At 67.8% G+C, this 54508-nt stretch carries 61 protein-coding genes; 39 read left to right on the top strand and 22 right to left on the bottom strand.

Going from position 1 to position 54508, the window contains the following annotated elements; genetic code table 11:
- The first annotated feature begins 35 nt into the window (after window positions 1–35).
- From EV653_RS14910 to EV653_RS14895, 4 genes are all read left to right on the top strand, one after another.
- On the top strand, window positions 36–416 hold the full coding sequence (locus tag EV653_RS14910; protein WP_166679399.1) for a nuclear transport factor 2 family protein: 381 nt from the start codon (window positions 36–38) through the stop codon (window positions 414–416).
- Between the two features lie 89 nt (window positions 417–505).
- Entirely contained in the window at window positions 506–1324 is an 819-nt protein-coding gene (locus tag EV653_RS14905; RefSeq protein ID WP_134103092.1) for an LLM class flavin-dependent oxidoreductase, read from the top strand.
- A gap of 173 nt (window positions 1325–1497) precedes the next feature.
- Entirely contained in the window at window positions 1498–3081 is a 1584-nt protein-coding gene (locus tag EV653_RS14900) for a flavin monoamine oxidase family protein (RefSeq protein WP_134103089.1), read from the top strand.
- The gene (locus EV653_RS14895) at window positions 3078–3731 is read left to right on the top strand and encodes a Rid family hydrolase (RefSeq protein ID WP_134103086.1); all 654 of its coding nucleotides are present in this window, start codon (window positions 3078–3080) and stop codon (window positions 3729–3731) included. Before EV653_RS14900 ends, EV653_RS14895 begins: the two co-directional genes overlap by 4 nt.
- A 57-nt stretch (window positions 3732–3788) precedes the next feature.
- Here EV653_RS14895 and EV653_RS14890 read toward each other — a convergent pair whose 3' ends face one another.
- A complete protein-coding gene (locus EV653_RS14890) occupies window positions 3789–4202 on the bottom strand; it encodes a winged helix-turn-helix transcriptional regulator (RefSeq protein ID WP_134103083.1) in 414 nt (137 codons plus the stop codon).
- A 62-nt stretch (window positions 4203–4264) separates the two neighbouring features.
- Here EV653_RS14890 and EV653_RS14885 point away from each other — a divergent pair, with 62 nt between their 5' ends.
- Together EV653_RS14885 and EV653_RS14880 are read left to right on the top strand one after the other, a co-directional pair.
- Entirely contained in the window at window positions 4265–5650 is a 1386-nt protein-coding gene (locus EV653_RS14885; protein WP_134103081.1) for an MFS transporter, read from the top strand.
- A gap of 105 nt (window positions 5651–5755) precedes the next feature.
- A complete protein-coding gene (locus EV653_RS14880; RefSeq protein ID WP_134103079.1) occupies window positions 5756–6646 on the top strand; it encodes an aminoglycoside phosphotransferase family protein in 891 nt (296 codons plus the stop codon).
- Window positions 6647–6665: 19 nt separating this feature from the next.
- On the opposite strand, the gene EV653_RS14875 is transcribed toward EV653_RS14880, so the two are convergent.
- Window positions 6666–6953 carry a hypothetical protein gene (locus tag EV653_RS14875; protein ID WP_134103076.1) on the bottom strand — a complete coding sequence of 96 codons (288 nt, stop codon included), beginning with the start codon at window positions 6951–6953 and terminating at the stop codon, window positions 6666–6668.
- 183 nt (window positions 6954–7136) lie between these two features.
- On the opposite strand from EV653_RS14875, the gene EV653_RS14870 reads away from it, so the two are divergent.
- Window positions 7137–7856 (top strand): GAF and ANTAR domain-containing protein, encoded by a 720-nt coding sequence (locus tag EV653_RS14870; RefSeq protein WP_134103073.1) that lies wholly within the window; start codon window positions 7137–7139, stop codon window positions 7854–7856.
- Window positions 7857–7956: 100 nt separating this feature from the next.
- Window positions 7957–8100 (top strand): GPGG-motif small membrane protein, encoded by a 144-nt coding sequence (locus tag EV653_RS41135; RefSeq protein WP_166679398.1) that lies wholly within the window; start codon window positions 7957–7959, stop codon window positions 8098–8100.
- Between the two features lie 30 nt (window positions 8101–8130).
- On the opposite strand, the gene EV653_RS14865 is transcribed toward EV653_RS41135, so the two are convergent.
- From EV653_RS14865 to EV653_RS14855, 3 genes are all read right to left on the bottom strand, one after another.
- Window positions 8131–8592, bottom strand: a complete 462-nt coding sequence (locus EV653_RS14865) for an SRPBCC domain-containing protein (RefSeq protein WP_134103069.1) — start codon at window positions 8590–8592, stop codon at window positions 8131–8133.
- Window positions 8593–8629: 37 nt separating this feature from the next.
- Window positions 8630–9511 (bottom strand): DnaJ domain-containing protein, encoded by an 882-nt coding sequence (locus EV653_RS14860; protein WP_134103066.1) that lies wholly within the window; start codon window positions 9509–9511, stop codon window positions 8630–8632.
- A gap of 76 nt (window positions 9512–9587) precedes the next feature.
- Entirely contained in the window at window positions 9588–10034 is a 447-nt protein-coding gene (locus EV653_RS14855) for an Hsp20/alpha crystallin family protein (protein WP_134103062.1), read from the bottom strand.
- 126 nt (window positions 10035–10160) lie between these two features.
- Here EV653_RS14855 and EV653_RS14850 point away from each other — a divergent pair, with 126 nt between their 5' ends.
- A complete protein-coding gene (locus tag EV653_RS14850; protein ID WP_134103058.1) occupies window positions 10161–10886 on the top strand; it encodes a hypothetical protein in 726 nt (241 codons plus the stop codon).
- Window positions 10887–10897: 11 nt separating this feature from the next.
- On the opposite strand, the gene EV653_RS14845 is transcribed toward EV653_RS14850, so the two are convergent.
- Window positions 10898–11824, bottom strand: a complete 927-nt coding sequence (locus tag EV653_RS14845) for an alpha/beta fold hydrolase (RefSeq protein ID WP_134103055.1) — start codon at window positions 11822–11824, stop codon at window positions 10898–10900.
- Window positions 11825–12034: 210 nt separating this feature from the next.
- Here EV653_RS14845 and EV653_RS14840 point away from each other — a divergent pair, with 210 nt between their 5' ends.
- Together EV653_RS14840 and EV653_RS14835 are read left to right on the top strand one after the other, a co-directional pair.
- Window positions 12035–12556: a type 1 glutamine amidotransferase domain-containing protein gene (locus EV653_RS14840; RefSeq protein WP_134103052.1), complete on the top strand. Its 522-nt coding sequence runs from the start codon at window positions 12035–12037 to the stop codon at window positions 12554–12556.
- Window positions 12557–12563: 7 nt separating this feature from the next.
- Window positions 12564–12920 (top strand): ester cyclase, encoded by a 357-nt coding sequence (locus EV653_RS14835; protein WP_134103048.1) that lies wholly within the window; start codon window positions 12564–12566, stop codon window positions 12918–12920.
- A gap of 198 nt (window positions 12921–13118) precedes the next feature.
- Here the strand turns inward: EV653_RS14835 and EV653_RS14830 are convergent, their stop codons facing one another.
- A complete protein-coding gene (locus tag EV653_RS14830) occupies window positions 13119–14393 on the bottom strand; it encodes an NAD(P)/FAD-dependent oxidoreductase (protein WP_238159737.1) in 1275 nt (424 codons plus the stop codon).
- Window positions 14394–14446: 53 nt separating this feature from the next.
- Window positions 14447–15295: a GNAT family N-acetyltransferase gene (locus EV653_RS14825; RefSeq protein WP_134103041.1), complete on the bottom strand. Its 849-nt coding sequence runs from the start codon at window positions 15293–15295 to the stop codon at window positions 14447–14449.
- A 54-nt stretch (window positions 15296–15349) separates the two neighbouring features.
- On the opposite strand from EV653_RS14825, the gene EV653_RS14820 reads away from it, so the two are divergent.
- The 4 genes from EV653_RS14820 to EV653_RS14805 all read left to right on the top strand — a co-directional run bounded on the left by EV653_RS14820 (window position 15350) and on the right by EV653_RS14805 (window position 18610).
- Entirely contained in the window at window positions 15350–17023 is a 1674-nt protein-coding gene (locus EV653_RS14820) for an alpha-amylase family protein (protein WP_134103038.1), read from the top strand.
- A 72-nt stretch (window positions 17024–17095) separates the two neighbouring features.
- Window positions 17096–17647 carry a CGNR zinc finger domain-containing protein gene (locus EV653_RS14815; RefSeq protein WP_134103033.1) on the top strand — a complete coding sequence of 184 codons (552 nt, stop codon included), beginning with the start codon at window positions 17096–17098 and terminating at the stop codon, window positions 17645–17647.
- Complete coding sequence (locus EV653_RS14810) at window positions 17644–18354, top strand: AzlC family ABC transporter permease (protein WP_134103029.1); 711 nt, start codon at window positions 17644–17646, stop codon at window positions 18352–18354. Before EV653_RS14815 ends, EV653_RS14810 begins: the two co-directional genes overlap by 4 nt.
- The gene (locus EV653_RS14805; RefSeq protein ID WP_134103026.1) at window positions 18314–18610 is read left to right on the top strand and encodes an AzlD domain-containing protein; all 297 of its coding nucleotides are present in this window, start codon (window positions 18314–18316) and stop codon (window positions 18608–18610) included. Before EV653_RS14810 ends, EV653_RS14805 begins: the two co-directional genes overlap by 41 nt.
- Here the strand turns inward: EV653_RS14805 and EV653_RS14800 are convergent.
- Window positions 18607–19116: a MarR family winged helix-turn-helix transcriptional regulator gene (locus EV653_RS14800; protein ID WP_134103023.1), complete on the bottom strand. Its 510-nt coding sequence runs from the start codon at window positions 19114–19116 to the stop codon at window positions 18607–18609. The two genes, EV653_RS14805 and EV653_RS14800, sit on opposite strands and share 4 nt — an antisense overlap.
- A gap of 112 nt (window positions 19117–19228) precedes the next feature.
- Here EV653_RS14800 and EV653_RS14795 point away from each other — a divergent pair, with 112 nt between their 5' ends.
- Window positions 19229–20167, top strand: coding sequence for an NADP-dependent oxidoreductase (locus EV653_RS14795; protein WP_134103020.1), 939 nt, complete (start codon window positions 19229–19231; stop codon window positions 20165–20167).
- Window positions 20168–20169: 2 nt separating this feature from the next.
- Here the strand turns inward: EV653_RS14795 and EV653_RS14790 are convergent, their stop codons facing one another.
- Window positions 20170–21159 carry an acetylxylan esterase gene (locus tag EV653_RS14790; protein ID WP_134103017.1) on the bottom strand — a complete coding sequence of 330 codons (990 nt, stop codon included), beginning with the start codon at window positions 21157–21159 and terminating at the stop codon, window positions 20170–20172.
- Window positions 21160–21385: 226 nt separating this feature from the next.
- Between EV653_RS14790 and EV653_RS14785 the strand changes: the two genes are divergently transcribed.
- The 4 genes from EV653_RS14785 to araA all read left to right on the top strand — a co-directional run bounded on the left by EV653_RS14785 (window position 21386) and on the right by araA (window position 26344).
- Window positions 21386–22411: a LacI family DNA-binding transcriptional regulator gene (locus EV653_RS14785; RefSeq protein WP_202871600.1), complete on the top strand. Its 1026-nt coding sequence runs from the start codon at window positions 21386–21388 to the stop codon at window positions 22409–22411.
- 72 nt (window positions 22412–22483) lie between these two features.
- A complete protein-coding gene (gene araB, locus EV653_RS14780) occupies window positions 22484–24148 on the top strand; it encodes a ribulokinase (RefSeq protein WP_134103013.1) in 1665 nt (554 codons plus the stop codon).
- Entirely contained in the window at window positions 24145–24822 is a 678-nt protein-coding gene (locus EV653_RS14775) for an L-ribulose-5-phosphate 4-epimerase (protein ID WP_134103010.1), read from the top strand. Before araB ends, EV653_RS14775 begins: the two co-directional genes overlap by 4 nt.
- Before the next feature lie 22 nt (window positions 24823–24844).
- Complete coding sequence (gene araA, locus EV653_RS14770; protein WP_370357830.1) at window positions 24845–26344, top strand: L-arabinose isomerase; 1500 nt, start codon at window positions 24845–24847, stop codon at window positions 26342–26344.
- Here araA and EV653_RS14765 read toward each other — a convergent pair.
- Entirely contained in the window at window positions 26337–26708 is a 372-nt protein-coding gene (locus tag EV653_RS14765) for a DUF1398 family protein (RefSeq protein WP_134103004.1), read from the bottom strand. The two genes, araA and EV653_RS14765, sit on opposite strands and share 8 nt — an antisense overlap.
- A gap of 20 nt (window positions 26709–26728) precedes the next feature.
- The gene (locus tag EV653_RS14760) at window positions 26729–28471 is read right to left on the bottom strand and encodes a redoxin domain-containing protein (protein WP_134102999.1); all 1743 of its coding nucleotides are present in this window, start codon (window positions 28469–28471) and stop codon (window positions 26729–26731) included.
- Window positions 28472–28571: 100 nt separating this feature from the next.
- On the opposite strand from EV653_RS14760, the gene EV653_RS14755 reads away from it, so the two are divergent.
- Window positions 28572–29507 (top strand): patatin-like phospholipase family protein, encoded by a 936-nt coding sequence (locus EV653_RS14755; protein ID WP_134102996.1) that lies wholly within the window; start codon window positions 28572–28574, stop codon window positions 29505–29507.
- Window positions 29504–30085, top strand: coding sequence for an alpha/beta fold hydrolase (locus EV653_RS14750; RefSeq protein ID WP_202871599.1), 582 nt, complete (start codon window positions 29504–29506; stop codon window positions 30083–30085). The genes EV653_RS14755 and EV653_RS14750 overlap by 4 nt, the downstream gene beginning before the upstream one ends.
- 83 nt (window positions 30086–30168) lie before the next feature.
- Here the strand turns inward: EV653_RS14750 and EV653_RS14745 are convergent, their stop codons facing one another.
- Complete coding sequence (locus EV653_RS14745) at window positions 30169–31581, bottom strand: MFS transporter (RefSeq protein WP_134102993.1); 1413 nt, start codon at window positions 31579–31581, stop codon at window positions 30169–30171.
- Window positions 31582–31627: 46 nt separating this feature from the next.
- Between EV653_RS14745 and EV653_RS14740 the strand changes: the two genes are divergently transcribed.
- Window positions 31628–32062, top strand: coding sequence for a MarR family winged helix-turn-helix transcriptional regulator (locus EV653_RS14740; RefSeq protein WP_134102990.1), 435 nt, complete (start codon window positions 31628–31630; stop codon window positions 32060–32062).
- Here the strand turns inward: EV653_RS14740 and EV653_RS14735 are convergent.
- The 4 genes from EV653_RS14735 to EV653_RS14720 all read right to left on the bottom strand — a co-directional run bounded on the left by EV653_RS14735 (window position 32059) and on the right by EV653_RS14720 (window position 36377).
- Window positions 32059–33000, bottom strand: a complete 942-nt coding sequence (locus tag EV653_RS14735; RefSeq protein ID WP_134102987.1) for an aldo/keto reductase — start codon at window positions 32998–33000, stop codon at window positions 32059–32061. The genes EV653_RS14740 and EV653_RS14735 overlap by 4 nt on opposite strands.
- Before the next feature lie 83 nt (window positions 33001–33083).
- Window positions 33084–35114, bottom strand: a complete 2031-nt coding sequence (locus EV653_RS14730) for a hypothetical protein (protein ID WP_134102984.1) — start codon at window positions 35112–35114, stop codon at window positions 33084–33086.
- Between the two features lie 239 nt (window positions 35115–35353).
- Entirely contained in the window at window positions 35354–35716 is a 363-nt protein-coding gene (locus tag EV653_RS14725; RefSeq protein WP_134102981.1) for a MerR family transcriptional regulator, read from the bottom strand.
- A gap of 25 nt (window positions 35717–35741) precedes the next feature.
- The gene (locus EV653_RS14720) at window positions 35742–36377 is read right to left on the bottom strand and encodes an ANTAR domain-containing protein (RefSeq protein ID WP_134104271.1); all 636 of its coding nucleotides are present in this window, start codon (window positions 36375–36377) and stop codon (window positions 35742–35744) included.
- A 210-nt stretch (window positions 36378–36587) separates the two neighbouring features.
- Between EV653_RS14720 and EV653_RS14715 the strand changes: the two genes are divergently transcribed.
- The 6 genes from EV653_RS14715 to EV653_RS14690 are packed head-to-tail and all read left to right on the top strand — an operon-like array spanning window position 36588 to window position 41377.
- Window positions 36588–38018: a SpoIIE family protein phosphatase gene (locus tag EV653_RS14715; RefSeq protein ID WP_134102978.1), complete on the top strand. Its 1431-nt coding sequence runs from the start codon at window positions 36588–36590 to the stop codon at window positions 38016–38018.
- Between the two features lie 60 nt (window positions 38019–38078).
- Window positions 38079–38510 (top strand): hypothetical protein, encoded by a 432-nt coding sequence (locus EV653_RS14710; RefSeq protein WP_134102975.1) that lies wholly within the window; start codon window positions 38079–38081, stop codon window positions 38508–38510.
- The gene (locus tag EV653_RS14705) at window positions 38507–39736 is read left to right on the top strand and encodes an NRAMP family divalent metal transporter (protein ID WP_134102973.1); all 1230 of its coding nucleotides are present in this window, start codon (window positions 38507–38509) and stop codon (window positions 39734–39736) included. The genes EV653_RS14710 and EV653_RS14705 overlap by 4 nt, the downstream gene beginning before the upstream one ends.
- Window positions 39737–39738: 2 nt before the next feature.
- Window positions 39739–40032 (top strand): hypothetical protein, encoded by a 294-nt coding sequence (locus tag EV653_RS14700; RefSeq protein WP_134102970.1) that lies wholly within the window; start codon window positions 39739–39741, stop codon window positions 40030–40032.
- Complete coding sequence (locus tag EV653_RS14695) at window positions 40019–40360, top strand: hypothetical protein (RefSeq protein WP_134102967.1); 342 nt, start codon at window positions 40019–40021, stop codon at window positions 40358–40360. Before EV653_RS14700 ends, EV653_RS14695 begins: the two co-directional genes overlap by 14 nt.
- A 3-nt stretch (window positions 40361–40363) precedes the next feature.
- On the top strand, window positions 40364–41377 hold the full coding sequence (locus EV653_RS14690; RefSeq protein WP_134102964.1) for a DNA topoisomerase IB: 1014 nt from the start codon (window positions 40364–40366) through the stop codon (window positions 41375–41377).
- 3 nt (window positions 41378–41380) lie between these two features.
- Here EV653_RS14690 and EV653_RS14685 read toward each other — a convergent pair whose 3' ends face one another.
- A complete protein-coding gene (locus EV653_RS14685) occupies window positions 41381–42265 on the bottom strand; it encodes an MBL fold metallo-hydrolase (RefSeq protein ID WP_134102961.1) in 885 nt (294 codons plus the stop codon).
- Window positions 42266–42347: 82 nt separating this feature from the next.
- Between EV653_RS14685 and EV653_RS14680 the strand changes: the two genes are divergently transcribed.
- Entirely contained in the window at window positions 42348–43211 is an 864-nt protein-coding gene (locus EV653_RS14680) for a LysR substrate-binding domain-containing protein (RefSeq protein ID WP_166679396.1), read from the top strand.
- Complete coding sequence (locus EV653_RS14675) at window positions 43198–43968, top strand: SDR family NAD(P)-dependent oxidoreductase (RefSeq protein WP_134102957.1); 771 nt, start codon at window positions 43198–43200, stop codon at window positions 43966–43968. The genes EV653_RS14680 and EV653_RS14675 overlap by 14 nt, the downstream gene beginning before the upstream one ends.
- Window positions 43969–43994: 26 nt before the next feature.
- On the opposite strand, the gene EV653_RS14670 is transcribed toward EV653_RS14675, so the two are convergent.
- A complete protein-coding gene (locus EV653_RS14670; protein ID WP_134102954.1) occupies window positions 43995–45263 on the bottom strand; it encodes an ABC transporter ATP-binding protein in 1269 nt (422 codons plus the stop codon).
- Between the two features lie 121 nt (window positions 45264–45384).
- The gene (locus EV653_RS14665; protein WP_134102951.1) at window positions 45385–46530 is read right to left on the bottom strand and encodes an N-acetylglucosamine-6-phosphate deacetylase; all 1146 of its coding nucleotides are present in this window, start codon (window positions 46528–46530) and stop codon (window positions 45385–45387) included.
- 37 nt (window positions 46531–46567) lie between these two features.
- Here EV653_RS14665 and EV653_RS14660 point away from each other — a divergent pair, with 37 nt between their 5' ends.
- Complete coding sequence (locus EV653_RS14660) at window positions 46568–46993, top strand: PASTA domain-containing protein (protein ID WP_134102949.1); 426 nt, start codon at window positions 46568–46570, stop codon at window positions 46991–46993.
- 17 nt (window positions 46994–47010) lie between these two features.
- On the opposite strand, the gene EV653_RS14655 is transcribed toward EV653_RS14660, so the two are convergent.
- A complete protein-coding gene (locus tag EV653_RS14655; RefSeq protein WP_134102946.1) occupies window positions 47011–47655 on the bottom strand; it encodes an HAD family hydrolase in 645 nt (214 codons plus the stop codon).
- A 43-nt stretch (window positions 47656–47698) separates the two neighbouring features.
- Between EV653_RS14655 and EV653_RS14650 the strand changes: the two genes are divergently transcribed.
- The 3 genes from EV653_RS14650 to EV653_RS14640 are packed head-to-tail and all read left to right on the top strand — an operon-like array spanning window position 47699 to window position 50406.
- On the top strand, window positions 47699–48352 hold the full coding sequence (locus EV653_RS14650; RefSeq protein ID WP_166679395.1) for a methyltransferase domain-containing protein: 654 nt from the start codon (window positions 47699–47701) through the stop codon (window positions 48350–48352).
- Window positions 48349–49368 (top strand): DUF4037 domain-containing protein, encoded by a 1020-nt coding sequence (locus EV653_RS14645; RefSeq protein ID WP_134102939.1) that lies wholly within the window; start codon window positions 48349–48351, stop codon window positions 49366–49368. Before EV653_RS14650 ends, EV653_RS14645 begins: the two co-directional genes overlap by 4 nt.
- 3 nt (window positions 49369–49371) lie before the next feature.
- Window positions 49372–50406 carry an enolase C-terminal domain-like protein gene (locus tag EV653_RS14640; protein WP_134102936.1) on the top strand — a complete coding sequence of 345 codons (1035 nt, stop codon included), beginning with the start codon at window positions 49372–49374 and terminating at the stop codon, window positions 50404–50406.
- Here EV653_RS14640 and EV653_RS14635 read toward each other — a convergent pair whose 3' ends face one another.
- Window positions 50407–51102, bottom strand: coding sequence for an SDR family oxidoreductase (locus EV653_RS14635; protein WP_202871598.1), 696 nt, complete (start codon window positions 51100–51102; stop codon window positions 50407–50409).
- 172 nt (window positions 51103–51274) lie between these two features.
- On the opposite strand from EV653_RS14635, the gene EV653_RS14630 reads away from it, so the two are divergent.
- The 4 genes from EV653_RS14630 to EV653_RS41130 all read left to right on the top strand — a co-directional run.
- Window positions 51275–52285 (top strand): acetylxylan esterase, encoded by a 1011-nt coding sequence (locus tag EV653_RS14630; protein ID WP_134102930.1) that lies wholly within the window; start codon window positions 51275–51277, stop codon window positions 52283–52285.
- Between the two features lie 95 nt (window positions 52286–52380).
- The gene (locus EV653_RS14625; protein WP_134102928.1) at window positions 52381–52794 is read left to right on the top strand and encodes a glyoxalase superfamily protein; all 414 of its coding nucleotides are present in this window, start codon (window positions 52381–52383) and stop codon (window positions 52792–52794) included.
- The gene (locus tag EV653_RS14620) at window positions 52791–53756 is read left to right on the top strand and encodes an RNA polymerase subunit sigma-70 (protein WP_134102925.1); all 966 of its coding nucleotides are present in this window, start codon (window positions 52791–52793) and stop codon (window positions 53754–53756) included. Before EV653_RS14625 ends, EV653_RS14620 begins: the two co-directional genes overlap by 4 nt.
- 10 nt (window positions 53757–53766) lie before the next feature.
- Window positions 53767–54508 (top strand): beta-phosphoglucomutase family hydrolase (locus EV653_RS41130; RefSeq protein ID WP_166679394.1); only part of this gene is annotated, 742 nt, incomplete at its 3' end.

Genomic DNA, 54508 nt, shown 5'->3' with positions numbered 1-54508 from the left:
TGCCCGGGTCCCTGCGGCGCGTTTAGATGCCCTTTGTGACGGACGCGGACGATGTTCTTGCTGCGGCGATCGGCCGTGCCGAGGCGATGGCAAGTCGTGATGAGCACAGCCTTCGAGAGCTTCTGCATCCCAGCTTCTGCTGGGTGTCGCACAAGGGTGACTGGTTCGATCTGGAGTCGTATCTCGACTCGAACCGGGGCGGCTCGAACAAGTGGTACGGCCAGGTGCTGCACGATCCCGACGTACGCGTCGTAGGTGACACGGCTGTCTTGAGGTGCATCGTGACTGATCGGGTGGACGTCGGCACAGGTCAGCCCGAGACCTTCACGATGCCTATGACGCAGACCTGGGTGCGCGAGTCTGACCGGTGGCTGTGCCTCGCCGGCCATGCGGGTCCTCGGCTGATGGGCGATTGAACTCCGATCGAGTTGTCGGATCGTGGGTGGCGGGTTCGTGGAGAGAGCAAGCGGACCTAACAGGATCTAAGACTCGAAGGAGAACCACGATGAACGACCGGGCCGGGCGAGCAACCAGACCATTCCGATTCGGGGTCGTCGCGCCGATCGTTTCTGACTTAGCGACGTGGCGAGACCGAGTACGCCGCATCGCCGACAGCGGCTACTCGACGTTGCTGATGCCCGACGTTCCTACCTGGCAGCCGGCACTTGGGCCCACGCTGGCAACCGCGGCCGCGCTCGCTGACGTGCGGATTGGCTCCTGGGTCTATGCCGCCGCTCTGCGCGAATCACGGAGTACCGCGTGGGAGGCCCACTCGCTCTCAGTACTCACCGACGGCCGCTTCGAAATGGGTATCGGCGCCGGCCGACCCGGGATCGAGGTCGAACTGGGACTGCCTGCCGTCTCCCAGACTGAGCGTCGCGCCAGGATGCGCGAGACCGTGGCCGCCCTGCGTGAGTTCGACGGCCCCGATCTGCACACGCCGGTCGTCATGGCGGTGAGCGGACCGAAGTCGCAGGCCTTGGCGCTGGAAGTCGCCGACGGTGTCACCTTCGTACTCGCGGCGGACGACGATCGGGTCGAAACCACGAAGCGTGTGCGTGACTTTGCCGGCCGCCGCGACATCGAGCTGGCCCAGCACGTCGCCGCCGTCGGTCACGGTGTCTCTCCATTCATGGCGGCTCCCAACCTCGACACCGCAGCTCTCCGCGCGGCCGACTCCCTCGTCATACTCCCCAGCGACCCCGCGGCAGCCGCCGAAGAAATCCAACGCCGCCGCGAGGAGATCGGCTTCTCGTACTTCGTCATCGGCGCCAACTTCGCCGACACCCTCGCCCCAGTCGTCGCCAAGCTCGCCGGCCAGTAGCCGACGCAGCGTAGAGCACGCGCGGCTGGGCTGACATGTTCGTTAAGTGGAAACATACCTGTCGGTACGAGCGTTAACTCTTTACGCTCCTGACATGCCGTGACAACACCGTCTCCTTAACTTTCTGGTCAGCAATCTCAAACGCCCAGTGAGTTGCCCAGTGAGGAGAAGGTATGGCGCAGACCAGACGTCAGTTCCTGCAGCAGGTCGGGATCACCGGTGGGGCGGGGGTTCTGTACTCCACGATGTCGGCGCTCGGCCTCACGAGTGTCGCCGAGACTCCCGCGTACGCCGCTCCGTCGCGGGCCGACCTGACCGGCCGCGGCGCCAAGCACATCGTCGTCCTCGGCGCCGGGATCGCCGGACTGACCTCGGCGTACGAGCTCCTGAAGGCGGGTTACAAGGTCACCCTGCTGGAGGCCCGCAATCGTCCGGGCGGTCGCAACTGGACCGTCCGTGGCGGAACCGTGGAGACCGACCTGGCCGGCAACACCCAGCGTGCGACGTTCTCGCCCGGTCAGTACATGAACGCCGGGCCGGCGCGGCTGCCGCAGCACCACGTGACGCTCGAGTACTGCCGCGAGCTCGGCGTCGCGATCGAGCCGTTCGTCAACCAGAACGCCGACGCATACCTGTACCGCGAGGGCTCGACTGCCCTGTCGAACAAGGCGATCCGGCATCGCACCGCCAAGGCTGACGTGTACGGCTACGTCGCCGAGTTGCTCGCCACTGCCACCGACCAGGGTGCGCTCGACGGCCGGCTGACCGCGGCCGATAAGGAAGCGCTGATCGGGTTCCTCGGCAGCTTCGGCTCGATCGGGAACAAGGCGGCCGGCTTCGCGTACACCGGGACCGACGGCCGCCGTGGCTACACCGTCGAGCCGGGCGCCGGGTTGGAGGGCGGTACGACGGCCCCGCCGTACGCACTGAGTGATGTGTTCGCCAGCGGCGTCGGGAACTACTTCTCGTTCGAGTTCGGCTGGGACCAGGCGATGATGATGTTCCAGCCGGTCGGCGGCATGGACCGGATCCCGTACGCGTTCGAGCGCGCGATCGGCAAGGACAAGATCCGGTACGGCGCGGAGGTGACCGGGTTGAAGAACACCGGCTCCGGCGTCGAGGTCACGTACAAGGACGGGACGCGGACCCGGATGATCACCGCGGACTACGCCATCTGCACCCTGCCGCCGCACCTGGCCGCGAAGGTCCCGTCCAACCTGCCCGCGCCGATCATCGAGGCCCTCAAGTACGCACGACCGACGAACGCCGGCAAGATCGGCATCGAGTACGGCCGGCGCTGGTGGGAGGAAGACCACAAGATCTACGGCGGCATCACCAACAGCAGCCTCGACACGGTCAACACCTGGTACCCGTCGTACAACTTCCACGGCGAGCGCGGGACCGTGATCGGCTACTACAACACCGGCGCGAACGCGAACGCGTACGGCGCTCTGACTCCGGCGGCGCGTCTGGAGCGCGCGCTGATGCAAGGCGCCAAGATGCACGGTGACGTGTACACCAAGGACGTGAAGGCGGCGTTCTCGGTGAACTGGCTGGGCACCAAGTACTCCGAGGCGTCCTGGGTCAGCTGGCCGTCCCAGACCGACGGGATCTACGCCCGGCTGCTCGATGCCACCGGCAACATTTACTTCGCCGGGGACCATCTGTCCCACGTCATCGCCTGGCAGCACGGCGCGATCACGTCGGCGCGGGCGACGGTGACCGCGTTGCACGACCGGGTGGTGGCGAGCCGATGAGAACACGACTGCTTGTTGGGGCTGTGGCGTTGGTGGTGTCGTTCACAGCAGGTGCCGGTACTGCGGCCGGCTGGTGGGACAAGCCCAGACCGCCGAAGCCCGGGACCGTCGTGCCGGCGTTGCCGGCCGGCCAGGCGAACCCGATGATCGCGACCGGCGTCGGGATCGGCGCGAACACGCCGGTCTACAAGACGAGCGGGATCGGGCCTTCGGCTCTCAACACCGGCGCTCCGGCCGGGTCCGAGGCGTCGTACATCGACACCGCGATCTTCCCGGGCGGGGCGCTGCCCACCGGGGTGACGATCACCGAGGCCCAGGGCATCAACGTGCTCAGGCGTATCGGGGAGAACCTCGCGGCGGTTGGACTGTCCTACGCCGACGTCTACACGATGCGGGTCTTCCTGCAGAATCCCGCCGGTGCGGCGACGGCCGACTTCGCCGGCTGGAACCGTGCCTACCGGCAGTACTTCGCGAACACCGATCTCACCACCGGTGCCTATGTCCCGGTCCCGCTCGGTACGGCGCCACCCGCCAAGCCGTTCGTGATCAACAAGTCGCGGCCGTCCCGCTTCGCGCTGGAGATCGAGAACCTCCCGGTCTCCGGCTGGCTCGTCGAGGTGGAGGTCGACGCGGCCTACCCGCAACACTGATCCGCTGGTCGTCAGCACCTACCAGCCGCGCCCCCGTCGGGGCGCGGCTGGCTCATCTCAGGACGCGCCGAGCGTGTCGTAGCGGGCTCGTGCTGTGGCGATCTCTGCTTGATGCGTCTCCGTCCAGGTAACCAGCGACTGGATCGTCGCGTGCAGTGTGACGCCGAGTGGAGTGAGTTCGTAGTCGACGCGTGGTGGCACGACGGGATGCACGGTGCGGCTGACCAGCCCGTCGCGCTCCAGTTGGCGAAGCGTGACGGTGAGCATGCGCTGGCTGATGCCGTCGATGGTCTTCTTCAGCTCGGTGAACCGCATGCACCGGTTGTCCAGGAGTGCGATCACCAGCAGCGACCATTTGTCGCCGATCCGGTCGAGGATCTGCCGTACGTCGCAGTCCTCCCGCGTGTCCCACTGGAACGCGTCCTCGGTGCAGCAGGAGTGACTCGGTTCCTTTGAAGTGCCTTCTTCCACAACTCCCGATGGTTCCTGATGATGGGGTCAGTTACAAGAGGTAACCATGAAAGGGAGTCCCTGTGTCATCAACCGTCACCCCGCAACGGCTGACCGGTCGCGCCTGGGCCGTTCTGTTCGTACTCTGCGGCGCGATCTTCCTCGAAGGCATCGATGTCTCGATGATGGGAGTCGCCCTGCCGTCCATCCGCGCCGAGCTCGGGCTGGCCACCGGCGAGCTGCAGTGGATCGTCAGCGCGTACGCGCTCAGCTACGGCGGCTTCGTGCTGCTCGGCGGCCGGGCTGCGGACCTGCTCGGCCGCCGCCGGATGTTCGTCACCTGGCTGGTCGTGTTCCTGCTGTTCAGCGGCCTCGGCGGGTTCGCGACCGAGGGCTGGGTGCTGATCCTGGCCCGCTTCGTGACCGGTATCGCGGCCGCCTTCATGACCCCGGCGGGCCTGTCGATCATCACCACGACGTACCCCGAAGGTCCGCAGCGCAACAAAGCTCTCCTGGTGTACGCCGGAACCGCGGCCGGCGGGTTCTCCTTGGGGATGGTCACGGGCGGGCTGCTCAGCGCGATCGACTGGCGCTGGGTGTTCTTCGCGCCGGTGATGGTCTCGGCAGTGATCCTGGTCGGGGCGATCGCGCTGATCCCGCGAGACAATGCAGCAAGGGATCGCGGTGGCTTCGACCTGGTCGGTGCGCTCACGCTGACCGGATCGATGTTGTTGCTAGTGGCAACAGTTGTCCGCGCGCCCGAGGTGCCGCCGACGCAGACAACGTCGACCGCGGCGATCGGCCTCGTACTCCTGGCAGCTTTCGCGTTGATCGAGCAGCGGGTATCCACACCGTTGATCAGGCTCGGGCTGTTGCGGAACACCGCGCTCGTGCGGGCGAATCTCGGCGCGATTCTGCTGGTCGGTTCTTTCGTCGGGTTCCAGTTCATCGCGGTGCTCTACTTGCAGGAGCTGCGCGGCTGGTCCGAGGTGGAGACCGGCCTCGCGCTGATGGTGATCGGCATCGACGCCGTACTCGCCCCGACACTCACGCCATGGTTGGTGAATCGGTTCGGCAATGGGCGGGTTGTGCTCGGCGGATTCGTACTCGCGGCTCTCGCCTACACCGCGTTCCTGCCGCTGGGGCAGAGCTTTGCTGCGATGCTGCCGGCGTTCCTGCTGCTCGGGCTCGCGTTCGCGCTCACTTACGGGCCGTTGACGATCGCGGCCACCGAGCGAGTGCCCGAGGAAGAGCAGGGGCTGGCGAGCGGCGTACTGACGACATCGTTCCAATTCGGCTCCGCCCTCGGGCTGGCGGTGGTGGCCGCAGTTCTGGCCGCGTCCGGCGAACTCACCGCAGACGCCTTCCGCACCGGACTCGCGGTGCCCCTGACGGCCGCCCTACTCGGAATTCTGGTAGCCGGAACGGCGCGGAATCGAAGGCACCAGACGTCTGCCGAACTGCAGTAACACCCGTAGGCGCCTGTGAATCTCGGTTGCTCTGGGTGCCGGCGTGTGAATACTGGCTGTCGTCTCGGTTGAGGTTGTCGGAGGGAAAGGGCCGCGGGAGTGGACATGCACGATGATCAGGTGGAGGTGAGCACTGGGATCGTTGCGGCCTTGGTTCGGGAGCAGTTTCCGGAGTGGAGGGGTGAGGCGATCCGGCGGGTGGCGTCGACTGGGACGGTCAACGCGATTTTCCGGATCGGGGACAGGCTCTCTGCGCGTTTTCCGCTGCGTCTGGTCGATGCCGGCGAGGCGCTGGCGGTTCTGGAGCGGGAAGCTGAGGCGAGCGCGGAGCTGGCGCACGTGTCGCGGTTTCCGGTCCCGGAACCCGTCGCGTTGGGAAAGCCTGGAGCGGGGTATCCCATGCCGTGGTCGGTGCAGACCTGGTTGTCCGGAACGGTCGCCTCTGACGCAGACCCGAGTGGGTCGCACGCCTTTGCCGAGGACCTTGCGGCGTTCATCGCGGACCTGCGGAACGCCGAGACGCGGGGACGGCTGTTCAGCGGTGACAACCGTGGCGGCGTGCTTGCTCAGCACGACGATTGGATAGCGGAGTGCTTCGAGCAGAGTGCGGGGCTGCTCGACGTACCTCGGCTGCGCCGGGTGTGGAGCCAGTTTCGGGAGTTGGCGCGCACGGGTGCAGACGTGATGAGCCATGGTGACTTGATTCCCGGCAACGTACTGGTCGTGGGGGACCGGCTCAGCGGCGTACTCGACACCGGAGGCTTCGGTCCGGCCGACCCCGCGCTTGACCTGGTCAGTGCCTGGCACCTGTTGCAGTCAGGTCCGCGGGAGGTACTCCGGCGGGCACTGGCCTGTGACGAGCTGGAGTGGGAGCGCGGCAAGGCATGGGCGTTCGAACAGGCGATGGGTCTTGTCTGGTACTACGCCGAGAGCAATCCGTCGATGAGCAGGATGGGACGCCGGACGCTCGATCGCATTCTGGAGTCGATGAAGTGATGTCGCCCGGATCCCTGAATCAGTGCAGTGGCATCGGGCACAGGGGTTCGGTGGCTACGTCGGCCAGGTCGTAGGCGATCAGGGGACATCGCCGGCAGTAGAGCAGTCCGTCGCGGGGATCGGTGAACAACTCGTGACCGTGCGGCCGGTTGGTGGCCGGGCATCGGGTTCTGTACGGGTCGTGCCGGTCGGCGAAATGAGCACCGCACCGGACACAGATCCAGCCCGCGGGGACGAGCCCTGTGGTCATCACCCGCTGTGCGTCAGCCACCCAATGGCCGTTGATCTCCGTGAAGAACCCGGTCACGCCTCGTCTCCGAACGATGGCAAACAACGTCCAGAGTGCCCAGACGAGCCGATCTCAATCTACCTGAGAACGGCGGACAGCGGGATTGTCGCTTGGATACCAGGGACCGGTGGCGGTGTATTAACCGCGTTTTTGGCGGCAGCAGGGTTTCAGGGCAGATTGTTTCCGGGCAGATTAAGGCGCATGGAACTCGGTGACCCAGCAGAGGCCCTCGCGGCGCCCGGCCCGGAGCGGGACGCGACCGCCGACATGTTCGCGCGGCTTGCGGTGGAGCTGCATGGCTCCGCCGGTGTCGAGGAGACGGTCCAGGCTGTGGTCGAGTTCGCGCTGCAGGCGTTGAGCTGTTCGTACGCCGGTGTAGCGCTGGCCACTCGCTCCGGGCCCGAGGTTCCTGCGGTGACCGACCCAGTGGTGGGGGAGATCTACCGGTGGCAGATGGCCGATGGGGCGGGCCCGTTGACCGCGTGCATGCGGGATCACACCACGCTCCTCGTGCGCGACACCGCATCGGACGATCGGTGGCCGGACTGGTCTGCGAAGGTGCTGTCGTTGGGGGTGCGGAGCGTTCTCGACGTACCTCTGACCACCGCGAGCGGCACGGTCGGCGTCCTGGGGCTGTACAGCGCGGCGCCGGATGCGTTCGATGCCGACGACGAAGCCGTAGCGCACATCTTGGCGCGGCACGCGTCCGTGGCGGTGGCGACCGCACGCAAGGAGGCGACGCTGGCCCAAGCGGTCGACGCCCGCAAGTTGGTCGGGCAGGCGATGGGCATCCTGATGGAGCGGTACGGCGTCGACGGCGACCGCGCATTCGCGATCCTGAAACGCTACTCCCAGGACACCAACACCAAACTCCGCGACGTCGCCCAGCAACTCATCGACACCCGCCGCCTACCGAGGTAGGGCTCGAGGCAGTTTGAGTGGGTTTCCGCGCGGGCACCGGGCCAGGTCAGAACGGGGATTCGGTCTGCCGGGACCACCGGCCAGAGATTTGGGAGTGACCATGAGTCTCATTCTGTGGATCATCGCGGCGATCCTCGTGATCGCCGGGATCTTCTCGCTGTTCCGTGGCCAGCTGATCTGGGGCATTGCCCTGATCGTGATCGGACTGCTCGTCGGCCCTGGTGGCGTCAGCATCTTCACCTGATCGATCCGGCCCTCCGCCGCGCGCCCGTCGTCATCCTGCGGACTCGGGCCGGCGGGGGACCGGCGTGACTGGAGTCCGTCCTTCGACTGCCTGCTCGAGGCGGTCGAGGGCGGTTCTCCAGAACGTGTCGTAGTGCTCGAGCCGGCTGTGGTGGATGCCGCCCTGGGTCAGGATCAGGTGGGAACCGCGCCGCGCCGGCACGACGTCCACCAGGACCGTGGCCGGGGGATGTGGCGGGTCGTCGAAGGCCGCCTGGAAATAGTGCGGCGGCTCGCACGTCGTCACGATGCCCGTCTGCTGTGTCTGCGGACCGGTCGCGACGAGGAAACCGCCGTACTGCGTGTTGCTCACGAGCGTCGCTCCTAGCCACCCGCTCAGCAGTTCCGGCTTGGTGATGAGGTCCCACAGGCGATCTGCGCCACAAGTCAACGTTCTGACATACCTGAGTTGTGGCGCCCGCCTTGTCACTTCTGCATATGTAGTACGCCCCATACCCGCCTAGTGCCCACCATCGCCAGTGGTAGTCGTGTCAGGGGTGGGGGCAGGGGCGAGCCGGGGGCTTGCTGCTGTCGATGAGTTTCCGTGCGACGTCGCCCGGCTCCGCGTTGGTCTCCTGCGCATAGCGGTTGATCACGGACAGAGCCTGGTCGGCGTCGAGACTGTTGCGTTCCATCAGGATGCCGACCGCTTGACCGACCAGCTTGCGCCCGTCGGCCTGCTCCCACAGGTCATGTTCGCGCTGCGCGCTGGCGAGCGCTATCGACGCGTGCCGGGCGAGGATGTGCGCGATCGCTTCCTCGGGCGGTCCGAATGCTTCCGGTTCGGTGCTGTAGAGACACAGGACGCCGACCGCTCCGGCTCTGGTCCGCAGAGGTACTTCGAGCACGCTGCGGACACCGAGCCCGCCGACCTCTTGGGTCCAATCCGGCCGACGCTGCGAGAGCACAGACGGATCGGCGACGGGAGCAGGCTCGTCGGACCCGTCGACGGTGTGCAGCGCGACGCCGGCATAGTCGCAGGCCAGGACCTTCAGCGCGAAGTCGACCACAGCGCGGATGGTCCCTTCGACACCGTCGGCTTCGTGCAACTCCAGCGCCAGCTGTGCGAAGCCTTCCGCGGTACCGGCCGGATCCGCGGCGGTCCCGGGATCGGCGAGGTGAGTCGGTCGGTGCCGGTTGTCGTACCGGCGGCGGGCGAGTGGATCACGGAGTACGGCGTACGCCGCGAGGATGCGTCGGAAGACCTCAGGATCGACCGGCTCGGTATCCGCGTCCGGCGGTCGGGTGTCGGGATGCAGCCGGTGGGCGAGGACCCGGAACGCGTGCTCGATCCGGGCGTCGTCGGCGTCGCACTCCACGCCGAGGACCGCATACAGGTCGTCGGTGATCGGAGCTGCTCGGGTGTCGTCCATGGCTGATCTCGAGTCTCGGAGCGGTGCAGCGCCCGGCGATGCGGCAGCCTGCCGTACCGCCGGGCGCAGCTGCGGGTCAGGCGTTGATCTGTTTGTGCTGATCCGCCGTGCCGATGGCGATCTTGCGCGGCTTCGCCTTCTCGGCGATCGGGATCCGCAGGGTCAGGACACCGGCCTCGTAGTCGGCCTTGATCCCGTCGGCGTCGAGAGTGTCGCCGAGGAACAGTTGCCGGGAGAACACCCCGAGCGGCCGTTCGGCGACCTGCATCTCGACGTTGTCGCCGCCCACGTCCGGCGGCCGGCGTTCGGCCTTCACGGTGAGCACGTTGCGCTCGACATCGAGCTCGATCGCCTCCGTGGCCACGCCGGGCAGGTCGAAAGCTACGACGTACTCATCGCCGACGCGGTAGGCGTCCAGCGGCATCGGGGTCGGCCGCGACCAGGTCCCCGGCGTCCCGGGTGAACCCAGGAATTGCTGGGTGAGTCGGTCCAGCTCCCGGAACGGGTCAGTGCGCATCAACATCGCTTCACACCTCCTGTTGGACATCAACTGTGGTGTCAACACGCACCTCTGATATAGCATGTCATCCATTCGATGACAAGCAGCATCGTCAACGGATTGGCGACACGAAGGGGATGTTGGATCGCGATGCATCAGAGCAACGACGACGTACCGCTCGGACGGACCGGCGCGCTGCGAGGATTCGGGGATCTCTACGACCTCTACACGTCCGAGCTGGACGAGTCCGGGCAGGACCGCCTGCTGGCTGCCCTCGAGAAACTGCACGAGATCCGTGGCTACCTCGACCGATGGGAACCGGCGCTGATCACCGCCGCGAGAGAGCGCGGGCTGACCTGGGCACAGATCGCACCGGCGCTCGGGCTGGCCAGCAGGCAGGCGGCCGAACGCCGTTACCTGCGGCTCAATCCGCACGCCGTCGACGCTCCCGGCTCGACCCGGGAGTTGCGCGTCGAGGCCACGCGCAATCAGCGCTCCGCCGACCGCGCGGTCGCGGACTGGGCGCGGGGACACGCGGCCGAGCTCCGGCAACTCGCCGGCCAGCTGACTGCCCTCGACTCGACGGCCACCGGACGGTCCGCACGCAGTAATCGCTCCAAGGCCCGTTCCTCGGCCGTCTCGTCCTCGCGGACCGCGAATCAGTCCGGGCTGGACCGTCTCCGTGCCGCACTTGCCGGCGACGACGTCGCCGACCTCGTCGGCCCGCTGACCAGTCTCGACGACGCCGTCCACGCCCGGCTGCGAGCGAATCGCCCGGAGCTCGCCGACCAGGTCGTCGCACTCGAGCGGACCACCGCCCAGATCCGCGACGACGACCTCACCCGCCGCAACACACCCGGAGAAACCACGACCTGACTGCGCGTGGCTTATCGACGCCGCTGCGTTGCTGGGCCTGCTATCGCGGTTCGCAGGAAGGGCGTCAGGGATTCCAGGGTGGTGTCGGGAGCTTCTTCGGGAAGGAAGTGGCCGGCTGGGACGGCGGCTCCGCTGACGTCGGTGGCCCACGATCGCCAGATCTCCAACGGGTCGTACCAGGTGTTGACTGCGCCGGTCGAGCTCCACAGGACGAGGACCGGGATGCTCAGCTGACGACCTCGGTCATGTTCGTCGTGCTCGATGTCGGCTGTGGCCGCGGCGCGGTACTGCTCACAGATTGCGTGCACGCGGCCCGGGTCGTGGAACTGTTCGCGGTAGATCCGCCGTGCCTCGGGATCGAAGGCGCGGGGGTTGTCGGACCACGTGTCCAGCAGGTGGTCCACGAACGCATCGGGGTCGCCGGCGATGAGTCGTTCAGGGACAGGGCTCGGGGCTGCCAGGAACGACCAGACCCAGTACCCGAGTGCGAAGTCGCGATCGGCTCGGGCGTAGGCGTCTGCGGTCGGGATGACGTCCATCACGGCCAGCGCGTTGATCGTGTCGGGGTGGTCGAGCGCCATGCGGTAGGCGCAGCGTGCCCCGCGATCGTGCCCGACCACGCTGAACTCCGGGAACCCCAGCTCGCGCATCACCGAGACCTGGTCGACGGCCAGGCTTCGCATCGAATGGCCGTGAAGCCCGCCCCCAGCGCCCTCAGCGCCGTCAGCGCCAGGAAATCCGGAGGCGCCGTAACCGCGGAGGTCCGTGGCCACGACGGTGAACTCGCCGGCCAGGCGCGGCGCGACATAGCGCCACATCAGGTGTGTCTGCGGCATCCCGTGCAGTAACAGCACCGCCGGACCGGTTCCGGCATGCACCCCGAAGATACGGCCGCCGGCTGTCTCGATCGTGAACTCGTCGAAGTCGTCGAAGACCACGTCGCCTCCACGCGGTGGAAGAGGCCGCGACTGGCTCGGTGGAACGTGGCTCCCGGCACGCATCTCCACAGTACCTCGTTGCGCGATCCGATCCATCGCGCCGAATCTCCCTTGCCGGCGCACCCGAGGGCTCCGTCCGCATGCCCCCGAGTCGTCCCGGGTACCGACCAGAAGTCATCACTCGAATCGCGTGAACCTGAGGAGGAATCGATGGGCAGGATTGCATTCCTGGTGGCCGCTGAAGGCATTGAGCGGGTCGAATTGACCGAGCCGTGGAAGGCGGTCGAGGACGCCGGCCACGAACCGGTGCTGGTGAGTCCGGACAGTGGCGAGGTACAGACGTTCAACCACCTGACCGCAGCCGACAAGCTGCCTGTCGACGAGGTTGTCGCAGATGTCTCGGTGGACGAGTTCGCTGCGTTGGTCCTGCCAGGCGGGGTGGCGAATCCGGACGCGTTGCGGACCGACGCCAAGGCGGTTGCCTTCGTCAAGGATTTCGTTGCCTCCGGCAAGCCTGTGGCCGCGATCTGCCATGCACCCTGGACGTTGATCGAGGCCGACGTCGTTCGTGGACGTACGCTGACGTCCTGGCCCAGCCTGCAGACCGACCTGCGCAATGCCGGCGCCAACTGGGTGGATCAGGAAGTCGCCACCGACGAGAACCTGATCACCAGCCGGAACCCGGACGACCTGCCGGCGTTCTCGGAAGCCCTGCTGAAGGCTCTCGGCTGACCGTGTCATGAAGCGTGGAGAACTGGACGACTTCTACCGCAGTTATCTGCAGCGGTGTAACGAGCATCGGTTCGACGAGTTGGGCGAGTTCGTCGACGGATCAGTCGAGGTGAATGGTGTGCCGCACGATCTGCAGCGGTACGCCGGGGGCCTGCAAAGCGTCGTACAGGAGTATCCGGACTTCCACTGGGAGCTGCGGCATCTCCTGGTTGACGGTGAGTGGCTCAGCGCACACCTGATCGACACGTACACCACCTCCGCCGGCCGGACCGCGAGCCTGCAGGAACTCGCGATGTACCGCGTGGCGGACGGCAGAATCGTCCAGGTCTGGGGTGACCTGGAGCACAGCCGCCTGGCACGGTAGACAGCTGCCAGGAGCCCGGCTCAGCCGCTTGATTGCGACTGTCCTCGGTGGGTACCGAATAGACATGGTGCCGGGTTGATGCCCCCGAGTCGCCCGGCGCCGCGGCCTCTGTGTTCAGACCAGCAGCACACGAGGCCCGCCGGTTGCAGCCGGAGCCGAGGGGTGTGGGCAAGCCCGCACCCCTCGGGGCTACCCGGGTCAGCTGTGTAGCCGTTCCGGCGCCGCAGTTTCGAGCGGTACGTCGTCGGCCGGGATGACGCCGAGTTGCGTCGTCTGACGCCCCAGGACGGCGTCGAACAACCAGTCGGTGGCTGTGCGGACGCGGTTCCCGGGCATCGACAGCAGGTGGTATCCGCGGGTGACGACCTTCGCAGGCAGGCCGGCCAACGGCACGTGGAGCGGATCAGCGGCTGCTTGGGTGCCGCCGAGGTCGACGAGGAAACCGAGATCCTCATGCCGGTAGGGCTGCTGGGTGCCGCTTCCGAAGCTCGCCGCGATGTTCGCAGCCGCCCGTTTGCCTTGTCGTTCGGCGTGCTGTGCGGTCATCGGCGTCACCTCGCCGGGCCTGGTGAGATCAGGTACGGCGGCCGCGTCACCGCAGGCGAAGACCTCCGGACGACCGGGCACCCGGAGGTACTCGTCGACGACCAGGCGACCCTTGTCGGTCTTCAGACCGAGCCCTTCCACCAGCGGATCGGGCCGCACTCCGACGCACCAGATCAGTGATTGTGTCGGGACGAAGGTCTTGTCGGTGAGACGTACGCCGTCGCGCGTTGCCTCCTCGACCGAGAGGCCCATCCGGACCTCGACGCCGCGCTCCCGCAGTACTTTGTCGGCCGTACGCGAAAGGCGTTCGTCGAGTTCTGGCAGAACGCGGTCTGCGACGTCGAGGAGCAGCCACCGGATGTGCTGATCACGGAGCCTGGGATGGCGCTTCCTCAGTAGTTCGGTGTAGAGGACGCCGTGTGCGGCGACTTCCGTACCGGTGTATCCGGCTCCGACGACCACGAATGTGCACAGGGCGTCGCGGGCGGACTGGTCGTCGGTCGCGTCGGCAAGTTCGAGCTGTTCGGTGAGGTGGTCGCGGAGGAAGATCGCTTCGGGAATCCCGCGGAAACCGTGTGCACACTCGGCGATTCCCGGAATGGGCAGGAGCTTGTTGACGCTGCCGGCCGCAATGAGCAGCCGGTCGTACGACAACTCGCCGCGCCCGCCGCCCGGTTCGGCGTACCGCACTGTCCGGGTGTCGAGGTTGAGACCGTCGACCTCACCGAGGATCAGCCGTACGCCGGGCAGAGTGTCGGCGAGCGACACCGTCACTCGCCGGGGTTCGATGATCCCTGTCGCGACCTCCGGTAGGAGCGGGACGTAGAGGAAGTAGTCGGTGGGGTTCACCAGGATGATCTCGGCGCGATTCCTGGCGAGTTTCCGCAGTCGGCGTGCGGCATGGAAGCCGGCGAACCCGGCACCCACTATGACAATCCTGGGCCTGTTCATGGGCCACCAGTACCTGCGCCGCCAACCCATCAAACAGGCTTCACCAGGACCGCGCGGGTATAGAGGAGGTCGAAGCCGCTGCGTTGGGCGTTCTGCTGGGACTTCGATGCCGGTTGGGTGGTGATGACACCGACGTCGCAGCCTGCGGCGGCGGCGTCGGACAGGCGGGTGAAGAGGAGAGCGGACTGGATGCCCCGGCGACGATGGCCGGGGAGTGTGGCGGCGCCCGCGAACTGGGCGACACCCCCGGTTGTCCGGAGTCCGGCCCCGCCGGCGATTTCGCCGTTCAGTACGGCGATGTAGCGCGTGATGTCGGCTGCCGCGGCGTCGCGTTCGGCCTCGATGTAGGTGTCGCGCGGGAACTCCTCGCGCCACGGAACTCCCTGGGTGTCCGGTACGGCGACGGCGTCGGCCATCAGGTTCAGCCAAAGGTCGAGCTCGTCGTCACCGCTCGGGCGGATCTCGATTCCGTCGGGCAGCGTGACGTCGTACTTGTCGGCGATGGCGATGCCGAGCACGTTCTCGAACGACTCCAACCGGTATCCGTGCCGGCTGAGGACGATGCCGATCTCCGGGTCGGCGAGATGCGGTAGCTCGACCTGCACAGGTGCGCCCACGCCGGCGTACGCGTGCTCGATCTCGTCGAGTACGTCGTCGGCCGGTACGCCGTCGAAGCCGAGCCCGACGACCTTGTTGAACGGCGAGTCGTCGTCGGCGAAGCTCGCGAGGCCGCCTGCCAGCGGGATCACGAAACCCCGGCCGTTGTCGAGGCGACGGTGAGTGGCGAGCGCGGTGGCTTCGATGAGCTCGGTTTCGGCTCGCTCGATCCGCTGCGCCAGGTCCGTGTCGCAGAACAACGGTGTTCGTTCGATCGTCATGCCCGTCTGTGTCACGGAGGCCGCCAGACGTTACGCGATGGGCACGGGGAAGGTATGCGACTGACTGAGACGGCGGATGTGTGGTGGAAGAACGCAGTGATCTACTGCCTCGATGTCGAGACCTTCTTCGACACCAACGGTGACGGATCGGGGGATCTGGCTGGGGTCGCCCAGCGGATCGATCATCTGGCCGATCTAGGGGTGACGTGTGTCTGGCTGATGCCGTTCTATCCAAGTCCGGACCGCGACGACGGGTACGACATCACCGACTTCTACGGTGTCGATCCGCAGCTGGGTACGCACGGTGATCTGGTCGAGCTGATCACGCTGGCCCAGGACCGCGGGATCCGGGTCATCGCGGACCTGGTCGTCAACCACACCTCGAACGCGCACCCGTGGTTCCAGAGCGCGCGCGCCTCGCGGCAATCGCCGTACCGCGATTGGTACGTCTGGCAGGACGAGCCGCCGGCGAACCAGCACGAGGGCATCGTCTTCCCGGACAAGGAGACAAGCCTCTGGCAGTACGACGACGAGGCGGGCCAGTACTACCTGCACCGCTTCTACAAGTACCAGCCGGATCTCGACATCGCGAACGCCGAGGTGCGCGAGGAGATCGAGCGGGTGATCGGCTTCTGGTCGCAGCTCGGGCTGTCCGGCTTCCGCGTGGACGCCGTACCGTTCCTGCTCGACACGTCCGGCGCCGAGGACGCCGGCAACCTGCCGGATCCGCACGACTACCTGCGCGATCTGCGAGCGTTCCTGGACCGCCGCTACGGACGGTCGATGCTGCTCGGCGAGGTCAATCTTCCGTACTCCGAGACGCGCCGCTTCTTCGGTGACGAAGACGGCGACGAGCTGACGATGTGCTTCGACTTCATCGGGATGCAGCGGCTCTACCTGTCGCTGGCGCGTAATGATCCGGCCGAGCTGGTGAAAGCGCTGCGGCAACGCCCGCCGGCTGCCGAGGAGGGCCAGTGGGCGACGTTCGTGCGCAACCACGACGAGCTGACGCTGGACAAACTGTCCGACGACGAGCGCCAGGAGGTGTTCGACGCGTTCGGACCGGACAAGGACATGCAACTCTACGGCCGCGGTCTGCGCCGACGCCTGCCGCCGATGCTGGGCAACGACCAGGCGCGGCTCAAGATGGTCTACAGCCTGCTGTTCTCGCTGCCCGGTACGCCGGTGCTGTTCTACGGCGAGGAGATCGGAATGGGCGAGAACCTCGCCATCGAGGGCCGAGGCGCGGTCCGTACGCCGATGCAGTGGACCTCCGGGCCGAACGGCGGCTTCTCGACGGCCGACCCGTCACAGCTCAGGGCGCCGGTCACCGAAGGCGAGTTCGGTCCCCAGAACGTCAATGTCGCCGCCCAACGCCGGGACCCGGACTCCCTGCTCAACTGGATGAAACTGCTCATCCGGCGTTATCGGGAGTGCCCGGAGCTGTCGTGGGGAGAGTGCACGATTCTCGAGCACAACGCCCCGGCCGTCTTCGCGCACCGATCGGAGTACGAGGGTGGCGCCATCGTCACTGCTCACAACTTCGCGGCCGAGGCGACCGAGGTGAAGCTCGCGGTCGCCGGTTCGGGCGTCGGACTGCGCGCCGTCGATCTACTGCGCGACGAGTCCACTGACCTGGCCGCGGACGGCACGCTGTCGCTGCAGCTCGAGCCCCACGCCGCTCGCTGGCTCCGCATCGTCGGTCCACAGGACCGCTACCTGATCTGACCGCCGGCCGCCACGGCTCTAATGGGCAAAAAGCATATTGCCTGTTAGAGTCGGGGATGGAGGTGGTTCGGGATGGAGTATCGGCCGGAGTTGATCGGAGGGCATCTCGGGCTCGACCTCGTGAACACCGTTGCCTGGCGTCTCGATCCCGCGCGGACCGTCGATCGCTTCGCGGAGTTGCCGAAGGTGCAGCTCTGGTTGCTTGCCGCCGGCGTGAGCCCGGACGAAGCCGTGACGACGCAGCTGCGCGACGACCTGGTCGCCGCGCGGGACGTTGCGTACGACGTACTGGCGCCTCTGGCGGTCGGAGGACAGCCGACCCGTGCCGCGATCGACGCGTTGCACGAGCTCGTCACCGGCGTCGTCCGGTCAGCCTCGGTCGAGCTGGATCCGTTCGGATGGCGAGCCGATGATCCGGCCGGCGCCGTCCGGCTGGCGGTCTGGCGGCTGTTCGAGGACGAGGACCTCGGTCGGCTGCGTCAGTGCGGAGATGGGGGCTGCGGCTGGCTGTTCCTGGACCGGAGCAAGAACGGATCGCGCCGGTGGTGCAGCTCGGCCGACTGCGGCAACCGGGCTCGCGCTCGACGCCACTACGAGCGGGCCCGGGGCGGGAGGACAGCATGAGGTCGTCCGATCGGCAGTCGTTCGTCCGCGGACTCCGTCTCGGCGTCGGACCGGCGCTCGCGACCGGAGTACTGGCGCTCAATTTCGGCGCCGAAGCACGGGCCCGCGGATGGGGGAGCGTGGAGACGGTCGCGTTCTCCGCGTTCGCGTTCAGCGGATCGGCGCAGTTCACGTTGCTGAGTTCGTTGTCGGGAGCAACCGTCCTGGCGGCGATCGTCGCGGCGATGGCGATCAACGTGCGCTACCTGGTGATGAGTGTCGCGATCGCGCCCAGCCTGCGCGGTGGCCGGTTCGCGCGGGTGCTGCAGGCGCAGGCGATCGTCGACGCGTCGTTCGTGGCCGCACACGAGGAGGACGACCGGTACGACGTCTGGCGGCTGATCGGAGTCAGCGTCCCGCAATGGATCTGCTGGACCGCGGGCACGGCCGCCGGCGTATTGGCCGGTCCCTCCCCGGAGCTCATGCACAAGCTCGGTCTCGACGTCGCGTTCCCGGCGTTCTTCATCATCTTGCTGATCGACGAGGTACGTCGTTCCCGGCGCGCGATGCTGGCCTGTGCGCTCGGCGCGATGATCTCCGCCGCGCTGTTGTTCCTCACCGGCCCCAGCTACGCCTTGCTCGGCGCCGCTGCGGCCACCCTGATCGGATTGCGACGAAGGAGGCCTGATGAAGCTGTGGCTGTCGATACTGGCCGTGAGCGCCGCTAACTGGTTGATGAAGGCTGCCGGCCCGCTGATCTTCGGGAAGCGGGACCTACCGCCGGCGCTGGTCGATATCACCCGACTGACCGCACCGGCGCTGCTCGCCGGACTGCTTGTCACCGACCTGGGCCGCGACATCGACTGGACCGAGCTGATCGGAGTCGCCGTTGCCGGCGTCCTCAATCTGTTGAGGCTGCCGATCCTGCCGTCCGTCGCCGCCGGCGTCGCCGCCACGGCCCTGACCCGCCTCGCGTCGGCCTAGCTACCAGCTGCTTTCCTGCGCCGCCGTGGCTCCGCCGACCGAGGCGGGGTCTGACGCATGTGATCTCGCGCGCGGCCGAGGATATCGGCGAGCGTCTCGATATCGGAGCGAGACAGCGGGGCGAACAGCAGGTCGCCGAGGATTGTGACGTGACCGGGGAAGACCCCCGCGAGCACAGCCCGCCCTTCCTCGGTAATGGTGACAGTGATGCTGCGCTCGTCATCGGAAGACGGTGTCCGGGTCACCAGGCCGCGCTTCTCGAGTGTCTGGGCCTGGTAGGTCAGCCCGCTGCGGCTGTAGACGACGCCGTCGGCCAGATCGGTCATCCGCCGGCTGCCGGTCGGGGAGTCGCCGAGGGTGGCCAGGAGCTGGAACTGCACGTAGCTGAGGTCCCCGGCCTCGCGTAACTGCTGCTCGACGGCGTGCTTCAGCAGGCTGCTCGCTTCGATGAGGGCGAAGTACGCGCCCAGTTGGGTGGCATCCAGAGACGACGGCGAGGAAGTCATGAGCCGGACTCTATCAGTGCTTCTAACTCGAAGCACTTGCTTCTAATTCGAAGCAATGCTACCTTCGTTCCAGTTGCTTCGAATCCGAAGCACATTGCGAAGGGAAGAGACGATGAAGGCAGTACGGTTCCACGCAACGGGTGGCCCTGAAGTTCTGCGCTATGAGGACGCCGAGCTACCGATCCCCGGGGTGGGCCAGGTGCGCATCCAGGTCGCCGGGTCGGCGTACAACCCGGCCGACGGCGGCCTCCGCGGCGGATTCCTACCGATCCCGGTGACGTTGCCACACATTCCGGGCTACGACGTCTCCGGCACGGTCGACGCGCTCGGCGACGGGGTGGACGGTCTCGCTGTGGGGGAGAGCGTCGTCGGGTTCATCCCGATGGACGCTGACGGCTCGGCAGCGCAGTACGTCGTCGCCCCGGCGGACGCGCTGGTGAAGGCGCCGACGAGCATCCCGCTGGCTGATGCTGCGGGGCTGCCGTCGGTCGGGCTCACCGCCTCACAGGCGCTCTTCGAGGCCGGTGAGCTGAAGGCCGGTCAGCGGCTTCTGATCAACGGCGCCGGCGGCCCGGTCGGCGGATACGCCGTACAGCTGGCCAAGCGTGCAGGCGCGTATGTCATCGCCACCGCGAGCCCGCGCAGCAGCGAGATCGTCAAGGCGGCCGGTGCGGACGAGATCATCGACCACACGGCTATCACTGTGCTCGACGCGGTCACCGAGCCCGTCGATGTGCTCCTCAACCTGGCTCCGATCACCCCCGACGGGTTCACTGCTCTGGTCGCCCGGGTCCGTGACGGCGGCGTGGTCGTCTCCACGACTCCGACCGTCCCGACGCCCGGGGACGAGCAGCGAAACGTGCGCGCGGCCACGATCTTCCTCCACCCGGACGCAGACGTCCTCTCGCATCTCGTCGGCCTTGTCGACAGCGGCGACCTCCACGTCGAGATCGCCCGGCGCGTGCCGTTGAGTGAGCTGCCGGCGATCCATCAGCAGGCCGACGCGGGAGAGATTCACGGCAAGGTCGTGGCTGTCCCACCCGGCGTCTGACGCTATGCGAACACGTCCGCGAACCAGTCGAGTTGGGCGGCCTGTTGGTAGGCGCCGCCGCCCTCGTGCTCGTTGTGACTGTAGATCCTGATGTCTTTCGCAGTCCCGGCGTAGGCGTTGTAGGCGGCGAAGACGGTCGAGGGTGGGCAGTTCGGGTCCATCAGCGCGACCGAGAACAGTGCCGGTGCCGTGGCCAGACTGCCGAGATTGACGCCGTCGAAGTAGCTCAGGGTCCGGTAGGCGGCTTCGACATGGTCCCGGAAACCTCGCAGGTACTCGGTGATCTCGGCGTACGGCGGCTCGTCGGTGATCTGCACACCCCGCTCGAAGTGGCACAGGAACGGTACGTCGGGTGCGCAGCCGAGCAGCCGAATCCCGGCCAACCCGGCCAGACCGGCCGCGGCGATGGCGATGCCGCCACCCTGGCTCCCGCCCGTGACGATGAGCTTGTCCGGGTCGACTAGCGGGGACGTCCGGACCGCGTCCAGCGCCCGCACGGCGTCGATGAAGACTCGGCGGTAGTAGTAGGTCTCAGGGTCGGTGATGCCCGCGGTCATGAACCCCGGGCTGTGGTTGAGGCCGGCGTACGCAGTGTTGTCCGGGGTCACGTCGGGGCCGCCGCTGTCGTAGCCCTGGCCGCGGTTGTCCATCTGGAACAGGGCGTAGCCGGCCTGGGCCCACAGGGTGTTGCTGTGCGGGAAACCGCGGCCGCCGGAGTAGCCGAAGTACTGGACCACGGTCGGCAACGGGCCGGTGGCGCCGGCCGGGACATGCAGCCAGCCCTTGACCGGCGCACCGCCGAAGCCGGCGAACGTGACGTCGTACGTGTCGATGACAGCGAGCTTGTTGTCGATCGCCGTGAACGTCGCGGACAGGTCGTGCGTGCGCGCCTCGTCGATCGAGCGTCGCCAGAAGTCGACGAAGTCCTCGGGTTTGGCGACCTCGGGCCGGTACTCGCGGAGCTCGTCGAGGGGAAGATCGAACATCGCCATGGGCAACCAATCTGAACCGTGGGCCAGTTGGTAGCCTACTGCGGCCTTGGCGGCGAGCATGTCGAAATCCGTCTGCTCAAAGGAGAATATCCCTTACCCACAAGGGTTTCTGCTCACTGCGCCGCCAACTGGACGCGCACGATGGAAGGGCCTCGTTCGGTTCGCGCCGTCGTCATCCGCAGCTCCGCTGTACCTCGAAGCTGCGCCGGATCCCTACTATTTCTTCATGGCGAGAGCGAGCGAGGGCGTCGGACGAGCTCCGAGCATGACTGACGTGGCGGCCGCGGCCGGCGTCTCGCATCAGACCGTGTCTCGCGTGCTGAACGGATCGGAGCTGGTCCGCGCCGACACGCGCGCCCGCGTCGAGGCGGCGATCGCCGAGCTGGGCTACCGGCGTAACAACGCGGCCCGTCTCCTGGTGACGAACAGGTCGCGCCGCATCGGGATGATCTCGGCGCACCTCGTTCTGCACGGGCCCAGCATGATCGCGGTGTCGGTTCAAGACGCCGGCCACAAGGCGGGGTACGACGTCTCGCTCGTCGCGGTCGAGGACTTCTCGACGCAGTCGCTCCGGGAGGCGGTCGGCCGTCTGCTCGACGAAGCTGTTGAAGCGATCGTCGTGGCCGTTGCGCATCGGGAGGCGCTCGAGCAGGTCAGATCGCTCGACGCGGCGGTCCCCATCGTCGTCGTGCAAGGCGTGAGCGCCGGACAGCCGATGGCGGTGGGGATCGACCAAGAGGCGGGTGCCCGGCTGGCGGTGGAGCATCTGCTCGACCTCGGTCACCGGCACGTTGCCCATGTCACCGGCCCGCTGGAGTGGGTCGAGGCCGGTCAGCGTCGCGCGGGCTGGCAGCTCGCACATGAGGAGCGTCATGTCCTGCCCGGGCCGGAGCTCGCCGGCGACTGGTCGCCGAAGAGCGGGTACGAAGCGGGTCTGCGGATCGCCGAGGACCCGGACGTGACGGCCGTCTTCGCGGCCAACGACGGCATGGCGATCGGGCTCATCTACGCCTTGCACGCGAAGGGTCGCGACGTACCCGGCGAGATCAGCGTCGTCGGATTCGACAACGTGCCCGAGGCGCCCTACCTCTGGCCGGCGCTCACGACCGTCGACCAGGAGTTCTCGCTGCTCGGCCGGCGTGCGGTCGAGCTGACCCTGCAGGCGCTGGCCGGGGATCTCGATCCGTCGACCCAGCTGATCCGTCCGGCTCTGGTCCTCCGCGACTCGACGGCCGTCCCGCGCCTCGGTTAGCGCTAACAGCCGTGTCTACGTCACAGTTGCCAGCCTTGACGCGCGGAATGTTAACGCTCACAATTTCATCTTATGAGCACTGCCGAACAGTTCGTTGTCGGAGTGGACTTCGGGACACTGTCCGGTCGCGCCGTCGTCGTCCGTGTCGCCGACGGGGCCGAGCTCGGTGCCGGCGTGCACGAGTACGCACACGCCGTGATCGACGACCAGCTGCCCGCGACCGGCCGGCGGCTGCCGCCGGACTGGGCGCTGCAGGTGCCCGACGACTACCGCGAGGTACTGCGGACCGCCGTACCCGCTGCCGTTGCCGCAGCCGGGATCGATCCTACGCAAGTGATCGGGATCGCCACCGACTTCACCGCCTGCACGATGGTGCCCTGCTTGGCCGACGGCACGCCGCTGAACGAGGTGGACGGGCTGGCGGACCGTCCGCACGCCTACGTCAAGCTCTGGAAGCACCACGCCGCCCAGCCGCAGGCCGATCGCATCAACGACCTCGCGCGTGAGCGGGGCGAGAGCTGGCTGCCGCGGTACGGCGGGCTGATCTCGTCGGAGTGGGAGTTCGCGAAGGGGTTGCAGCTGTTCGAGGAGGACCGCCCGCTCTACGACCGGATGGAGCGCTGGGTCGAGGCGGCCGACTGGATCGTGTGGCAGCTGTGCGGCCGCTACGTCCGCAACGCCTGCACGGCCGGTTACAAGGGCATCCTGCAGGACGGCCACTACCCATCGGCTGAGTTCCTTGACGGTCTCGCGCCCGGCTTCGGGACATTCGTCGCCGACAAGCTGGAGCACCCGATCGGCCAGCTCGGATCCGCGGCCGGCACGCTGACGGCCGAGGCGGCGGAGTGGACGGGTCTGCCGGCGGGTATCGCGGTCGCCGTCGGCAACGTCGACGCGCACGTGACGGCACCGGCAGCGCAAGCCGTCGACGCCGGGCAGATGGTCGCCATCATGGGTACGTCGACCTGTCATGTCATGAGCGCTGATGCGCTGCGCGAGGTTCCCGGCATGTGCGGTGTCGTCGACGGCGGCATCATCGCGGGAAGCTGGGGCTACGAGGCCGGGCAGAGCGGTGTCGGCGATATCTTCGGCTGGTTCGTCGACAACGCCGTACCGCCGTCGTATCACGAAGCCGCGGCCGCCGCCGGGGAGTCGCTGCACGAGCACCTCACCAGGCTCGCCGCCGGGCAGGCCGTGGGCGAGCACGGGCTCGTCGCGCTGGACTGGCACAGCGGCAACCGGTCGGTGCTCGTCGATCACGAGCTTTCGGGCCTGATCGTCGGCCAGACGCTGGCGACGCGTCCCGAGGACGGCTACCGAGCGTTGCTCGAGGCAACGGCATTCGGAACGCGGGTGATCACCGAGACGTTCGGCGACAGCGGCGTACCGGTGAAGGAGCTGATCATCGCCGGCGGGCTGGCGAAGAACGCGCTGCTGATGCAGATCTACGCCGACGTGACCCGGCTTCCGCTCTCGATCATCGACTCCGAGCAAGGACCGGCGCTCGGGTCGGCGATCCACGCCGCGGTCGCGGCCGGTGCCTATCCCGACGTTCCGACCGCCGCCAAGAACATGGGCAAGGTCAGGCGCGGTGTCCACCTCCCGGACGAAGAGCGGGCCAAGGCCTACGACCAGCTGTTCGAGCTGTACCTCGAGCTGCACGACTACTTCGGGCGGAACAGTCGGTTGATGCGCAAGCTCAAGTCGATCCGGCGCACCGCTCTGGAGACCCGATGAGCGCGATCGCGGAGGTCGCCGAGACGCTGACCCGGCTGCGGTCCGAGGTGGCTCAGCTGCACGCGCATCTTCCGGCGTACGGGCTGGTGGTCTGGACTGCGGGCAATGTCTCCGCCCGGGTGCCCGGTCACGAGCTGATCGTGATCAAACCGAGCGGGGTCGCGTACGACGAGCTGACGCCCGCGAACATGGTGGTCTGCGATCTCGACGGCCGCGTTGTCGACGGTGAGCACGCGCCCTCGTCGGACACCGAGGCGCAGGCGTACGTCTACCGGGAGATGCCGCACGTCGGCGGTGTGGTTCACACGCATTCGCCGTACGCCGTCGCCTGGGCCGCGCGCGGCGAGTCGATCCCGTGCGTCACCACGATGTGCGCGGACGAGTTCGGCGGCCCGATCCCGGTCGGCCCGTTCGCGATCATCGGCGACGACTCGATCGGCCGCGGGATCGTCGAGACGTTGCGCGACTCGCGCTCGCCCGCGGTGCTGATGCAGAACCACGGCGTGTTCACGATCGGGCCGACCGCCAAGGCCGCCGTCAAGGCGGCGGTCATGTGCGAGGACGTCGCCCGCACGGTGCACCTCGCCCGCCAGCTCGGCGAGCCGATCCCCATCGAGCAGACTTATATCGACCGCCTCTTCGATCGCTACCAGAACGTCTACGGACAACGATGATCGCCGGAAGGACCACATGTCTGTGAACAGCACACTGCGAGAGGTCTGGTTCCTCACCGGCAGCCAGGGCCTGTACGGTCCGGGCACCCTCGAGCAGGTCGCCGAACAGTCCCAGGCCGTCGCGAAGCGGCTGGCCCGCGCCAACCTGCCGGTGGAGATCGTCTGGAAGCCCGTGCTGCTCGACGCCGGCGCGATCCACCGGCAGATGCTCGAGGCGAACAGTGCGCCGCAGTGCGTCGGCGTGATCGCCTGGATGCACACGTTCTCGCCCGCGAAGATGTGGATCGCCGGACTCGACGCGCTCCGCAAGCCGTTGCTGCACCTGCACACACAGGCCAACGTTGCGTTGCCGTGGGCAACGATCGACATGGACTTCATGAACCTCAACCAGGCCGCCCACGGCGACCGGGAGTTCGGCTACATCCAGTCCCGGCTGCACGTGCCGCGCAAGACCGTGGCCGGGCATGTCGAGTCGCCCACCGTCCAGGCGCGGGTCGGGCACTGGGCCCGTGCCGCGCTCGGCGTCGCGGAGCTCCGGTCCCTCAAGCTCGCCCGGTTCGGTGACAACATGCGCGACGTCGCCGTCACCGAAGGGGACAAGGTCGAGGCGCAGTTGAGGTTCGGTGTATCGGTCAACACCTACAGCGTCAACGAGCTGGTCGCAGCGGTCGACGGTGTGGCCGACGGCGACGTCGACCCACTGGTGCAGGAGTACGCCGACACCTACACCGTCGCGCCCGAGTTGCTGCCCGGCGGCGACCGGCACGAATCCCTGCGGTACGGCGCCCGGATCGAACTCGGCCTGCGCTCGTTCCTGACCGAGGGCGGGTTCGGCGCGTTCACCTCCAACTTCGAGGATCTCGGCGGCCTCCGTCAGCTCCCCGGCCTGGCTGTGCAGCGGTTGATGGCCGACGGGTACGGGTTCGGCGGCGAGGGCGACTGGAAGACGTCGGTGCTGCTGCGCGCGAGCAAGGCGATGGCCGAAGGGCTGCCGGGCGGCACGTCCTTCATGGAGGACTACACGTACCACCTGGTGCCGGGGGAGGAGAAGATCCTCGGCGCGCACATGCTCGAGGTGTGTCCGTCGCTGACGACGGGCCGCCCGTCACTCGAGATTCATCCGCTCTCCATCGGCGGCCGCGAGGATCCCGTCCGGTTGCGCTTCACCGCCGATCCCGGCGCCGGCATCGTGGTCGGGATCGCCGATCTGGGCGATCGCTTCCGGTTCACGGCGAACGTCGTACAGGTCGTCGAGCCGGACGAGGAACTCCCGCGGTTGCCGGTCGCGTGCGCGGTGTGGAAGCCGGAGCCGTCGCTGGCCACCTCGGCCGAGTCCTGGCTGACGGCGGGCGGACCTCACCACACCGTGCTGACCACGGCCCTCGATCGCGAGGTGTACGAGGACTTCGCCGACCTGCTCTCGGTCGAGCTGGCCGTCATCGACGCGTCGACCACCGTCCGCGAGTTCCAGCGCGAGCTCCACTGGAACGACGTCTACCACCGCCTGACCCGAGCTAGGTGACATCCTCCTGGAGGAGGGTGTCACCGGCCTTGTCGAGGTAGGAGATCGTCAGGGCTTGGGTGTCGAAGATCCATTTCTCGATGCCGCTGTCGGCGAGAGCCTTGGACATCTTCACGTAGTTCGTTTCCTTGAGGGCTTCGGTGAGCATCGTTCGATCGCTCACCTCCGCAATCGTGAACTTCTCGTGAGCCGGCGGCGTCGAGACAACATAACCGTCGGCGCCGCGATGCTCGGTGTGGCCGTCCGTCACGAACGACACGGATTCTCGTACGCCGATGTCCTTCAAGGCGTTGAGGTACGCCGGGAGCGTTGCCGCCTTGCCATGTCTGTCATGGATCTCGTTGATCTGGTCGATCCTGAACATGACGTTCACTCTAAGGGCGATCAGCCGAAGCTGAAGGTGAAGGCGGAGATTCCTGGGGTGTAGGTGAGGGTCATGGTTTTGCGTTCGGCGGTGGGGCTGTCGACCAGTTGGTAGGCGTTCGGGGTGCCGTCGACCTGGATGACCCGGTCGGGTTCGCCGGGGATCGAGACGGTGACGGTGCCGTGGCCGGACAGGACGTGGTACACCTTCGAGGCGTTGAAGTTGAGGCGTGCCCGGGAGCCGGTGGTGGACGTGACGCTCTGCGTGCCGACGGCCCAGTCGCCCCCGAGGCTGTAAGTGTCGTTCGGTTGAGTCGGATTGACGCCGAAGGCAACGGTCTTGCCGGGCGTGAGCTTGCCCGACGTGCCGGCGAGGTTTGTCGAGCGCGAGTAGGCCAGGTACGTCTCCGGCGTACGGCCGTCGACTCCGACGTCGGTCTTCACGGTGCCGTCCACCGGCTCGGGCAACTTCGTGTTCGGGTTCGCGGTGGTGAGGAGATCGCGGAGCTGCTGTTCGGTCTGCGCATAGTCGCCTTCGCCGAAGGTGATCGCGCGAACGGTGCCGTCGGCATCGATCAGGTACTTCGCCGGCCAGTACTGGTTCCGGTACGCCGTCCAGGTGGCGAGGTTGTTGTCCTGGACAACTGGGTACTCGATGCCTTCCTTACGGATCGCCGACCCGACGTTCCCTGCGTCCTTCTCAAACGCGAACTCGGGGGAGTGGACACCGATGATCTCCAGACCCAGCGACCTGTACGCCTTGTCCCACGCGAGCAGATGCGGTGTCGCGCGCTGGCAGTTGATGCACGAATAGGCCCAGAAGTCGACCAGGACGACCTTGCCCTTGAGATCGGCCAAGGTGGTCGGCGATCCGTTGAACCATTTCTGCGTACCGCGAAATTCCGGCGCCGCTCCACACGAGGCCAGCTCCGCCGCGCCCGGCGTGCACTTGCTGAGTTCGGCCGACGCATTGCCGATCGCCGGTGCGAGTGCGCCCTGCACTGTCTTGTTCTCGGCGACCTTCTTCTCCAGTCCACTGGTGTAGGACGGCAGCTCGCGCTGGATCACATCGGTGATGTTGAAGGCCAGCGCGCCGGCGAGCAGGATCATCACGACCCCGCCACCGATCCGGAAGCCGCGTGCATGACTGCGGTACGACTTGACCCGCTGGGAGATGCGCGAACCGGCGGAAGCGAAGATCAGCAGCGGCAGCGCTGCCCCGAGCGCGAACGAGACCGTGAGTACGACGGTCCGCGAGCCGATGTTGCCGGTTGCGCCCGCGACCGTGATCGCGGCGAGCACCGGACCGGCGCACGGCACATACAACGTGCCGAGACCCAGACCGAGAACGAACGCGCCGCTGTCGTTCCGGTTGATCTTCGGCAGTCGGTAGAACGGCTTCTCGATGAGATGTCCGAGCGCCGGCACGATGAGGCCGAGACCAACAAGCGTGAGGATGGTCAGGCCGGTCCACCGCAGGAAGTCGTCCGGTAGTCCGAGCGCCGAGAGGATCACGGAGCCGACCAGCGTGAACACGCTGAAGCTCACCACGATGCCGACGATGATCTTCAACGGCCTCAGGTCGCGTCGCGTCGACGTACCACCGGCTTCGGCTGCGGCCTGGGCGTCAGCGTCAGCTCCTGTTCCTGTTCCGGCTCCGGCTCCGGCTCCGGCGAAGAAGATGATCGGGAGCATCGGCAGCACACACGGGGAGACCCCGGTGATCAGACCGCCCAGCAATCCGATGAAGGCCAGCGTGATCATCTGCAACACCCCAAGGCGGAAGCTCAACAAGACACCGGTACTTCGTCCCAGCTCAGCTGCCGGATGGGTGCCGCCGAGGGCCAGACCGTATAAAGGACTGGTGACCGAGTCTGTGATCCAGTTGCTGCGCGATCGCCGGAAGCAGGGGAGTACGCCGGGGCATCGCCGCGATGATGCGCGGCTCGTGCTGCTGATCGAGGGCGGAAGCTCGCGCGGTGCGTACTCCAGCGGTATGACGGTCGCGATCGAGCAGCTCGGACTGCTGCCGTTGTTCGACGGTGTCTACGGCAGCTCCGCCGGTGCGCTGAACGCGGCCTGGCTGCTGTGTGGTCGCGCCGACAGCACGAAGCATGCCTGGTGGGACCGCACGATCATGGGCACGACCATCAACCCGCGACGGATCCTGCGCCGCCAGCCGGTGGTGGACACCAGCTATCTCGTGCAGAAGGTCTACACCGAGATCATGCCGATGGGGTTCCAGGAGGTGCTCGACAACCCGGTCGGGATCCATCCGATCGCGACCGACGCGATGACCGGTCAGCCGGTCGACCTGCATCCGCATATCCACGATCAGGCAAGCCTGCAGACAGCCCTCCGTGCTTCGGCCGCGATGCCGCTGCTGGCCGGTCCGCCGGTGGAGATCGACGGTACGCCGTACGTCGATGCCGGGGTGAGCGAGGGCACACCCGTGCGTACGGCGCTCGCCCAAGGCGCCACACACCTCGTTGCCTTCCGCACGCGTCGGCTGGACGAGAGGCAATCGCCGCCGTCGCGCGGCGAACGGGTGTTGATGACGCGCTGGTTCACTCGCCACGCCCCGGGCGCCCTCGAGCCGTGGTTGCATCGCGTCGAGATCCGGGCGGAGGAGGAGCGGTTGCTGACGTCGCATCCGGCAACCATCCAGGTCCGCCCACCGGCCGGAAGCGTGAGCATCGGCCGCACAGAGCGACGACCCGATCCACTCAAAGCAGCAGTCGAAACGGGGCGGCGTGCGGCTCTCGCCGCATTGTCCGGAAGCGTTGAGGTGTCTCCGTGAGGACCGCCGTCGGTGTGACCTACACGGAAACCGGCACCGGACCGGCCGTCGTTTTTGTCCACGGCCTGCTGGTCAACGCGAACCTCTGGCGGAAGGTCGTGCCGGAGGTCGCCAAGGCCGGCGTCCGCTGCATCGCGCCGAACTGGCCGCTCGGTGCACACCAGTTGCCGATGGCACCTGACGCCGACCTCACGCCGCCCGGAGTCGCCAAGCTGATCGCGGACTTCCTGACGGAGCTCGACCTCACCGATGTCACCATCGTCGCCAACGACACCGGTGGCGCTCTCACCCAGATCCTGATGGCCAACCACCCCGAGCGGATCGGCCGCGTGGTACTCACGCCGTGCGACGCCTTCGAGGACTTCTTCCCACCCCCGTTCGACAAGCTCCCCAAGCTGGCCCGCCTGCCCGGCGCGATGTGGCTCGGCAGCCGTCATCGCGAGCGTCGACAGCAGCTACACCCTCGCGGCGGCCGAGGTGCTGACCGAGTTCGACAAGCCGGTCCTGCTCGTCCAGGCCGCCGACGACCGCATCTTTGCGCGCCGGCTGTTCGAACGCCTGGCGACAACCTTGCCTGATGCGACGTTGGTCACCGTCCCGGACTCCTACTCCTTCATCCCGGAAGATCAGCCCGAGGAGCTGATCCGGCTGATCCTGGACTTCACCAGGTGCCGCGGTGGTCGGGGACCAGGAAGGTGATGGGGATCATCAGGAGGAGGATGGCGGCGAAGACCACGAAGCTGTGGGCCTGGGTGGTGCCGGCGTCGGTGGCGTGGTTGAGAATCGCGGTGGTGACGGAGACGGCGACGATTCCGCCGGACTGACGGAACATGCCGCGGAGGCCGGCGATCGCGGAGATCTGGTCGGGGGCGAGTTGCAGGCTGGCGTTGTTGGAGGCGGGGATGGACAGGCCCATGCCGATGCCGGTGATGCCCGCCGCCATCGCCAGCCAGGCGTACGGCGTGAGGCCGTGCGGGGCGAGCGACATCAGCGTCATCCCGCCCGCGACCAGCACGAAGCCGCCGATCATCGGGGCCCGGTAGCCGGTCCGGCGGAGTGCGAACACCGCGAGCCCCGCGACGCAGATCATCCCGACTGCCCTTGCCGTGAGCAACGTTCCGGCCTGGAGCGGCGGGATGCCGTACCGCGATTCGGCGTACAGGGGCACGAGTGCGCCGAAGCCCAGCATGGCGGCGCCGAAGAGGAAGTTGATCGTGTTCATCGCGCCGAAACCGCGTCCGCGCAAGAGGCTGATCGGGATGAACGGCGTCGCGTACCGGTTCGCGTGCCGGACGAACAGGAAGCCGAGCACGAGCGCGATCAGCATCGCCACGATGAACAGCGGATCGGTGGGCTCCGCGCCGGCGCTGCCCAGCGAACTGATCCCGTACATGCCGAAGAGCATCGTCACCGCGAGCAGGAAGGCGCCGGTCCCGTCGATGCGGGAGGTCGCCTTCGGGACGCTGCTCGGGATGAACCGCAGGCCCAGGACGATCAGCAGCAGACCGATCGGGATGTTGACGACGAAGATCTCGCGCCAGGACCAGTACGTGACGATGATGCCGCCGATGATCGGGCCGATGATGCCGCCGATCGGGAAGATCGAGGTGAACATCCCGATCGCGCGGTCCCGGTCGCGGCCGAACTGTTCGGCGACGATGCCGGTCGCGGTCGGCATGAACGCGCCGCCGCCGATCGCCTGGAACGCGCGGAACACCACCAGCAGGTAGATGTTGTCCGCGAGACTGCAGCACAACGAGGCGACCGTGAACAGCGCTGCCGCGCCGAGGAAGATCTTCTTCCGCCCGAACTGGTCGCCGAGCCGGCCGGCCAGCGGCATCACGATGATCTGGCCGAGGGCGTAGACGGTGATCGTCCAGCCGCTCCAGGTCAACTCGGCCTTCAGGTCGCCGCGGATTGCATTCAGCGCCGTCGCCACTATGGTCTGATCGATCGATGCCATCAGCAGGGCGATCGCGACGATGCCGAAGACGAGCCGCCGGTGGGCCAGTGGCTCGCCTGACCCAGCTGCGGCCGGCTCGGTGATCGCCGGTGGTGAACTCGACGGTTCCATCGATGAACAGACTACATTGCTTGCTGGCAGGCAATAAAGGGGTGACATGACTGACACCGAGACGTTGAGCAAGCTTCGTGGCGTGATCTCCAAGCTGGCGCGGGAGCTCAACGCCACGGCGACCGACGAGGGCCTGACGCCGACCCAGGCGTCCGTTCTCGGCCTGATCACGTTCCGTGGCCCGCTCGGGCTGACCGAACTGGCTCAGCTCGAGGGGCTCAATCCGACCATGTTGTCCCGGGTGGTCGGCCGGCTGACCGAGCTCGGGCTGATCCAGCGCGACCCGAACCCGGACGACCTGCGCGCGGTCCGCGTCGAAGCCACCGACGCCGGCCGCCGGCTGCACGAACGCGTGAAGCTGCTCCGCACGGAGGCCCTGGGTGCCTGCCTCGACCAGTTGCCGGAGGCGTCCGCCCGGACGATCATCGACGCCCTCCCGGCCCTCGACGATCTGGCCCAGAGCCTGCGTGCGAACCGCTAGCGGACGTCGAGCTGCTTGAGCTGGTCCTCGGTGAGGCTCAGGGCGACGCCGTCGAGGGCCGATTCGAGCTGGTGGAGCTTGCTGCCGCCGAGCATCGGGCGGATGCCTTGGGCAACCAGCCACGCGAGGACGACCTGGCCGCGGGTGGCGCCGGTCTGCTCGGCGACGTCATCCAGGGCGGCGAGGCGGCGGGTGTTACCCACGTGGTCGTACACCTCCGGGATCTGCTTGTCCGGGTTGTCGTACGCGCCGGACAGGAGCGGCGTGTAGGCCCAGACCTCCATCCGGTGTTCGCGTGCGTGGTCCAGCTGTTCCTCGCTGAGCTGCCCGAACGGGTGTGCCGTCGCCTCCGGCAGCGTGCCGGGGCGGACCCGCAGGTAGGTGGCGCTCAGTTGGAGCGCGTCGATCGGCGCGAACCCCTTCGACAGGGCGTGTTGGCGGGCGCGTTCGATGCGCCAGGCCGGGTGGTTCGACGCGCCGACACGTCGTACCTGCCCGGTTCGGTTGAGTTCGGCAACGGCGTCGGCGGTTTCCTCGATCGGCGTACGGCGGTCCTCCTGGTGGAGCCACAGCAGGTCGACGTGCTCGATGCCGAGTCGGTCGAGGCTGCCGGCGAACGCGTCGTGGATCGCCCGGCGGCTCAGACCCGAGCGCTGCTCCGGCCACGAACCGGCCCAGAGCGGTTCCGCACCGACCTTGGTGGCGATCCGGATCCGGTCGCGTACGCCGGGGCGCGCGGCCAGCCATCGGCCGAGTACCCGCTCGCTGGCGCCGCCGCGCCCGTCGTCACTGGCCCAGAACGCGTAGCAGTCGGCGGTGTCGATCCAGACCCCGCCGCGCTCGACGAACCGGTCGAGCAACGCGAACGACGTGTCCTCGTCGATCGCCGTACCGAACATCATCGCGCCGAGCACCAACGGTGAAGTAAGAGCTGTCATACCGAAGACGATCCAACCTGGAGCGCACACCAGGTCAAGCCCACCCAGTGGCCGGCGCAAGGGACGCCTGGACCTAGCTCAGGTCAGCTGTCGGGCGTGGGGTTATGCAGGCGATGTGTGCCGGTGGGGCCGACCTCGAACCTGAAGCCGTGGGGCGTGGTCCATTCCACGGTCTTCACGTCGACACGACGGACGTTCCAACCGCGGGCGTGGGTCTTCACCCGGTGGGCGAACCGGCTGAGCGGCGCGAGGTTCCGGGTGCTGGTCTGACCGATCGGGCCGTACGGATCGTAGGGCTGGATGTGGTCGAGGTCGATGGTCCGATGGGTCTCGCGGGTGCCGTACGGGAACAGCTCGACTGGGTGCGTGAGTCTTACGCGTTCGCGGATCCGGGTCGGGATCTCGTAGGCGTCCGCGCTCACTGCATCGTTGAGGTCGATGACGGGCTTGACGGTGTACGGCGCGTGGCCCACCAGCTCGGTCAGCTGATCGGCCAGCAACGGACCGATCCCCTCGGCACGGAGTACTCCGTTGCCGGTGGCAAGCGTGAGGTCCGTGAGGTGCACGAAGACCTCGGTCTGCCCAGGACGTACCTGTCCGCCCGTGTTCCCGGAGCTCGCCAGGCTCGCAGCGTTGGCAGGGTTCGCGTAGGCGTCGCGTTTGATTTGCGCGAGGCGTGTGTCGAGCGCCCGCTGGGCGGCACCGTCCAGTGGCCCGCCCTCGTCGGGCTCGCTGCGCGGGCCTGGGATGTACTCGATCGGCCGGCTGTCGAACGGGTCACTCGGCGGATCGGGATCGTATGGCCCGACCTCGTCGGCCAACGGGGGATCCTGCAGCTCGACCGGCTCAGCGGCCGGATCAGCCAGGTAGGCGCCATCGCCATCCGCGCGGTCGTACGACGGGCTCGCCGGGGACGCCGCTGTGTCGGCGTGAGCCGGGTCCGCCGACGTATACGGGGTGTCGCTCGAGCGGTTCCGTGGGCCGAAGGCGTCGCGGCCTGCAGCCGGTCGCGTGTCGACGCCGGCCTGCGGGTCAGCTGCTGCGGATCGGGTGCTGGGGCCTGTCGCCGCGTCGCGTGGGCCGGACGCACTGGAGCGCACCGCCATGTCGCGTGGGCTGGACGCGCGGCCTGTCGCGGGCGATCGTGTGCCGGTGGCTGATTGCGAGGCTCCATCCACTGGACGCAAGCCAAGCGCCGCTTCGGAGGTCGTCGTGTTCGCTGGTTGCCGGCTGGGGCTTGAAGCCGAGCCTGTGGTGTGGGCGGGGCAGGGCGCGGTGGTTGTGGACGTGGCTTTGGACGTCGTTGTGGATGTGTTTGTGGGGGCGGTTGGGGTGGGGTGGTGGTGGGCTTGGGTGAGGAGTTCTTGGGTGAAGCGGGGGTCGGCGATGATGCCGATGGCGTCGGCTCGGCGGTGTTGGAGGTGGCGGGTGTCGCCGATGGTTTTGAGGGCTTGGGCGATGGCGGTGATGGTGGCGTCGTGGCGGATGACGGCGGCGGCGGGGGCTTTGGCGTAGATGGTTTTGTTGCCGTGGTGGTCGCTGCGGCCGATGAAGACGCCGCGCTCGCCTGCGGCTTCGGTGGCTTCGTTGCGGGCGAGGTCGGGGTCGGCGTGGGTTTTGGCGGCGCGGATGATCCTGTCCAGCCGGTACGGCGTGATGGCGTCGATCAACGGCGCGACGCGACGATCGACGTACCGGGCGGCATCTTCGGACAGCTTCAGGCACAGTGAGGCGAGCTGGCGCGCCTTCCAGGGGGTGGCGTCACCAGCGAGTACGCGGGCCCAGGTGAACGGGAACCGGTGGCGCAGTGCCAGCGCCTCGCCGAGGAACTGGCGTGCCACCATCGGCGAGATCCCGAGCATGACGCCGAACTCGGCGATGGCGAACTCGGCGATCTCCGGGCAGCCCTCGCCGCCCAGCACCACGGCGCCCTCGCGGCCGTCGGCAGAGCGGCGACCAGGCCGGATGCCGCAGACCGACGGGTGGAACCGGTCGGCGTAGATCTGGGCGTGCTCGAGCAGTCGCGCGTCGGCCCGGTTGGCCATCGCGCGGTGCTCGGCGGCCGACTCGAGCAGGTCGGCCGTGGAGAGCTCACTCAGAACAGTCTCGAACATGTGTTCGATTCTAGCTGTTCGACTGTCGTCTGCCAAATTGGCCCGCCCGGCGAATCCCCTTATTTCAAGGCGAACGCGCGCATATCTCACCGCCGCGATCGGGTCCCTCCGGCCGAATCCCGGAGCGATCGTTCTTGCTCTGCGTGCCGTACAAGCCGAGGGGAGGCAGGTGGGTTGCGCCACGGGCGGTCACCGAAGCTGGCCAGTACTCTAAATCTCTTGTTTTCTTGGTCTGCGGGTTACTTGTCGAGTTGCTCGCGGTACCAGGCTGCTTTTTCCTCGAGGCGGGTGCGTTGGGATTCCAGTTCGGCGATTCGAGTTTCTACGACCTTGGCGTGTTCCTCGATCAGGGCGAGGCGTTCGGGCATGGTCTCGTCCGAGCGGGCGAGTTCGCCGTAGCGGCGCAGGCGCTCGATCGGCATTCCGGTGTCGCGCAGGCAGCGCAGGAAGTCGAGCATGGCGAGGTCGTCGTCGGAGTACTGCCGTCGGCCGCCCGAGTTGCGCGCCACCGGCGGCAGGATGCCCTCGCGCTCGTAGTAGCGCAACGTGTCGATGCTGAACCCGGACCGCTCAGCCGCCTCTGCCGGACCGTATGTCGTCATGTCCCGAGCCTAAACGGGCCGGTGGTCAGGATCGAGGGAGACTTCGGGTGTCGATGAGTTCGCGGGCGACGTCGTGGAGTTTGGTGTTGGTCTGCTGGGAGTAGCGCTTGAGGACGAGGAAGGCCCGGTCGGCGTCGAGGCCGTAGCGCTCCATCAGGATGCCCATCGCCTGGCCGACGAGCTTACGGGCGTCGACCGCGAGGTTGAGGTTCTGCTCGCGGCGGGCGGTCGCGACGGCGACGGACGCGTGCCGGGCCAGGATGTGGGCGATCGCCTCCGCGTCCGGCCCGAACGCATCCGGCTCGACGCTGTACAGGCCAAGCACGCCGACGGTGCCCGCGGCAGTCCGCAGCGGCACGTCGAGAACGCTCCGGACTCCCAGCTCGAGGACCTTCTTGGCCCACTCCGGCCAGCGCGGCTCGGACGTGGTGTCGGGCACCATGACAGTCGTCTGGGTGCGCATGCACTCGACCAGCGGACCGGCCTCGCCGTCCATCTGGAACCGGTAGATCTCGGCCACGGTCGGGTCGGTCGCCGCCGGAACCTCCGGGTTCCCGCCTCTGGCATAGAGCGCGACTCCGGCGTACTGACAGTCGACGGCCTGCAGAGCGAACTCCACAACCGTCTCAACCGTCTCCTCCACACCGTCCGCGTCGTGCATCTCCAGCGCAAGCCGGGCGAAGGTCGCCGCGACTTGGTCCGGGTCGCGTAGCGCGGACCGAGATTCGAGCTCATCCACCTCTCCATCATGCACCTCAGCCTCACCTGTCACGAGGCGACGCGTATGCCAATTCCGCCGCGGGTGCGTTGACCGGACGGAAGTGGGCACAGGGAGGTCTCAGCCCGAGGTGGTTCGCGGAGGAGGTCGGGGATGTACGAGCAGGCCCGGCGGACGGCGAGCGGGTTGAGGGAGGCGCTGCCGCCGACTCGGTTGCCGGTGCTGCCCGGCGTCGACCTGTCCGCTCGCTACCTACTGGCAGAGCCCGGCGCAACCGCTGGGGGCGACTGGTTCGACTCCGTGGTTCTCGAGGACGGCCGGGTCGCATTGCTGGTCGGCGACGTCGTCGGGCACGGAGCCCGGGCATCCTGGGTGACGGGCCGGCTGTGCGCCGCGCTGTCGATGGCGCTGCTGGACGGCGCGGACCCGGCCGTCGCGATCAGCCGCCTCGAGAAGTTCGCGAGCCGGGTGCCGGGCGCGGAGGCCGCCACGGTGTGTGTCGCCGTACTGGATCCGGCCACCGGGGACCTGACCTACTGCACTGCCGGTCACCCGCCGCCCCTGATCGCGTCGATGGAAGGCACCTCGCGGTACGTCGAACCGTCCGGCGGCACCCCACTCGGCGCGCCCGGCGGCTACCAACTCCGCCGTGACCGTCTCGATCCGGACGACGTGCTGCTGCTCTACACGGACGGACTCATCGAACGCCCGCACAGCACGCCGGATCAGGCGACCGCTGATCTGCTGAGCGCCGCTGCCGCAGCCGTTGCGGCACCGCAGCACTCTGCTGAGCGTGTCACCGAGCAGGTACTCGAGCTGCTGGCCGGTCATTCGGACGACGTCACGGTGCTCGCCGCCCACCGGCGTACCCCGGTGGTGGCGTTGACGCAGAGCGGCGAGGCTGTTCCGGCGACCGCGGCGCGGTTCCGCGACGAGTTCTCCGCTTGGCTGCGCGCTCTGGAGCCGGAACCGGTCGTGGTGATCGGAGTGGAGAGCGCGGTCATCGAGTTGATGGCGAATGTCGTCGAGCACGCGTACTACGACTGCGCACCCGGTCAACTCACGCTGACGGCCGACCTGGCGCCGAGCGGGGAGCTCGCGATAGCGGTGCAGGATGGCGGTCGGTGGAAAGAGGCGGAGCCGGCCGCCGACCGTGGGCACGGGCTCGCGCTGGCAGGTGCGATGGTCGACGACCTGACTGTCGAGCGGACCTCCGACGGTACGACGGCGACCGTGCGTACGGCGCTGACCAAGGCGCCAAGCAGGCTCGTGGGGGAGGTACAGCCCGTTGCCGAGCGGGCCGAGTTCTCCGCGGCGGTCGCCGACGGGAGGCTTCTGGTCGGGGGACCGATCGACATCGTCACCGCGCGGGGGTTCGACCGCATCCTGCGTGACGTGGCGCGCCACGCGACCCGACCGCTCACTGTCGACCTGTCACGGGTGACACACCTCGCCAGCGCAGGCATCCGGGTGCTCGCCGCCGCGCTACGCCGCAGCGACCGCAAACTCGAACTGGTCGCGCGACGGGGAACTCCCGCCGACCACGTGCTGGCTCTGACTCAGCTCCCGCATCGCACAGCGTGAAACACGTGTGGCCCGGGGTACCGGTGCGTCGTACGACTATCGGACCTTGGACGGTGACACGTGCTGCGGTGGATAGCAGTCGGAGTGCTGACGGCGGCATTTCTGACCGGGTGTGGTGACCCCGACCAGAAGTTCCGGGACAACGCCGCTCAGACAGCACGGACCGCTGCCTCGGAGGTGAACACGACCAGCTTGGTCGTCGAGCAACTGCGGGCGCAGCGGCTCTGGGCGCAGCCGGCCCGCCGGATGGTCGACGACGCCGAGAAGAATCTCGGGAAGACGGCTGACTCGTTCTCGACCCAGCAACCGTCGACCGAGCAGTCGGCCAGGCTGTACGAACAGGTCAACTCGACGCTCGACGATGCGGTGTCCGCGGTGACCGCGGTCCGCATCGCGCTCGGGAACGACGACCTGGCCGCGGCCGTACGCCAACTCCCGGCCCTTCGACTGTCCGGCAAGGACCTCGATCAGATCGGGGAGCTGGCGAAATGAAGAAGCTCCTCGGTGTCACGCTCGGCATCCTGACCGCGATCGGCGGCTTCGTCGACATCGGCGACCTGGTCACCAACGCCCTGGTGGGCGCGCGCTTCGGGATGCACCTGGCTTGGATCGTCCTCGTCGGCGTGATCGGGATCTGCTTGTACGCCGAGATGTCCGGGCGGGTCGTCGCGATGTCCGGCCGGCCGGTGTTCGATCTGATCCGCGAGCGGCTCGGACCCCGGACCGGGCTGCTTGCCCTGGTGGCGTCGTTCCTGGTGACCCTGCTGACGTTGATCGCCGAGATCGGCGGTGTGGCGCTGGCGTTCGAGCTTGCGAGTGGAGTCAGCTACCTGTTGTGGATGCCGCTGGCTGCGTTCGCCGTGTGGCTGGTGATCTGGCGGGTCAAGTTCTCCCGGCTGGAGCAGGTCTTCGGACTGCTCGGACTGCTGCTGATCGTGTTCGCGGTCGCACTGTTCAAGCTCGGCCCGGACTGGGGCCAGCTGTTGCACCAGGCAACCCAGCTGCATCCGACCGGGCACGAGGGCTGGGCGACGTACGCGTACTACGGGATTGCGCTGTTCGGCGCCGCGATGACGCCGTACGAGGTGTTCTTCTTCTCCTCGGGAGGGGTGGAGGAGAAGTGGACGCGGCGCGACCTGGGAACCGAGCGGGCCAACGTGTTCATCGGATTCCCGCTCGGTGGGCTGCTGTCGCTGGCGATCATGGGGTGCGCCGCGGTGCTGTTCCTGCCGGCCGGTATCCAGGTCGGCACGCTGGGCCAGGTGGCGCTCCCGGTGGCCGTTGCCTTGGGCAAGATCGGACTGGCGGTCGTGCTGATCGGCATGTTCGCGGCGACGTTCGGCGCGGCGCTCGAGACCGCATTGTCGTGCGGGTACACGATCGCGCAGTACCGCGGCTGGCAGTGGGGGAAGCTCGTCCGGCCGCGGGAGGCGTCGCGTTTCCACGTGATCATCATCGTGTGCCTGGTGCTCGCGGTGCTGACCCTGTTGACGGCGGTCGACCCGGTGAAGGTGACGGAGTACTCCGTGGTGTTCGCCGCGATGGCGCTGCCGTTGACGTACCTGCCGATCCTGATCGTCGCGAACGATCCGGACTACGTCGGACGGCAGACGAACGGTCGTGTTCGCAATGCCTTCGGGCTGTTCTACCTGGCACTGCTGACCATTGCGTCGGCTGCTGCGATACCGCTGATGATCATCACCAGAGCAGGAGCATGATCATGTCCGGACGCGTCCTTCACGCGCAGCTGCATCTGCTCGACCGGCAGCTGATCGACCAGGCCGACGGGCACCTGGCCGGCAAGATCGACGACGTCGAGCTCGACCTCGACGCCGACCCGCCGGTGGTGGCGGCGCTGATCTCCGGCCGTGCCGAGATCCCCGCGGCCCGGATCGCCGAGATCGACACGGCGGTGACGATCTCGGCCGACGGCCTCGACCTGGACTACTACGACGACTGGATCGAGCGCCACGTCATCGACAAGATCCCCGGAGCCGGCGATGCGACTGAATGAACTCCTCGGCCACCGGGTCATCGATGCCGACGGTGACGAGCTCGGCGGCGTCGCGGATGTGCGGCTGGTCCAGGACGGACCGCTGCTGGTGTCGATGCAGCGCGCGTTGCGGGTCGACGGCCTGATCGTCGTGGAGAACCGCGCCACCCGGTTGTTCGGCTACGAGCGCCATGTCGGCCCTGAGCTCCTGCGCCGGCTCGTGCATGCCCGATTGGGCGGCGTCTGGTACCTGCCGTGGAGCGAGGTCGACGAAATCACTGCCGGCACCGTCACCACGACGAGCCGTCGCGGAGATCTCCGTCCGTTGGAAGAAATGGCTCGGTACTGAACGATGCGGCTGAAACGAAGTCAGGTCGACGAGCCGGGGTTCCAGCGCCGGCGACGCGGGCGTGGATTCAGCTATCTCGATGTCGACGGCAAGACGATCAAGGATGTCGACGTGGTGGAGCGGATCCGGACGCTGGCGATCCCGCCGGCGTGGGACGACGTGTGGATCTGCCCCTATCCGAACGGCCACATCCAGGCGACGGGTACCGACGAGGCCGGGCGGCGGCAGTACCTGTACCACGACGACTGGCGGTCGGCACAGGACGCGGTCAAGCACGACCGGGTGCGTCAGCTGGCACGCAAGCTGCCGGCGTTCCGGGAGGCCGTAGACGAGGATCTGTCCGCGCCGGGCCTCGACCGGCGGCGGGTGCTGGCGGTGGCGCTGCGGATGCTCGACTACGGCGTCTTCCGGACCGGGAACACGAAGTACGCCGATGAGAACGGCAGCCGGGGTGCGGCGACACTGCTGCGTGACGACGTCCGCGTGAGCAAGGGGAAGGTCAGGTTCGACTTCGTCGCGAAAGGTGGGCAGGAGCGCACGATCGTGCTCGACGATGATCGGCTGGTGCAAGCCGTCCGGTCGCTGAAGCGCGGCCGGCACCAGAGCCCGCGCCTGCTCGTCTACAAGGACGACGACGGCTATCACGAGATCGACGCCGGGATGATCAACGACCGGTTCCATGAGCTGGTCGGCGACGACTACACGGTGAAGGATCTGCGCACCTGGACGGCCACGGTGCATGCCGCCGTCGATCTGGCCGACGCCGACCCGCCGACCACGAAGGCAGCGCTCAACACGGCGGTGAAGGAGATGCTCGAGGAGGTCTCCGATCACCTCGGCAACACCCCGGCGGTGGCCCGCAGTTCGTACGTCGACCCGCGCATCATCGATCAGTTCGCGCATGGCCGGACGATCGCCCAGGTGATCGACCGGGTCGGCGACGATCTCGACAACGCCAAGACCCGCGCGACCGTCGAACGGTCCGTCAACCGGATCCTGGACGAGGACAAGCGGTAGCGCTTACTCGGCACACAGGCAGTTGATGCCGGGCTCGATCCAGTCCTGGCCGGACCATTCGGGATGACGCTCGATCAGCAGGGCTTTGACCTCGGCGCGGATGTCGGACTCGCTCAGGGCAGAGTCCCGTCGGCGCCAGGTCTCGTCGCGGAGTTCGCGGAGGTAGTCGCCGACGGAGGTGAGGATCTCCGGGCCGCCGAGCTCGCCATGACCGGGTACGACGATCTTCGGCGCGGTCGTGGTCAGTCGATCTATCACGGACAACCAGCCGACGCCGGACACATCGACGTCGTACGGCGGGAACCACGGGAAGATCGCGAACTGTCCCGTCTCGGCGAGGTCGCCGGTGAACAGCACGCCCGCGTCCGGTACCTGGATGACCTGATCGCCCTTGGTATGCCCGCGACCGGTGGCCCGCAGCTCGACGATCCGTCTGCCGAGATCGAGGTCGCGCGCGTCCCCGTACACCTCGTCGGGCGTGGGGATCTCGACGTCCTCGAGCCGCTCGGCGATCGAGCCGCCGAAGCCGCGGAACATCTCCAGATATCCGGCGCCCTTGGACTCCAGGTCGTCCGCCTGCGCACGGTTCACCAGGTACGTCGCGTGCCCCGCGAAGACCTGAGCGCCGAACGCGTGCTCGGGATGGAAGTGGGTCGTGGTGAGGTACAACCGTCGGCCGCGCGCTACCTCCGTCGCGAACGCCAACACCTCCGAGGCGTTGGCGATGCCGATGCCCGTGTCGACGACCAGGACGGCATCGGTGCCGCCGATGATGCCGATGTTGGGCACGAGGTCGACCTGCTTGTTCGGGATTACGAGCAGGTCGGGCGCGAGCTCCTGGGCGTCGGCAACGCGGACGGCGGGGTCGGGCAGCAGTACGTCGGTCATGCTCCGATCCCACCTCCTCCACCGTCGCGACGTCCAAGACCGATCCGGTCGCAGCGATACCGTGCGGGTATCGTCGCTGGTCATGGAGCTGCGCACCCTGCGGTACTTCGTCACCGTTGCCGAGGAACTCCACTTCGGCCGGGCAGCGACGCGGCTGCAGATGAGCCAGCCGCCACTGAGCCGGGCGATCAAGCAGCTGGAGCGAGAGCTCGGCGCCACGCTGTTCGACCGCTCCTCGGCGGGGGTCGCGCTCACGCCGGCAGGCGTCGTACTGCTGGAGGAGGCGCGGACCCTGCTGGAGCAGGCCGATCAGGTGCCGGCACGGGTACGCGGCGCGGTCAGCTTCACGATCGGCATGCTGGGGGACAGCACCGATCCGGGCGCGACCCGGTTGGCGGCCGCGTACCGGCAGCAGCATCCCAGTCTGGAGGTCCGCATTCGCGAGGCCGATCTGACCGATCCGACGTGCGGTCTGCGGGCCGGTCTCGTCGACGTGGCGCTGACCCGGGCACCGTTCGACGAGACCGGATTGACCGTGCAGGAGCTGCGTGCGGATCCAGTCGGCGCCGTACTGCGGGCCGACGATCCGTTGGCACAGCACGATGAGTTGAAGCTCGCGGACCTGGCGGATCGACGGTGGTTCCAGTTTCCTGCGGACACCGACCCGATCTGGCAGTCGTACTGGAACGGCGGCCGGCATCGGGAAGGTCCGGTCGTGCGGTCGGTCCAGGAATGTCTGCAGGCCGTGTTGTGGAACGGCACGGTCAGATTGAGTCCGCTCGGGCACAACCCGCCGGGCGAGCTCACCGTCGTACCGATTCTCGACCTGCCGCCGAGCCGGGTCGTGACGAGCTGGAAGACGGGGGAGACCAACCCGCTCGTCCAGTCTTTTGTCGAGCTCGCCTCCACCGCGTACCGGGGACAATGGCCCGATGAGCGTTCTTGACAAGTTCTCGTTGGCCGGGCGGACGGCGTTGGTGACTGGTGGCTATCGCGGCCTCGGGCTTGCCTTCGCCACCGGACTGGCCGAGGCCGGCGCGGATGTAGTGATCGGGGCACGCGATGTCGCGGCGTCCAAGGAGGCGGCCGCGCGGCTGGCCGAGCGCACCGGGCGGACGGTGATCGGCGTCGGTCTCGATGTGAACGACCGTGCGTCCGGTCAGGCCGCGGTCGAGGCCGCGCTGGAGGAGACCGGTCGCTTGGACATCCTGGTGAACAACGCCGGAGCCTGCGTGCATCGGCCGTCGCTCGACATCCCGGACGAGGAATGGGACGAGGTGTTCTCCACGAACGTCGACGGTCTGTGGAAGCTCAGCCAGACGGCCGCGCGCCACTTCACCACGGTCGGCGGCGGCACCATCGTCAACATCGGCTCGATCTCGGCACAGATCGTGAACCGTCCGCAGTGGCAACCGGCGTACAACGCGTCGAAGGCCGCCGTACATCAGCTCACCAAGTCGCTCGCCGCCGAATGGGCGCCGTTGAACATCCGGGTGAACGCGGTCGCGCCCGGTTATGTGAAGACCGAGATGGCGCCGGTCGACGAGCCGCAGTTCAAGGCGCGTTGGATCGACGACGCCCCGATGCAGCGGTACGCCGTACCGGAGGAGATCGCGCCGACCGTCGTCTTCCTCGCGTCCGACGCGTCCAGCTTCATGACCGGCTCAGTTGTGGTGATCGACGGCGGCTACACCCTTCACTAGCTGGTCGCGCCGGCAGCCGGAACCAGCTAGCGGGTGATGCGGTCCACTCGGTGGCCGGTTTGGTCGAAGACGTGGATGCGGGCGGTGTCCAGGGCCAGGTGGATACGGGAGCCGCGTTTCAGGTCGGCTTCGGCGGGCAGCTCGATGACCAGGTCAGCTCGCCGGTGAGTGGGAGGCAGGAGCTCCGGCGGGGCGGTTGTGCGGGCGGGCCGGACTCGCGACAGGACCCTGGTCAGCACCGACGAGGGCGCGTCCTGAGGTGGTACTGCGTGCAGCGGTCCCGTCCGGCCGACGTGGTCGGGGTTGACCGCCTCGATCCCGCACTCGACGAACGCGATGGATTGTTGCCCGTGGAACTCGAACGCGCGCAACGTGCCGGACAGTTGGTTCGCGACGTCCTCGTCGGTGATGACCCGGAAGGCGTTCGAGCGGGCTCCGACGATGACCTGGGCGCCGTCGTGGTGGCGCAGGACCAGCGAGCGGCGATCGGGCGGGGGCAGGGCGATGGACTGGGTGCCGAAGTCGAGCGCCACCCGATGATGTGCGGTGACGCGGACGGTCGCGGACAGCAGGTTGATCCTCGGTGCGCCGAGGAACCCGGCGACGAATGCGGTCGCGGGGTCGTTGTAGACCTGCGCCGGGGTGCCGACGTCCTCGATCCGGCCGTCGCGCATCACCGCGATCCGGTCGGCCAGCGTGAGCGCCTCGACCTGGTCATGGGTCACGTACAGCGTGGTGACGTGCAGGTCCCGCGTCATCGCGCCGATCTCCTGGCGCAGCTCGGTCCGCATCGTGGCGTCGAGGTTCGACAGCGGTTCGTCCAGCAGGAACACGTTCGGACGGCGGACGAGCGCCCGCCCGATCGCGACGCGCTGACGCTGCCCGCCGGACAGCGTCCGCGGCATCCGGTCGAGAACCGACCCGATGCTGAGGATCTGCGCCAGGCCGGCGGCGGTCGAGCTCGCGGCGTCGTCGCCGTGCCCGGCGACCTGGAGCGGGAACATGATGTTCTCGCGGACGGTCCGGTTCGGGTAGAGCGCGCCGGTCTGGAAGACCATCGCCACCTGGCGATCCTTCGGCGGCAACCGGGTTCCGTTGGTCCGGCCGAACCAGATCTCGCCGGCCGTCACCCGCTCGAGCCCGGCGATCATCCGCAGCAGCGTGGTCTTCCCACACCCCGACGGCCCGAGCAGCACCATGAACTCGCCGTCGGCCACGTCGAGGGACAGCTCGTCGACAGCCAGGTGTTCCCCCTCGAACACCTTGGACACCCCGTCGAGCCGGATCGCTGTCATCCCGTTTCTTATACGGGAAGACCGGTCGACCGGCAAGGACTGAAGCCCGCTCTGCAGGTACTTGCAGACGGCAAGATTGAGCACCTGACTGTTGCTATAGGCAAGCGTTTGTGCAGGCCGATCAAACTGCGGTCTGCGGGGTGCCGTTGACGACGACCGTGACGAGATCGCCGATACCGCCCTCGGGGGTGCGCGTCAGTTGGATGAGGTCGGCTCGGGCGCCGACTTCCAGGCGGCCGCGGTCCGTCAGGCCGAGGAGGTTGGCCGGGGTGGTGGTGGCCATCGTGACGGCGGTGTCGAGGGGAAGGCCGCCGGGGCCGGTGGACCAGCGGAGGCAGTCGAGGAGGGATGCGCCGCTGCCGGCGAGGTACGGCGTACCTTGCAGGCGCAGGCTGCCGTCGGGGCCGACGGTGACTGCGCCTCCGACTGCCGTCGTGTAGTCGCCGGGGGCGCAACCGGCTAGCGCGGCGGCATCGCTGGTGAGTACGCAGCGCGTGGGGCCCTTGGCCCGGACGAAGGCGGCGAAGGTGTCGGCGGGAAGGTGGTGGCCGTCGGCAATCAGCCCGGCGGTCAGGGCGTCCTCGACGAGTTGCGGCCAGATCGGATTGTAGTGCCGATCGAGCTGCACAGGCAGGGCGTTCCCGAGGTGCGTGGAAAGCCGCCCACCCGCGGCAGCGAACGCGTGGACCTCGTCAGCCGTGGCGAGGGAATGCCCGACCGATACGACCACCTCTTCCGCGAGGTGGCGGGTGAACTCGAGGGCCCCCTTGCGTTCGGGGGCCAGCGTCACGATGGCGATGGCGCCGCTCGCGGCCTTCTGCCAGCGGGCGAACTCGTCGAGGTCCGGGTCGCGGATGACGGCCGGGTCGTGTGCACCGCGGGCGCCCTCGACGCTGGAGATGTACGGACCCTCGAGATGCAGGCCGGGTACGCCGTACGCCGTTGTCGGATCGGCTGCTCTGGCCGCGGCGGCGCGGGTGACGAGGGCGGTGGTCGTTGCGTCGTCGGCGGAGATGATCGTGGGGTAGACAGTCGTGACGCCCTGCTGCCACAGCACGCGGACGAGGTCCGACAATTCCCCGGCCGGGCGAGTGGGATCGTTGACGTCCAATCCGGCGTACCCGTTGAGCTGAATGTCGATAAGGCCGGGGAGCAGTAGTAGGTCGGGTGCTGTCGGGTGGTCGGTGATCTCCTCGATGCCGGCTGCGGAGTACCGCACCCGCACGCCGCGGCCGTCGGCCGTCCGACCTTCCAGAACCTCAGTCATAGCTGACACAACTACAGCTTGTTAGGTCTTTTGGCGAATGGGGTATTGGTATCTGGTGGCTCGGGGATGGTTGGTGCTTGCGCTCGGCTCGCTGCTCCTGCTGACGGCGTGCGGAGCTTCCGGCACGGCCAGGGCTCAACCCACGGCGACCGTGACGGTCACGCAGACGGTGACCGCACCCGGAGCCAGCACGCCGCAGACTACTGCTCCGCAGAGCAGTGCGCCGCGGCCGTCCGTCGAGGCGGGTGTCGTGCCGAACGTCGTCGGCCTCAACCACCAACTGGCCCAGGACACCATGCAAGCCGCCGGCTTCTACTTCCTCACCGAAGAGGATGCGACCGGCCAGGGCCGTCTGCTGATCAACGACCGCAACTGGGTCGTCGTCTCGCAGCAACCGGCCGGCGGCACCCACGCAACGCCCGACACCAAGATCATCCTGCGCTCGAAGAAGAGCGGCGAGTAAGAAGGGGACCTGCTCGGTCAGCCCAGCCGGCGGATTGCCTCGGCGATCGAGTTGGTGACGGGGGCGCCTGTCGCCTCCAAGGATGACCGTGACATTGCGCCGGTCGAGACGAGGATGCACTGGGTGCCGGCTGCCTGGGCGGCCTCGCCGTCGTCCACGACATCGCCGATCAGTACGACGGTTGCCGGGTCGAGCTGTTGTGCTTCGAGGTGGCGGATGAGGCTGTCGGCCTTCGACCCACCGCCGATGGCAGCGGCCAGCCCGTCGATGCGGGTGAAGTACGACGTAAGCCCGTACTGCTCGACGGTCGGAGTCAGCCGCGCGTGGAACCACATCGACAGCAACGACTGCGTCCGTCCGCTCTCGGCGCACTGCCGCAGTACGTCGAGAGTGCCGCTGGCAAGCTCACAGGTGTGCAGCAGCGCGTCGTACCGCTCGTGGTAGAGCTTGTCGACCCGCGCCCACTCCTCCTCGTCGAGGGTGCGTTGCAGGATCTGCTCGTACGAGACCTGCATGGGCCGCGCGTACGCCGCCTGCCACTCGCCCCAGCTGAGTTCCGGCCGACCGAACCCGGCACAAACCTCGTTGACGGCGGCCAGTACGGCGTGATTGTCATTGAGCAGCGTCCCGTTCCAGTCCCACACCACATGCGAAGCCTTCATCTGGGCAACTGTAGACGGGCTCTCAGACTGGAAAGGTGGCCTAGTGGGTCAGATCACGGAGCTGACACAGGTAGTCCCTGCGGACCCTGGCAAGCCGGTTCGTCCCGAAGCAGCGTCCAGCCAGCGCACCTCGCGCGAGCTTGCCGAGCACCCGGACACGTGGTCGCACGAGCAGGCCGACGAGGTCGTACGCCGCTACACCGAGCTGGCTCCGGTCTGGGACGGTGACCGCGGTGGCTACCGCTCTGTCCCGCTCGCCGACGCACTCCAGCGTGGTGGGCCGTGGCCCGACGGACTGTGCTTGGAGGTCGGCTGCGGGACCGGACTGCTCTCCGCACTCATCCAGGACGTCTGGCCGAAGGTGATCAGCCTCGATCTGACCTGGGCGATGCTCAGTCGTTCACCTGCTGCGTGGCGTGTCCTGGGAGATGCGTCGCAACTGCCCGCCGGCGACGCGTCGGCACAGGCGGTCGTGCTGGCCGACGTACCTCTGTTTGCTGATGAGGTTGTGCGGACGCTGACGCCGGACGGGGTGGTCGTGTGGTCCAACGCGCTCGGTGAGGACGCACCGCATCACGTACCGATCGAGACCGTGCTGGGCGCGTTGGAGAAGGCTTCACGAGAGGACTGGTCTGCGGTGATGTCTCATGCGGGCTGGGGTTTATGGGCCGTGCTGCGTCGAGGGGAGGCGGCATGAGTTTCCGGAGTGCGGTGGAGATTGGGGTCGGGTTTCACGCGGACGTGATCGCGCCTTTGGTGGGGGAGGTGGAGTATGCGGCTGGGCTGCTTGGGTGGGGGTCGGATGTGCTCGGGTATGACACCGAACGCTCGACGGACCACGGGTGGGGCCCGCGGGTTGTTGTGCTGGTGGATGCGGGTGAGGTCGAGCGGGTACGGAAAGCCGTCGACGACGGACTGCCGGACGAGTACGACGGGCATGCGGTGCGCTTCGGCTGGGACAGTCAGGAGCCGGTGCATCATGTCACGGTCGCGACGCTGGGCGACTGGCTGCGCGGACAGCTCGGATTCGATGCGTCGCAGGGCATCGGTATCGCGGACTGGTTGGTCACGCCGCAGCAGCAGATCTTGGGCGTCGTCGCTGGTCAGGTGTACGCCGACGACGGTCGGCTGGCCGCAGTACGCGATGCGCTCGGCTGGTACCCGGACCAGATCTGGCGCTGGCTGCTCGCCTGCCAGTGGTCGCGGATCGCGCAGGAGGAGGCGTTCGTCCAGCGCACGTACGAGGTGGGAGACGAGCTCGGGTCGCGGGTTGTCACAGCTCGCCTGGTGCGTGACGTGATGCGCTTGGCGCTGCTGCAATCCCGCACCTATGCGCCGTACACGAAATGGCTGGGCACGGCGTTCGCGCGGCTCGATCACGCCGACGGACTGGACCAAGCGCTCGCCGACGCGACCGCGGCCGTGCGGTTCGCTGATCGTGAGCAGGCGCTCGTCACGGCGTACGAGCTGGTCGCGCGTCGCCACAACGCGCTCGGCGTCACCGAGGAGCTCGACCCGGCGCCACGGCCGTATTTCACTCGGCCGGCGCAGGTGATCGATGCGGGCCGCTTCGTGCGTGCGTGTCTGGCGACAGTCACCGACGATGCGGTGGCGCGCTGCGGGTTGATCGGATCGATCGATCAGTTCGCCGACAACACCGACGTCCTCAGCAATCCGGAGGCGTTCCGCAAGTTCGTCGCTGTCTATCGTTGAGCGATGACCCTCGCCAGCCACGTCATCCGCTCGATCACGACCGCCGACCACCGCTACGACTACCTCCGCACGATCGGTCGCAACTCGTTCCTCGGCAGCCACGGGAACGGCGGCAAGCAAACGGTCTACGTCGTGGAGACCGATCGCGGCGCCACCGGCTGGGGTCTGCCGCTGTGCGACGCCAACCCGCGCGCGCTGATCGGTCGCAACCTGGCCGAGCTGATCGACCCGGATCGCGGCGTGATCGACCCGGCGGCGGAGTTCCTGGACTACCCGCTGCACGACCTCGCGGCCCGGATCCTCGACGTACCGGTCTATGCGATGCTCGGCGGCCACGGCCCGACCCGGGTGCGTTGCTACAGCGGCGGCATCTACTTCGACGACCTCGACCACGGGCTGGAGGCGATCCGGACGAATCTCGCGCAGGACCACACCTTCGGGTTCCGCGACTTCAAGCTGAAGATCGGCCGCGGCCACCGCTGGATGGATTCGCGGGCCGGCCTGGCGCGCGACATCGAGGTGACCCGGCTGACGCGTGAGCTGTACCCGGACGCCGGGATCCTTGTCGACGGCAACGACGGGTTCACCCTCAACGGCCTGTTCGAGTACCTCGACGGCGTCGCCGACTGCGATCTGTACTGGATCGAGGAACCGTTCCAGGAACGCCGGCCTGATCTGCAGGCGCTCCGCGAACGCCTGCAGACGATGACGAACCGGCCGAAGCTTGCCGACGGCGAGTACGACCCAGATGTGGACCACGTCCTCCGTCTGGCCGGTGAAGGTCTCGTCGACGTGGCCCTGATGGACGTCATCGGCCACGGCCTCACCGCCTGGCGTCGCACCATGCCGCAACTCGCCTCCGAAGCCTCACCGCACGCCTGGGGAGTCCCGCTCAAGACCCTGTACGCCGCCCACCTCGCAGCCGGCCTCGGCAACATCCCGATCGTCGAAGGTGTCCCGGGACCCGATGCGTACACGCTCGAGGACGGGTACGTCGTCCTGTCCGAGGAGCCCGGCTTCGGCCTCGCGGCTCCGTAGTCAGGTCAGCGGTTCGCCGCCGTCCACGCGCAGCGTCGTACCGGTCACGAAGCTGTTGGTCATCGCGAACAGGACGGTCTGCGCGACGTCGTCCGCAGTACCGATCCGTCGGGCCGGGTTGCGTTCGCTGACGTCCCGGAAGTAGTCGTCCTTACGTGCGCCGAGCCCGTCCCACGCACCGGTGTCGATGACGCCGGGGGAGATCGCGTTCACCCGCACCGGCGCCAGCTCCAGCGCCAGTGAGCGCGCGAGGACGTCGGCCGCGCCGTTGGTGATCGCGACCGCGAGCGTGCCGACGGCGATCTTCGCCGCCGCGACACCGGAGAAGATCGTCAGCGAGCCGCCCGCGTTGATCCGCGGCGCGAGGTGCTTGGCGAGCATCAGCGGGCCGATCACCTTCGTGTCGAACGACGCCCGCACCGCGTCCCGGTCGAGGTCCGCGACCTTCCCGCGGGCCCGGGCCGACGCGGTTGAGACGATGTGGTCGACGGTCCCGAGCCGCTCGCCGAGCGCCGCGATCGAAGCCTCGTCGGTCAGGTCGACGTACTCGGTGGTGATGCCCGGCTCACCGTCGTACGCCGCCTTCAGCTTGTCCTGATTGCGACCCGCGGCGACGACCTGTGCGCCGGCGTCCCGTGCGGCCAGCGTGACCGCGCGGGCGATGCCGCCGCCCCGGCCGACGACCAGAACTGTCATGCCTTGAAGTGTCATGCCGCTTACCGAACACGAGCGGCCGGCCGGCTCGCATCCGCCACTGGCTGGCCTCCAGACGTCCTGTGCGGCGGCGTTGGGTGTGCTCGTTCGTGACTTTGTCCGCTATCGGAGATCGTTTACCGACACGGCTCCGGTGGGCGTAGGTTTGTCGCTCATGGCCATGTTCGACCTTTCCCTCGACAAGCTCCGCGAGTACCGGCCCGAGGTGGCCGCGCCCGCCGACCTGGTCGACTTCTGGCGCCGTTCCATCGAGAAGGCGCGCACCGACGACCTGTCCGCCTCGTTCACGCTGATCGACAACAAGCTGGCGCTGATCGACACCTACGACGTCACGTACGCCGGCTTCGGCGGGACGCCGGTCAAGGGCTGGCTGCACGTGCCGGCAGGCGCCACCGGCCCGCTGCCGACCGTCGTGCAGTACCACGGCTACTCCGGCGGCCGTGGCTTCCCGCACGCGACCACGCTGTGGGCGCAGGCCGGCTACGCCCACTTCGTGATGGACACCCGCGGTCAGAGCTACGGCGCCGGCGGTCTGGACGCCACGCCGGACGACACGCCGCATGCCGGTCTCAACCACACGCCGGGCTTCATGACCGCGGGTATCACCAACCCGGAGACCTATTACTACCGGCGGGTGTTCATCGACGCGGTCCGCGCGCTCGACGCGGTGAAGACGTCGCCGCTGGTCGACCCGGACAAGCTGATCGTCACCGGCGGCAGCCAGGGCGGCGGCATCTCGATCGCCGCGGCCGGTCTCGCACCGATCGCCGGTATCGAGCTGCTCGGCTGCGCGCCCGACGTACCGTTCCTGTGTCACTTCGAGCGGGCGCTGCAGATCACCGACAAGGACCCGTACGGCGAGATCACGCGGTACCTGAAGGGGTTCCGGCAGGACGTCGACGCGGCACTGCGGACGCTGAGCTACTTCGACGGCGTCAACCTCGGCCGGCTCGCCACGGCGCCCACGCTGTTCTCGGTCGCGCTGATGGATGCGACCTGCCCGCCGTCGACGGTGTTCGCGGCGTACAACCACTACGGCGCCACCGGGAGCGAGCAGAAGGACATCGAGGTCTACCAGTACAACGACCACGAGGGCGGCCAGACGTACCAGCAGCTGGCCCAGCTCGACTGGTTCGCGCAGATCTTCGGGGCCGCGACGAAGTAGTCATCGACGGACCGATGAGTTTGTGGTCCGGCCGTCGTTACACGGTCATCGATGTCGGTCAGACTGGGACCGACCGTGACCGCGGGAGGCCGCAGATGGACTGGAAACTCGAGCTCGTGATCGTGCCGGTGTCGGACGTGGATCGGGCGAAGAAGTTCTACACCGACCAGCTCGGGTTCGCCGAGGACGTGGACCACCGGGCCGGCGACTCGTTCCGGGTCGTGCAACTGACCCCGCCCGGGTCGGCGTGCTCGATCACGATCGGGACCGGCGTCACCTCGGCGAAGCCGGGCAGCTACCAGGGCACCCACCTGGTGGTAAAGGACATCGAGGCGGCCCGCGCCGAGCTGGTCGGCCGTGGCGTGGACGTCAGCGAGCCCTTCCACTTCGGCACCCAGGGCAAACAGGACGGTGTGCACCCCGACCGCTCCGACTACAACAGCTTCCTGTCCTTCGAAGACCCGGACGGCAACAACTGGACCGTCCAGGAGGTCGGGCACCAGTCATGACGACGCTGGAAGAGGCGGCGTTCGCGGGCGACGAGGCCGCGTTCGCCGACCTCGCGGGCCGGCACCGGCGCGAGCTCCACGTGCATTGCTATCGCATGCTCGCGTCGTACGACGATGCCGAGGACGCCGTGCAGGAGACGCTGCTGCGGGCGTGGCGCAGCCGCGATCAGTACGACGGGCGGACCTACTTCCGCGCCTGGCTGTACCGGATCGCGACCAACGTGTGCCTGGACGTCAACCGGCGACAGACCCGGCGCAGTACGTCGCCCGGCGACATGGCGTGGCTCCAGCCCTACCCGGACCGGTTGCTCGACGAGATCGCTCCGCCGGCCGATCAGCCCGACGCGGTCGTCGTGGACCGGGAGACGATCGAGCTCACGTTCCTGATCGCCCTGCAGGCGTTGCCTGCTCGTCAGCGCGCCGCACTGATCGCGCGCGACGTCCTCGGCTGGTCCGCGTCGGAGACCGCCGGTCTGCTGGACACCAGCGTTGCCGCGGCCAACAGTGCGCTCCAGCGCGCCCGCGTGACGATGCAGCAACGCCTGCCGGCCCGACGCTCCGAGTGGAGTGCACCACGCCCGACGGCCGAGGAGCGCGAGGTGCTGGATCGCTTCATCGACGCGCACCAGCGGTGTGACGCGGCGGCGGCGATCGCGATCGCGGCCGAAGACCTGCGGATCTCGATGCCGCCTGACCAGTTGACGTTCACCGGCCTGACCGCGTGCCTTCCGTTGTTCGAGCGGGGCATGGGGCCGAAGCGCGACGGCGAGTGGCGGTTGGTGCCGACCGCGGCAAACCGGTTGCCCGCGGCAGCGTCGTATCTGATGCGTCCGGGGGACACGGTGTGGCGGGCGTTCAAGCTCGACGTGCTGTGGGTCAGCGACCACAAGATCGTCGAGATCACCACCTTCGGCTACTCCCGTTTCCCCGCCTTTGGCCTCCCGGACCAGCTGACCCCCTAGGGTAGTGGTCATGCTGGGACTACCTGCGGGGATCCGGGCCTGTCTCTTCGACCTGGATGGTGTGCTGACCGACACCGCTGCCGTCCATGCCGCCGCGTGGAAAGAGATGTTCGACGAGTTCCTCCGCGCCTATTCGGAGCAACACGGGATCGCCTTCAAGGCCTTCGACGCCCGGGCGGAGTACGACGCCTATGTCGACGGCAAGCCACGGGCGGACGGGGTGCGGGACTTCCTGGCCGCGCGTGGCATCACGCTGCCTGTGGGCGCCGCCGACGATCCGCCGGACGCCATGACGGTGAACGGCCTCGGCAACCGGAAGAACGAAGCCGTCCAGCGCCGGATCCGGACCGAGGGCGTGCACGTGTTCGAAGGCTCGAGGCAGTACCTTCAGGCAGCCGAGCAGGCCGGGCTCCGCCGTGCGGTGGTGTCGTCGAGCGCGAACACCCGCGAGGTGCTGGACGTCACCGGACTCGCCAAGTACGTCGAGCAGATCGTCGACGGCGTGACGATCCGGACCGAAGGCCTGAAGGGCAAGCCGGCGCCGGACACGTTCCTCGCAGCGGCCAAGCGCTTCGGCCTCGACCCGTCCGAGGCGGCCGTGTTCGAGGACGCGCTGGCCGGTGTATCGGCCGGTCGCTCCGGCCACTTCGGGTACGTGGTCGGAGTGGACCGCGTCGGCCAGGCCGCCGAGCTGAAGTCGCACGGCGCCGACGTCGTGGTCCGCGACCTGGCCGACCTCTTGTCAGCCGATG

Origin of the sequence: Kribbella pratensis, from assembly GCF_004365355.1 — a bacterium.
GTDB lineage: Bacteria > Actinomycetota > Actinomycetes > Propionibacteriales > Kribbellaceae > Kribbella.
This window is presented reverse-complemented; position numbering and strand designations above follow the sequence as displayed.

Coding starts and splice junctions, on each gene's coding strand:
- EV653_RS14905 (WP_134103092.1), top strand. CDS start 506: ATGAACGACCGGGCCGGGCGAGCAACCAGACCATTCCGATTCGGGGTC.
- EV653_RS14900 (WP_134103089.1), top strand. CDS start 1,498: ATGGCGCAGACCAGACGTCAGTTCCTGCAGCAGGTCGGGATCACCGGT.
- EV653_RS14895 (WP_134103086.1), top strand. CDS start 3,078: ATGAGAACACGACTGCTTGTTGGGGCTGTGGCGTTGGTGGTGTCGTTC.
- EV653_RS14880 (WP_134103079.1), top strand. CDS start 5,756: ATGCACGATGATCAGGTGGAGGTGAGCACTGGGATCGTTGCGGCCTTG.
- EV653_RS14870 (WP_134103073.1), top strand. CDS start 7,137: ATGGAACTCGGTGACCCAGCAGAGGCCCTCGCGGCGCCCGGCCCGGAG.
- EV653_RS41135 (WP_166679398.1), top strand. CDS start 7,957: ATGAGTCTCATTCTGTGGATCATCGCGGCGATCCTCGTGATCGCCGGG.
- EV653_RS14865 (WP_134103069.1), bottom strand. CDS start 8,592: ATGGGGCGTACTACATATGCAGAAGTGACAAGGCGGGCGCCACAACTC.
- EV653_RS14860 (WP_134103066.1), bottom strand. CDS start 9,511: ATGGACGACACCCGAGCAGCTCCGATCACCGACGACCTGTATGCGGTC.
- EV653_RS14855 (WP_134103062.1), bottom strand. CDS start 10,034: ATGTTGATGCGCACTGACCCGTTCCGGGAGCTGGACCGACTCACCCAG.
- EV653_RS14850 (WP_134103058.1), top strand. CDS start 10,161: ATGCATCAGAGCAACGACGACGTACCGCTCGGACGGACCGGCGCGCTG.
- EV653_RS14840 (WP_134103052.1), top strand. CDS start 12,035: ATGGGCAGGATTGCATTCCTGGTGGCCGCTGAAGGCATTGAGCGGGTC.
- EV653_RS14835 (WP_134103048.1), top strand. CDS start 12,564: ATGAAGCGTGGAGAACTGGACGACTTCTACCGCAGTTATCTGCAGCGG.
- EV653_RS14825 (WP_134103041.1), bottom strand. CDS start 15,295: ATGACGATCGAACGAACACCGTTGTTCTGCGACACGGACCTGGCGCAG.
- EV653_RS14820 (WP_134103038.1), top strand. CDS start 15,350: ATGCGACTGACTGAGACGGCGGATGTGTGGTGGAAGAACGCAGTGATC.
- EV653_RS14815 (WP_134103033.1), top strand. CDS start 17,096: ATGGAGTATCGGCCGGAGTTGATCGGAGGGCATCTCGGGCTCGACCTC.
- EV653_RS14810 (WP_134103029.1), top strand. CDS start 17,644: ATGAGGTCGTCCGATCGGCAGTCGTTCGTCCGCGGACTCCGTCTCGGC.
- EV653_RS14805 (WP_134103026.1), top strand. CDS start 18,314: ATGAAGCTGTGGCTGTCGATACTGGCCGTGAGCGCCGCTAACTGGTTG.
- EV653_RS14800 (WP_134103023.1), bottom strand. CDS start 19,116: ATGACTTCCTCGCCGTCGTCTCTGGATGCCACCCAACTGGGCGCGTAC.
- EV653_RS14795 (WP_134103020.1), top strand. CDS start 19,229: ATGAAGGCAGTACGGTTCCACGCAACGGGTGGCCCTGAAGTTCTGCGC.
- EV653_RS14790 (WP_134103017.1), bottom strand. CDS start 21,159: ATGGCGATGTTCGATCTTCCCCTCGACGAGCTCCGCGAGTACCGGCCC.
- EV653_RS14785 (WP_202871600.1), top strand. CDS start 21,386: ATGGCGAGAGCGAGCGAGGGCGTCGGACGAGCTCCGAGCATGACTGAC.
- araB (WP_134103013.1), top strand. CDS start 22,484: ATGAGCACTGCCGAACAGTTCGTTGTCGGAGTGGACTTCGGGACACTG.
- EV653_RS14775 (WP_134103010.1), top strand. CDS start 24,145: ATGAGCGCGATCGCGGAGGTCGCCGAGACGCTGACCCGGCTGCGGTCC.
- EV653_RS14765 (WP_134103004.1), bottom strand. CDS start 26,708: ATGTTCAGGATCGACCAGATCAACGAGATCCATGACAGACATGGCAAG.
- EV653_RS14760 (WP_134102999.1), bottom strand. CDS start 28,471: ATGATCACGCTGGCCTTCATCGGATTGCTGGGCGGTCTGATCACCGGG.
- EV653_RS14745 (WP_134102993.1), bottom strand. CDS start 31,581: ATGGAACCGTCGAGTTCACCACCGGCGATCACCGAGCCGGCCGCAGCT.
- EV653_RS14740 (WP_134102990.1), top strand. CDS start 31,628: ATGACTGACACCGAGACGTTGAGCAAGCTTCGTGGCGTGATCTCCAAG.
- EV653_RS14735 (WP_134102987.1), bottom strand. CDS start 33,000: ATGACAGCTCTTACTTCACCGTTGGTGCTCGGCGCGATGATGTTCGGT.
- EV653_RS14730 (WP_134102984.1), bottom strand. CDS start 35,114: ATGTTCGAGACTGTTCTGAGTGAGCTCTCCACGGCCGACCTGCTCGAG.
- EV653_RS14725 (WP_134102981.1), bottom strand. CDS start 35,716: ATGACGACATACGGTCCGGCAGAGGCGGCTGAGCGGTCCGGGTTCAGC.
- EV653_RS14720 (WP_134104271.1), bottom strand. CDS start 36,377: ATGCACGACGCGGACGGTGTGGAGGAGACGGTTGAGACGGTTGTGGAG.
- EV653_RS14715 (WP_134102978.1), top strand. CDS start 36,588: ATGTACGAGCAGGCCCGGCGGACGGCGAGCGGGTTGAGGGAGGCGCTG.
- EV653_RS14705 (WP_134102973.1), top strand. CDS start 38,507: ATGAAGAAGCTCCTCGGTGTCACGCTCGGCATCCTGACCGCGATCGGC.
- EV653_RS14700 (WP_134102970.1), top strand. CDS start 39,739: ATGTCCGGACGCGTCCTTCACGCGCAGCTGCATCTGCTCGACCGGCAG.
- EV653_RS14695 (WP_134102967.1), top strand. CDS start 40,019: ATGCGACTGAATGAACTCCTCGGCCACCGGGTCATCGATGCCGACGGT.
- EV653_RS14690 (WP_134102964.1), top strand. CDS start 40,364: ATGCGGCTGAAACGAAGTCAGGTCGACGAGCCGGGGTTCCAGCGCCGG.
- EV653_RS14685 (WP_134102961.1), bottom strand. CDS start 42,265: ATGACCGACGTACTGCTGCCCGACCCCGCCGTCCGCGTTGCCGACGCC.
- EV653_RS14680 (WP_166679396.1), top strand. CDS start 42,348: ATGGAGCTGCGCACCCTGCGGTACTTCGTCACCGTTGCCGAGGAACTC.
- EV653_RS14675 (WP_134102957.1), top strand. CDS start 43,198: ATGAGCGTTCTTGACAAGTTCTCGTTGGCCGGGCGGACGGCGTTGGTG.
- EV653_RS14670 (WP_134102954.1), bottom strand. CDS start 45,263: ATGACAGCGATCCGGCTCGACGGGGTGTCCAAGGTGTTCGAGGGGGAA.
- EV653_RS14665 (WP_134102951.1), bottom strand. CDS start 46,530: ATGACTGAGGTTCTGGAAGGTCGGACGGCCGACGGCCGCGGCGTGCGG.
- EV653_RS14660 (WP_134102949.1), top strand. CDS start 46,568: ATGGGGTATTGGTATCTGGTGGCTCGGGGATGGTTGGTGCTTGCGCTC.
- EV653_RS14655 (WP_134102946.1), bottom strand. CDS start 47,655: ATGAAGGCTTCGCATGTGGTGTGGGACTGGAACGGGACGCTGCTCAAT.
- EV653_RS14645 (WP_134102939.1), top strand. CDS start 48,349: ATGAGTTTCCGGAGTGCGGTGGAGATTGGGGTCGGGTTTCACGCGGAC.
- EV653_RS14640 (WP_134102936.1), top strand. CDS start 49,372: ATGACCCTCGCCAGCCACGTCATCCGCTCGATCACGACCGCCGACCAC.
- EV653_RS14635 (WP_202871598.1), bottom strand. CDS start 51,102: ATGACAGTTCTGGTCGTCGGCCGGGGCGGCGGCATCGCCCGCGCGGTC.
- EV653_RS14630 (WP_134102930.1), top strand. CDS start 51,275: ATGGCCATGTTCGACCTTTCCCTCGACAAGCTCCGCGAGTACCGGCCC.
- EV653_RS14625 (WP_134102928.1), top strand. CDS start 52,381: ATGGACTGGAAACTCGAGCTCGTGATCGTGCCGGTGTCGGACGTGGAT.
- EV653_RS14620 (WP_134102925.1), top strand. CDS start 52,791: ATGACGACGCTGGAAGAGGCGGCGTTCGCGGGCGACGAGGCCGCGTTC.